Source organism: Kluyvera sp. 142486, from assembly GCF_046569695.1.
Taxonomy (GTDB): Bacteria; Pseudomonadota; Gammaproteobacteria; order Enterobacterales; family Enterobacteriaceae; genus Kluyvera.
In genome coordinates this window covers 112,676-170,346 of sequence record NZ_JBKHUI010000007.1, presented here as the reverse complement: position 1 = coordinate 170,346, position 57,671 = coordinate 112,676, and the positions used below count along the sequence as shown (strand labels likewise).

Here is a 57,671-nt window from a genome sequence, read left to right as displayed (position 1 = left end):
TATCAACTTCTACGCCGGTAGCGAAGCGCAGTTCACGGTGAACGACCAGACGCTGGCGCTCAAAATCGAAGGCAACTACCCGTGGGATGAAGAGGTGAACATTCGCTTCACACATCCGCAAGCGGTCGAACATACCCTGGCGCTGCGTCTACCGGAGTGGTGTGAAGCACCGAAGGTGCTGGTCAACGGTCAGCTCGCGGTGGGCGATACCCTCAACGGTTACCTGCATCTGTACCGGGAGTGGCAGGAAGGTGACGTGATTACGCTGCACCTGCCGATGACTATCCGGCGTGTCTACGCCAACCCGCTGGTGCGCCATGCGGCAGGCAAAGTGGCGATTCAACGCGGGCCGCTGGTCTACTGCCTGGAAGAGGCGGATAACGGCAGCGAACTGCATAACCTGTCGCTGCCAAAAGAGAGCGTATTCCGTGAGATTCAGGGCGTGGGCGTGCTGAAAGGCAAAATTCTGTTGCAGGCGGAAGGGTTACGCGTGCTGACCGCGCAGGAGGACAAGCCGCTATACAGCTTTGATAATCGTCAGACGGCGGTTGAGAAGCAGACGTTAACCTTTATCCCGTGGTTTAGCTGGGCCAACCGTGGCGAAGGCGAAATGCGGATTTGGGTGGACGAGGCGTAACCATAAAAAAAGCCGGATGGCGGTTACGCCTTATCCGGCCTACAACGAGGGTAGACGGTAGGCCGGATAAGACGCGATGCGTCGTCATCCGGCATTCCTGATTTACCCTTCGTTATGCATCTCTAAGTTTTCCACTTCATTCTGCAACTGCACCGCTTTCGCGTCGTCATTACGCAGAGAATCGAGGAAATCGAGATAGGTCTGGTCGACGTCTTTAGTCACGTACACCCCGTTAAACACCGAGCATTCAAACTGCTGAATATCCGGGTTCTCCGCGCGTACCGCGTCAATCAGATCGTCCAGATCCTGGAAGATAAGACCGTCAGCGCCGATGATCTGGCGAATCTCATCCACTTCACGCCCGTGAGCAATCAGCTCGGTAGCGGTTGGCATATCGATACCGTAGACGTTCGGGAAACGAATTTCCGGTGCCGCAGAGGCCAAATAGACCTTCTTCGCCCCGGCTTCACGTGCCATCTCGATAATCTGCTCAGAGGTAGTACCGCGCACGATGGAGTCATCCACCAGCAGCACGTTCTTATCGCGGAATTCAGCGCGGTTCGCGTTGAGCTTGCGGCGAACGGACTTACGACGCAGCTGCTGGCCCGGCATGATAAAGGTGCGGCCCACGTAGCGGTTTTTCACAAAACCCTGACGATACGGTTTGCCGAGAATACGGGCAATTTCCAGCGCGATATCGCAAGAGGTTTCCGGAATCGGAATGACTACGTCGATATCCAGATCTTCCCATTCACGCGCAATCTTCTCGCCGAGCCTGGTCCCCATGTTTACGCGGGCGCTGTAGACGGAAATCTTGTCGATAAAGGAGTCCGGACGCGCGAAGTAGACGTACTCGAACAGGCACGGGTTGCTCACCGGGTTGTCAGCGCACTGACGGGTGAACAGCTGGCCGTTTTCGGTGATGTAGACCGCCTCGCCCGGCGCAACGTCGCGCAGGAATTCAAAGCCGAGGGTGTCCAGCGCCACGCTTTCGGAGGCCACCATATATTCGGTGCGACCGTCGCCAATATCACGCTTGCCCAGCACCAGCGGACGAATACCGTTCGGGTCACGGAAAGCCACCATGCCGTGGCCGATAATCATCGCGACGCAGGCATACGCACCGCGAATCTGGCGGTTGGTGGCGGCAATAGCCGCGAAGATGTTGTCGGCTTCCAGCGGGTAATGACGGAAGTTATCCAGCTCGCTCGCGAAGATATTGAGCAGGATTTCAGAATCGGAGGTGGTGTTGATGTGGCGGCGTTTTTCTTCAAACAGCTTTTGACGTAACTCGTGCGCATTGGTCAGGTTACCGTTATGCGCCAGCGTAATGCCGTACGGGGAGTTGACGTAAAAAGGCTGGGCCTCAGAGGCGCTGGAGCTGCCCGCCGTTGGGTAACGCACGTGGCCAATACCCATGTTGCCCTGCATACGCTGCATGTGGCGGGCTTCAAAGACATCGCTCACCAGACCGTTCGCTTTACGCAAGCGGAAGCAGTTGTTGGCATCAATGGTGATGATGCCAGCGGCATCCTGTCCACGGTGCTGCAGCACCGTTAGCGCATCATAAATCGACTGGTTTACCGGCATGACACCGGCGATACCGACAATACCGCACATACGTCTTTTCCTCGTTAAGCAACGACCCAAAGCTTATACTTTGGGCAAGAAACTTGACGAGCTTTGAAGGTATTCAAAAAACCATCTGATAACCGGTGAGAAATAGGGAATAAACTGCGAATGCTGCCAGTCATCGCTTTTGGCCATCCCGGTAAAGGTGTCAAGGAAGAACAAGATAGCGGCGATAATCAGCACCCCACGTAATGCGCCGAAGCAGATCCCCAATACCCTGTCTGTACCCGACAGACCGGTCTTTTCCACCAGTTGGCCTATCACAAAGTTGACGATAGCGCCGACGATGAGCGTCGCGATGAACAGCGCCGCAATAGCAATCCCATTTCGAACCCGTTCGTCCTCAAAGCCCGTAAACCAGACTGACAGGTCAGTGTAGTAATGGCTGGCAACGTAGAAGGCACAGCCCCATGTCACCAACGATAATGCTTCACGAACAAAGCCGCGGATGAGGCTCACCAAGCAAGATAAGCCCAGCACCGCGATAATGGCGTAATCAATCCAGACCATATATGTCCCACGATTTTACGCCCTGTCATCCAGTTCGGGCGCATTCTAACAGAAAAAGAAAACGTTTGCGTAGGGATTTCCTTCCCCGGCGTAAATAAAAAATGGCGCTGAAAAAATATTCAACGCCATCGTTTTTTGGTCGTTTTAGGCGTTGTTCAACACCCCTCACCCTCCCCCTCTCCCCTGGGAGAGGGGGCCGGGGTGAGGGGAAAACCTACGCCTTAGTTCGGCGTATATCCCATCACCACACCGCTGAGCCCCGACAACCGATTCAGTTCAGCAAGTGAACCTTTCAGCTTATCTTTCGAGGCATCCGGGCCGACCAGAATACGGGTGATTTTACCCTGAACAGGCGTCGAAGGCGACGTGTAGGCGTGATATCCCGCACCACGCAGACTCGCCACAATTTCGTTCACCTTATCCGCATTCTTCAATGCACCAAGTTGCACCACGTACGCTTTACCTACCGGTGCCGGTTTCTCTTCCGGCGCGGCTTTCGGCGGTGGCGTCGTTGCCGCGACCTGTTCAGCAACAGGCTGCGGTTTTGGTTTCGGTTTTTCTACTGGTTTTGGCTTCGGCAGTTCGGCGGCCGGCGGGATCTGTTCGAGATCGCCGTTGCCATTAACGGCCAGACGGCTGGAGTCCAGCGACGGCGCTGCAGCATCGCCTGCCCTCACCTCTTCCGCCGCCCCTTCAGGCGGCTGAGCAGGCAATGCCTGCGTTGCCGTCGGTAGCATGTCAGGTTCATCACGGTCGCCCGGTTTTGGCACCAGCGGAATCGCCGCGAACTCATCCTGATAATGCTTTTTTTGCCCGTCAAGCAGCCCTGGCAGCACAATGACCCCCAGCGCAACTAATACTATCGTCCCGACGAGACGGTTTTGAAACTTACTTGCCACCGGCACTCCCCGCGTCCAACGCTTCCATCACATGCGCTACCGTGTGGAACGATCCACACACCAGCACCGTATCTTCGGGCGCTGCGCCAGCCATGGCGGCATGCCACGCCTGCTCGACGCTGGTAAAGACGGCCCCTGCGCGCAGATGCTCGCGCAGCTGTTCCGCCGTGGCGCCGCGAGGTCCTTCGAGCGGCGCACAGTACCAGCTATCCACAACGTCCTCCAGACACGCCAGCGTACCGGCGATGTCCTTATCATGCAGCATACCAATAACCGCCAGCACTCGCCCAGTTTTCGGCAACGATTTGAGACGCCCGGCAAGATAGGCTGCGGCGTGCGGGTTATGCGCGACATCAAGGATAACGCATGGCTCAAGTTGGATAGTCTGGAAACGGCCCGGCAGAATCGCGCTGGCGATGCCTTCACGGATCACCGCTTCACTCACTTCAAGCCCACTGGCGCGCAGCGCGGCAAGCGCCGTGGCGGCGTTAGGCTGCGGCACGTTTGGCAACGGCAGATTACGCAGCTCGCCCTGAGCGTCGCTAAAGGTCCAGCTTTCGTCTTCAACGGTGTAGCGCCAGTCAACGTTACGCTGCAGCAGCAGTGCGCCTTTTTCATGTGCTACGTCGGCAATGGTGTGCGGCATATCCGGCTCACCAACCACCGCAGGGCGATTAGCACGGAACACGCCCGCTTTCTCACGGCCAATGCTTTCACGGTCCGGCCCCAGCCAGTCGGTATGGTCCAGCGCAATACTGGTTACCACGGCGACGTTAGCATCAACGATGTTCGTGGCATCAAGGCGACCGCCTAAGCCCACTTCCAGAATCACAACGTCGAGCTTTGCTTGCTTAAACAGCCACAGCGCCGACAGCGTGCCGTATTCGAAATAGGTCAGTGAGGTATCACCACGTCCGGTTTCAATCGCCGCGAATGAGGCGGTATGCGCGCTTTCTGCAAGCTCAGCTCCCTGTACGCGTACGCGTTCGGTGTAGCGCACCAGATGTGGAGAGCTATAAACCCCTACCTTATAGCCAGCCGCCATCAGAATAGTTTCCAGCGTGCGACAGGTGGTGCCTTTGCCGTTGGTTCCCGCGACGGTAAAGACGAATGGCGCAGGCTGCAGGATGTCTAATTGACCGGCAACCCGGCTGACGCGTTCGAGGCCAAGGTCGATAGTTTTTGAGTGGAGATTTTCCAGATAAGAAAGCCACGTAGCCAGGGGCGACGTGGCCTGAGGAATAAGATTTTTGTCCATAGTGCCGCAACATCCAACAACGGTGAATAAAAGCAAAAAGGGCAGAGCCACCCGGCCCTGCCCTTACACTATCAGGCCTCAGGTTCCTGATCCGGTACCGGTGGTACCACCACGCTTTCGCGCGGCGCGTCCGGGTTCGGTGCCGGGAGATTCATCAGCTTCGCCAGAATGCTGGCAAGCTTCAGACGCATTTCAGGGCGGCGAACGATCATGTCGATAGCGCCCTTCTCGATGAGGAACTCACTGCGCTGGAAGCCCGGTGGCAGTTTCTCACGAACGGTCTGTTCGATAACACGCGGGCCGGCAAAGCCAATCAGCGCTTTTGGCTCGGCGATGTTCAGGTCGCCCAGCATCGCGAAGCTGGCGGAGACACCACCCATGGTTGGGTCGGTCAGCACGGAAATGTACGGTAAACCGCGTTCCTGCATTTTCGCCAGTGCCGCAGAGGTTTTCGCCATCTGCATCAGAGACATCAGCGCTTCCTGCATACGCGCACCCCCGGAAGCGGAGAAGCAGATCAGCGGACAGTTGTCTTCCAGCGCCTGTTCAACGGCACGGACAAAACGCGCGCCGACAACAGAACCCATTGAGCCGCCCATAAAGGAGAACTCAAAGGCCGCACCGACAACCGGCATACCGTGCAGGGTGCCTTTCATGACGATCAGCGCGTCTTTTTCACCTGTCTCTTTCTGAGCAGATGCCAGACGGTCTTTATACTTTTTAGAGTCACGGAACTTCAGCACGTCTTTCGGCTCAAGTTCACTACCCAGTTCTACCAGGGACCCTTCATCTAACAGGCTATGCAGGCGATTACGCGCTGACATACGCATGTGATGATCGCACTTCGGGCAAACCTCGAGGTTACGCTCCAGCTCGGCGCGATACAGAACCTGACCACAGCTATCGCATTTGGTCCACACCCCTTCCGGGATGCTCGCCTTACGGGTAGGTGTGATATTGCTTTTAATTCGTTCAATCCAGCTCATTGATAACCTTTCTGCCTGAACCTGGTCGATGCCAGTTTTGCCATAAGGGGGCGCGCATAATGCCACTTTTGCCCCTCATAGACCATGAATGTTGCACATTAAAACATAACAGCCCGAAACTTGGCATAAAAAAGTGGTCGAACCGCGAAACATGTCGTAACAGGGCACGGCTGAATCGTGCCCCGCGTGCAGGGTTTATTTTGCCTGTTTTGCCGCCTTGCGACGGTGGCGAATCACTTCAATCACGCCCGGCAATATCGACAGCACAATAATAGCGACAATCAGCAGCTTCAGGTTTTCCTGAACCACCGGCAGATCGCCAAACAGGTAGCCCGCGTAGGTGAACAACAGCACCCACAGCAGCCCGCCGGTCACGTTGTAGATAGCAAAATGACGATAGGACATATGGCCCATTCCCGCCACAAATGGCGCAAATGTTCTGACGATAGGTACAAATCGCGCCAGAATAATGGTTTTTCCGCCGTGCTTATCGTAGAACGCATGGGTTTTATCGAGGTAGCTACGACGGAAGATTTTCGAATTCGGGTTGCTAAAGAGCTTCTCACCAAATAGCCGCCCAATGGTGTAGTTCACCGCATCGCCGACAATCGCCGCAATCACCATCAGCACCACCATCAGGTGGACGTTGAGATCGTTGGTCGGCAGTGCCGACAGCGCACCAGCAACAAACAGCAGCGAGTCGCCCGGCAGGAACGGCGTCACCACCAGCCCCGTTTCGCAGAACAGAATCAGGAACAGAATGGCGTATACCCAGATGCCGTACTGCGCAACCAGCTCCGCCAGGTGCACATCAATGTGCAGGATGAAATCAATCAAAAAACGGATGAGATCCATATTGTCTTAGCCCTAAATGACTTCGTTAGTCCGCCAGGAAAAGCGGGCCCATCGGCGCGTTAGGCAGTGCAAAGTGGGCGGGATAATCTACCGCCACCAGGTACAGCCCTTCCGCTTTTGCCGTTGCGGCGGCAAGCGTCCTGTCTTTTGCCGCCAGCAGTTCTGCCATCCAGCTCTCCGGCTGGTTTCCTGCGCCAACTTCCATCAGGCTGCCAACAATATTCCTTACCATGTGGTGCACAAAGGCATTTGCTTTGATGTCCACCACAATATAGTTGCCATAGCGCGTCACGTTGATATGCATCACGTTGCGCCATGGCGTACGCGACTGGCACTGCACCGCACGAAACGAGGTGAAGTCATTCTCGCCCAGCAGGCTCTGCGCGGCGCGGTGCATCCGCTCCGCGTCCAGCGGCTGGTGATAATGGGTCACACCCTGCCCCAACACCGCCGGACGCAACCGGTGGTTGTAAATGACGTAGCGGTAGCGACGCGCCGTTGCGCTAAAGCGAGCGTGAAAATCGTCGGGAACAGCTTTCACCCAACGCACCGCGATGTCACCAGGTAAATTCGCATTTACACCCAGCGTCCATGCGGCGTCTTTACGCAACGCGCGGGTTTCAAAGTGCACTACCTGACCCGTGCCGTGAACGCCGGCGTCAGTTCGCCCGGCGCAGTACACGTTGATAGGTTCATTTGCCACCTGCGAGAGCGCTTTTTCGAGCTTCTCCTGCACGCTGCGCACTTCGTTTTGCCGCTGCCAGCCGTAATATTTGCTGCCGTCGTACTCAATGCCCAGCGCAATTCGATAGACCGGCAGTTGCTCCATGTCAGACATTAGTACAGATACTCCTGCACCAGTTTCTCAGCGGTTTTAACCGCCATCAACGCGCCGCCGAAGCGAACGTTATCAGCAACGGACCAGAATTGAACCTGTTCCGGCATACCGTAATCGTTACGAACGCAGCCGATGGAGAGGTGCGCGCTGCCAGTAGCATCGCCAACCTGAGTCGGGAATTCACCCTCTTCAGACAGCACGATATCTTCGCCGCGGGAGAAAGCATCACGCGCTTCTTCCGCAGACAGCGGACGCATGGCTTCAAAGCTCACCATCTGCGCGTGGCCGTAGAATACCGGCGACTGCACGCAGCTTGCAGAAATCATCAGACCGTCGTCCTGCAGGATTTTGCGAACCTGGTCGACGATACGACGCTCTTCACGCACGGAGCCTTCACGGTCTGGCAGCAGCGGCAGCATGTTGAACGCCAGCTGGCGGCCAAAGAAGTCATCTTCATCAATCGGAATACCGTTCAGCAGCTTGGCGCTCTGCCCTGCCAGCGCATCAACGGCTTTCTTGCCGTGCGCGGAGGCGGAGATCAGGCTGGTCACGTTGATACGCGACAGGCCGCCGTCATCAATCAGCGGCTTCAGCGCAGCCAGAAGCTGGCTGGTTTGGTTATCGGCGACAGCAATCAGGTTACGGTTGCGGTAATCCGCCATCACGAACGGGTTCACGTCCGGCACCACCAGCGGCACATCCGGCTCCAGCGCGAACAGACCGCTGAGGTCGATAACCAGGCAGCCCGCGTTGGTGGCTTCTTCGGCATAGCTTGCCGACGCTTCCTGACCGGCGGCAAAGAATGCCAGTTGAGCCTGAGTCCAGTCGAACTCTGCGGCATCCTGCACTCTGACCGATTTACCGTTAAAACGCAGATGTTCGCCCGCGCTGTCGGTGCGCGCCAGCGCATAGATATCACCCACCGGGAACTGACGTTCAGCAAGGGTTTCAAGCAGGGCTTCGCCTACGGCGCCGGTCGCGCCCAGGATGGCAATATTCCAGCCTTCAGACATGGTGATTTACTCCAGAAAAAAGCGACTCTGCCGGAGTATCCAGCAGAGTGATTAAGAAGACATTAACAGTGTACGGCGTTAAACCCGAGTTTTTGCAGCAACTCGGCGGCATTGGCATCATCACACTCAACGGTCAATGATGACCATTCGCGACGCTCGAGATAGTTCTTGCGCAGTTTGTCGAATTCGCCGGGGATCCCCGCCACTTTTCGCAGCGGCGCGTCATCGCGGCGCACATCATACACTAAATGGACCAGTCTTTTCAGCGTAGGCTGATCGAGCGGGCCGTGCAGGCTGATACGACCAAACTCAGGTGCCGGCAGCAGCGTCGAGAGCGTCACTTGCTGTGGTTGACCAATAAACTGGCTGTAGGCTTCAAACACCTGGGTAGTACCGCGTGCTTTACCTTCCAGGGTGTAGCCAGCGATATGCGAAGTGCCGAGATCCACTTTATCGAGCAGCGCCAGGTTGAGATCCGGTTCGGGTTCCCAAACGTCCAACACCACGCTCAATTCCTGCCCCGCTTCCAGACATTTCAGCAGCGCAGCGTTATCCACCACCGGGCCACGGCAGGCGTTGATCAGAATCGCCCCCGGCTTCAGGCGGCGAATCAGCGCCTCATCGGCCAGATGCAACGATTTATACTGCCCTTCTTTATAGAGCGGCGTGTGGAAGGTGATGACGTCAGCTTCAGCGACCAGTTCGTCGAGCGAGCGGAAATCCCCTTCGTCGCCGTTGTCCGCACGCGGCGGATCGCAGAGCAGCGTTTTAATCCCCAACGCTTCAAGGCGCTTTTGCAGACGGCCACCCACGTTACCCACGCCGACGATACCGACGGTGCGGTCAGCCAGCGCAAAACCGTCGCGCTCGGCCAGCATCAGCAGCGCCGAGAAGACATATTCCACCACCGCAATGGCGTTACAGCCGGGTGCGGCAGAAAAACCAATACCCGCCTGCGCCAGCCACGGCTGGTCTACGTGGTCGGTGCCCGCGGTGGCGGTCCCGACAAACTTAATCGCCTTGTCGGCAAGCAGCGCTTCATTCACCTTCGTTACCGATCGCACCATCAGCGCATCCGCATCGGTTAACGCATCGGTCGGAATCGGGCGGCCAGGAACAGCCCTCACTTCGCCCAGACGACTAAAAAGTTCACGGGCGTAGGGCATATTTTCATCAACAAGGATTTTCACGGTTCAGTACCTGTCTGAGAACGAGAGTAAACCGGGGAAGTGTGCCATAATCTTGCCGCCAGGAATACTCGCGCCTGGCATCAGTACCGCTTTGCAGAAAGGAAGAATCATGACGCAACCCATCTCAGGTATGCCTGCGCGCCCTCCGGGGGCCGGCCCTACACCGCTTTCCAATGCCGGAGAGCAGCCGCTGAGTCTCCAGCAACGCACCGTGCTGGAACGCTTGATCACGCGCCTTATCACCATGACCTCGCAGCAAAATGCCGAGGTGTGGGCTGGCGTAAAGCACGATCTGGGCGTGAAAAGCGATACGCCGCTGTTGTCGCGTCATTTCCCGGCAGCGGAACAAAATCTGAATCAGCGTATCGGCACCGCCGAGCAGAACCTCAGCATGCGACAAACACTGTCTCAGCTGACCGAACTGCTAAGCCAGGGCAACAACCGCCAGGCCGTCAGTGATTTTATCCGTCAGCAGTATGGGCACACCGCCCTGAACCAGCTTACCCAGCCGCAGCTTAATAATGTGCTGCTGCTGCTTCAGCGTGGGCAGCTATCAATTCCTCAGCCGCAGCAGCGCCCGGCGACCGACCGTCCGCTGCTGCCGGCAGAATACACCACGCTCAACCAGCTGGTCAGCAAGCTGTCCGCGGCGACCGGCGAGTCGAGTAAGCAAATCTGGCAGTCGCTAATTGAGCTCGCCAGCGTGAAGCCCGACGCGCTCTACTCCGATAAAGCATCATCGTCGTCCAGTGACGCCAATAAGCCGCTATGGCAGTCGCTACAGGAATTTTCGCCGGTGAAGACCAGCGAGCTGCTTCCCGCGAAATATTTCACCTCGCTGGTGACCCTCTTGCAGGCACGGCTGACGCTGAGCACGCACCCAGCCCCTACGCTTAACGTGCTTCAGGCCGCGCTTAAGCAGCCGTTGGGCGATCAGGAGCTTCAGGTGCTGCGTGATTACGGGCAGCAGAACTGGAATATGACGCCACAGACGGTGCTTACCACCGTTCAGGTTCAGGAGTTGCTCAACCTCCTGTTCCTCAAACGTATTGAGCGTGAACGCGTGGCGCATGCCGAGGCGCTGGAGGTGCGGAACATTCAGCCGATTTACGCGCCTTTCGCACCGATGATGACCTCAATTAAGTCGCTGTCAGCACGCCCTGGACTGGCCTTTGTGGTGCTGATCGTGGTGGCAATCCTACTTTGGGTGCTGCTGTAAACTCAGCACCTGAGCAATGGTCGTCATGACTGCGTCGTCATCATTGGTGCCGGTAATAAACCGCGCTGCCTGCTTGGTTTCGTCAAATGCATTGCGCATGGCGAAGCTCCAGATGGCGCGGGTCATCAGTTCGATATCGTTCAGCCCATCGCCAAAGACCATCGTTTCGTCTTTGTTGACGCCCAGCCTCTCCTGCAAAATTTCCACCGTATGGCCTTTGTGCACGCCCACGTCGGCGATATCAATCCACGCGTCTTCTGATACCACGATATAGGCTTTATCAACGTAATCTGCAAGGTGCGGCTTAATCTGCGGGCAACGGCCTTTAATGTCGAAAAGGGAAATTTTAACGAAGTCATGGCTGACTTCATCGAACGCCGCAACCTGCACCACGTTGGCGTAGGACATCTTCACTTTCTGCAGCATCTCCGGGGAGACGGTGTTTTTGACGTACGCCCCAAACGGCGTGCAGGCGATGATCACCGGCTCGCTGTTGACCTCCTCAAGCGTGTGGATGATTTCGCGCCCCAGCGCGTTTTTAATCAGTGACTGATAAACATAGTCTCCAGCATGTTTAATCCGTGTGGCGCTGTCGCCCAGGATCCAGAAATCCCCCACCTGTTCACCAAACAGTTCCTCGACGCGCTCGCATTGTTTGCCGGTGCACAGCGCAAAGGCCACGCCCTGCTGCTGCATCAATGCCATAACCTGCGGGAACAACTCGCGGTTGTAATCACCGTGGCGGTTTAAGAAAGTGCCGTCGAGGTCGGTAATAATCAGCTTAATCATCTGTATCTCCCGGAAAATGGTGGGCGTGTGTCCCCTCACTCCCTCCCCAATGGGGCGAGAGGACCGTTTTATGCCGTTACCTTCGTTAAGCGTTCTGTTCCGCTGCGGCCGACGTATTGACTTTGTTAGCGGCAATCACGAACGGCAGGTAGATAAGCGTTGCGACCACCAGGCACAGTATGCCGACGAAGAGCGCCATCCAGTTCCCCCCTGTGCCGAAGAAAGCAATAAGCGGCCCTGGCGTGGTCCACGGCACCGCGTAAGCAATCGGAGGAATAATTTCCAGGGTAATAAAGAAATAGCCAATCAGTGAGTTAACAAACGGCACCAGAATAAATGGAATCACCAGAATCGGGTTCAGTACGATAGGCAGACCGAACATCACCGGTTCGTTGATGTTAAACAAGCCAGGCACAAAGGCCATTTTGGCGAGATCGCGGTAATCTTTGCGGCGGGAGGCAATAAAAATAGCCAGCAGCAGACCCAGCGTCATCCCGGAGCCGCCGCAGTTGGCGAAGGCGTCGTTAATACCGGTCCAGGTAATCGGGTACGGCGCGCCCCAGGTTGAACCATGGGAGGCTGCATAGGAGAGGTTCTCCAGATTCGCTTCTGAGAAGATGGTTTCACGAATCGCCGCTACGGTGTTCGGCCCATGAATGCCGAGGATCCACAGGAAGTTAGCCACCAGCCCCAGAATCAACACAGTCACGATGTTGGTGCCCATATCCTTCAGCGGCGCCTGAATCAGGGTGTAGATCAGGTCGTTCAGGCCGTTTGGCGAGATTTTCAACAACAGGTAGTTCAGCACCGAGAAGAAGATCATTACGAAGAAGATCGGCAACAGTACCTTGAAGGAGCGTGCTACTGCAGGCGGTACTGCGGCTGGCATATTAATGGTCACCTTCGGATTACGCGCCAGGCGACAGAAAATTTCACTCGCCAGCAGCGCGACAATAACCGCTACAAACAACCCCTGTGGCCCCAGATATTTGGTGCTCAGGTAAGCCTGCCCATCGATAATCGTATATGGGGTATAGACCACAAAAAACGCGCCAATAGCGGTCAGGCCGCACAGCAGGTCATCTTGCTGGTAGCTTATCGCCATATTACGCGCCACGAGGAAGGTAATTAGTACTGCCATAATATTGACCGAGCCGTTCATCACCGGAGTAAATATTTGCTGAGCATCGACCAGATTAGGGAATATCGTCCCCAGATGCAGGATACTGGCGATAAAACCGTCAGGCGAGAGGATGGCGAAGTTAATCAGAATAATCAGCGAGCTGGCCATGACGATTGGAAAGGATAGAATAAAGGCGTCGCGAATGGCCGAAACGTGGATCTGCGAGTTTAATTTAATGGCTATCGGAACAAGGATTTTTTCCATCCCACGTTCAAATGAATTCATTAACCCCATAATGGTCCCTTAATTTTACAATGAAATAAAAAATAATTATTTACTCAATAGCTAGCGAGCCAATTAAAACACCGTTTGACTATCCATCCGGCCCTGAATCTTCATCTTTATCGATATTCCAATAGCACGATTTAATAATATATTTCGCATCCCATTTCCTTTCACAAAAATATGTCACTCATTGACGTTCACTTTAATAATTGTTAATTTTCTTAACCTGCATTGCGATCACAGTTAACGGCACCAAAGTTGTTCAATAATTGACTGATAACTGAACGTGTTGGTGCATTTTTACGGAGATGAATTTGTAACCTACTGTTAAAAAAGGATTTAAGGAGGTTCAAAAGTGGTTTATCAGAACGTCATCAATCTGCTTAAAAACAGATTAAACAGCTCAATCTACAATATCGGCGATCTTCTACCTTCGGAAAAAGAGTTGGCAGAGCATTATGATGTTTCGCGTAATACGCTACGCAAGGCGCTAAAGACGCTAGAAGAGGAAGGGATGATTGAACGGCGGCATGGTTCAGGCACCTATCTGCGGAATAAACATTTTCAGGCCTCTGTGACCCATCTCGATAGCTTTACCGAAATCGCCCGCAACGAGGGCAAAACCCCCACCAGCCAGATCCTGAAGTTTGAGCTACAGACCGCCTCTGAAGAGATTGCCAATAACCTGCGGGTGATGCTCGGCGAACCAGTCTACTACGCCAGGCGCCTGCGTTTAATCGACAATATTGCCATGCAGATTGAGGAGACGTGGCTCTCCGCCAGTCGGTTCCCGGACCTGACGCTCGCCCATATGAAGAAGTCGAAGTTTGCGTATATTGAGAATGAGTGCGGTGTGAAAATTCTTGGCTGCTATGAGTCTATTCAGCCTATTTTACCGTCACCAGACGTGGCCAAACTACTGCACATCAGCGCGTTCGATCCGATTATCCGTATGCAGACACAGGCCATTGATGAACAGTCGAACCCTATCGATTACTCGATTCTGTACACCAACATGTTTGAATTCCAGGTGAAATATTTCCTGCCGCGCAAAGCGGTTGCCGGCCCTCAGACGCGCGGAGCCGGGCAATAACGATTACTTACGGAATGACCAGAGGGTGACCACGATCCCCAGCACGGCGGAAATCGCCCCGCCCAGGAAGACGGACGGATAGCCGAATGAGGTCGCCAGCATCCCCGCCAGCGGCCCGGATACGCCCAGGGCGATATCCTGAAACGCCGCATAGCCACCCAGCGCTGTCCCACGAACTTGCTGCGGCACACGTTTTACCACTTCCACGCCCAGCGCCGGGAAAATCAGCGAGCATCCGGCTCCGGTCAGCGCCGCGCCGGAAAGCGCCACCCATGCACTCGGTGCCTGCCACAGCAGCAGGAGGCCCACGGTTTCCACCAGCAACGAGACCACGGCCACCTTCACGCCGCCGAAGCGATCCGGCATCCAGCCAAACAGAATTCGCACCAGCACAAAGGTGCCGCCAAAGGCCGTCAGCGTGAAACCGGCCATCGACCAGCCTTTGCTCATAAAGTAGAGCGATACGAAGGTGCCAATTACCGCGAAGCCCACGCCCTGGAGCGCCAATCCCATGCCCGGTTTCCAGATAAGGCCAATCACGCTAAACAGCGACGGACGCTCCCCGGCCATGGCGGCGACTTTACGCACCGAGCCGTTGAAGGCCCAGGCCAGCAGAGGCAGCGCCATCGTGACTCCAGCCAGCACGGCAAAACCGTAGTGCACATTGATAAACAGCCCCAAAGGAGCCCCCGCGGCCAGCGCACCAAATATCGCCATGCCGTTCCAGGACATCACCTTGCCGGACTGCTTCGGCCCTACCAGCCCCATCCCCCAGGTCAGGGTACCGGTTAACAACTGACTTTCACCAAAGCCCAGAATTAAGCGCCCGACGATAAGCAGGCCAAATTTAACCATCGCGTCCACCGGAAGCAGCGCCGCGCCAAGCCAGGCAGCCCCGGCAAACGCACAGGCGGCCATCCCCTGCAATGCTGAGCGCTTACCGCCATACTGGTCCGCCAGACGCCCGGCGTAGCCACGCGTCAGAACGGTTGCAAAGAACTGAATACCGACGGCAATGCCCACCATCGTGTTGCCGTAGCCCAGTTCCTGGTGCACAAATAGTGGAATGACCGGCAGCGGAATGCCAACGGTGAGATAGGTCAGAAACACCGCAAACGCGATGCGAAATAGCGACCCGTTCGAAGAAGATGTTGGTTCAGTTTGAGTTACTGCTGTCATGCTTTACTCCAGAATGCTGAGTAAGGCGAGGTACTGTGGCCACGCCCCCTCTACCTGATCATCAGGATTAAGGTGCGTTGGTTGACGTTGAACGCTTACGCATTATCGTGATGATAATGTTGAGCCAGGAGTTTGCCTGTTATTTCAGGCGATTGTCAACGCATAAAAAAAGGAGCCTGAAGGCTCCTTTTTCTCACCAACTGTAAAAATTACAGCTTACGCATGACCAGCGTGGCGTTAGTACCACCGAAGCCGAAGCTGTTGGACATAACAGTAGTCAGTTCGCGGTCGGTTGGTTCAGTCACGATGTTCAGACCAGCAGCCTGCTCGTCCATCTCGTCGATGTTGATGCTTGGGGCGATAAAGCCGTGTTCCAGCATCAGCAGAGAGTAGATAGCTTCCTGCACGCCAGCGGCACCCAGAGAGTGACCGGTCATTGCTTTGGTTGCGGAGATTGCTGGGCTGTTGTCGCCAAACACTTCACGAATCGCACCCAGTTCTTTCACGTCGCCTACCGGAGTAGAGGTACCGTGGGAGTTCAGGTAGTCGATTGGGGTATCAACGCCATGCATCGCCATCTTCATGCAGCGCACTGCACCTTCACCAGATGGAGCAACCATGTCTGCGCCATCAGACGTCGCACCGTAGCCAACGATTTCTGCATAAATATGCGCGCCGCGAGCCAGTGCGTGTTCAAGTTCTTCAACCACAACCATACCGCCGCCACCTGCGATGATGAAACCATCACGGTGCGCGTCATAGGTACGGGAAGCTTTCTCTGGAGTTTCATTGTACTTGGTGGACAGTGCGCCCATCGCATCGAACTCACAGGCCATTTCCCAGCCCAGCTCTTCGCCACCGCCGGCAAAAACAATGTCCTGTTTGCCCAGCTGAATCTGCTCTACCGCGTTACCGATACAGTGTGCGGAGGTAGCACATGCGGAGCTGATGGAGTAGTTCACACCGTGAATTTTGAACGGCGTAGCGAGGCAGGCCGAAACCGCAGAGCCCATCGCTTTGGTCACAACATATGGACCCACCGCTTTCAGGCCACGTGGGCTACGCATTGCGTCAGCACCAAATACCTGCGCTTTAGAAGAACCACCGGAGCCAGCAATCAGGCCTACGCGCGGGTTGTTTTGATAATCTTCTGCTTTCAGGCCAGAGTCTTCAACCGCCTGCTGCATGGAGAGATAAGCATAGATAGAGGCATCGTTCATGAAACGGACCACTTTGCGGTCGATAAGACCGGTGGTGTCCAGTTTGACGTTACCCCATACGTGGCTACGCATACCAGAATCTTTGAACTCTTGAGAGAAAGTGATCCCCGAGCGTCCTTCACGCAGAGATGCCAGGACTTCCTGCTGGTTGCTACCGATGCTGGAAACGATACCCAGGCCAGTAATCACTGCACGTTTCATTCAATACCTCTGTAAGTCATCACTATTTTAAAGTTTCGAGTCGCAAGATAGCGTACACTTGTACGCCGAACAAGTCCGATCAGCAATTTTATGCAGAAATTTGCGCCATCGAGCCTGCATCGTTAAGATCCTCAGACTCCTTGCCGTACGAGTAACTTACGTGAAACATAACGCCATACAATCTGCCAACCTCGAATTTAACAGTGAGGGTACACCTGTTTCCCGAGATTTTGATGATGTCTACTTCTCCAATGACAACGGTCTGGAAGAGACGCGCTACGTCTTTCTCGGCGGTAATCAACTCGAGGAACGCTTCCCAATCCATCCCCGCCCGCTGTTTGTAGTGGCAGAAAGTGGTTTTGGTACCGGCCTCAATTTCCTGACGCTGTGGCAAGCGTTCGATGCCTTTTGCCGCCAGCATCCTGACGCTACGCTACAAAGATTACATTTCGTCAGTTTTGAAAAATTCCCGCTCAAAGCCGATGATTTGCGTCTGGCGCATCAGCGCTGGCCGGAGCTGACGCCATGGGCTGAACAGCTCCAGGCGCAGTGGCCGCTGCCGCTGGCAGGCTGTCATCGCCTGCTGCTCGACGGGGGGCGCGTCACGCTGGATTTATGGTTTGGCGACATCAACAAACTCACCGACAAACTCGACGACAGTTTTAATCAGCAGGTCGATGCCTGGTTTCTTGATGGCTTCGCTCCCGCTAAAAACCCGGATATGTGGACCCCAACGCTGTTTGCCGCGATGGCGCGAACCGCCAGACCGGGCGGTACGCTTGCCACCTTCACCTCAGCAGGGTTTGTCCGCCGTGGCTTGCAGGAGGCCGGATTTGCCATGCGCAAGACGAAAGGCTTTGGGCGTAAGCGCGACATGCTCTGCGGGGGGATGGAGCAGGATTTAGTGCCACCATCAAAAAACCCATGGTTTGCACGCAAAGGGACAGAAAAGCGAGAAGTCGCCATCATTGGCGGCGGGATTGCCAGCGCACTACTTGCGCTCGCGCTGCTTCGTCGCGGCTGGCAGGTGACGCTCTACTGCGCGGATGATAAACCCGCTCAGGGAGCCTCGGGCAACCGTCAGGGAGCGCTATACCCGTTGTTGAGTAAACAGGATGGCAGCATCAACCGCTTTTTCCCGGCGGCCTTTACTTTTGCTCGTCGTCTCTATGATGCACTGCCAATCCCTTTCTCGCACAACTGGTGCGGCGTCACGCAGTTGGCATGGGATGAGAAAAGTCAGCAAAAGATAGCGCAAATGTTGTCATTAGACCTTCCATCCGCGCTGGCAACTGCGGTGGAAGCTGAGGAGGTTGAGCAGATAGCCGGTGTGGCAACGGACTGTGGTGGAATAACCTACCCGCAAGGCGGCTGGTTATGCCCTGCCGAATTGACCGCAGGAATTCTGACGCTAGCCGAGCAGCAAGGATTGCATACCGTCTACCAACATACCGTCTCGTCATTAACAGAGCAGGAAGACGGTTGGCAGGTAGCCTTTACGCATAACAAAACAGCGCATCATCAAACGGTGGTTTTAGCAAACGGGCACCGGATCAATACCTTTGCCCAAACTGAGGCGTTACCAGTCTATTCAGTCAGCGGTCAAGTCAGCCATATTGATACCACGCCGTCGCTTAAAGCCCTTAAGCAGGTATTATGCTACGATGGCTATCTCACCCCATACGCTCCGCAAACGCAGCAACACTGTATCGGCGCCAGCTATCGTCGTGGCAGTGATGAGATTGACTATCGCGATAGCGAGCAACAGCAAAATCGACAACGGCTGATTGACTGCTTCCCACATGCTGAGTGGGCGAAGACGATTGATGTCAGCACAAAGAATGCCCGCTGTGGCGTGCGCTGCGCTTCGCGCGATCATATGCCGATGATCGGCAACGCACCGGACTACAACGCAACACTAAGCGCCTATGCACAGCTTGCAAACCATAAAGAAGCGGCAATCCCGGCCCCTTACTATCGCGGTTTATTCCTCATTAGCGCTCTCGGATCGCGCGGACTATGCTCTGCCCCGCTTTGTGCGGAAATTCTGGCCGCACAAATGAGCGAAGAACCGATCCCAATGGATGCGGAAACGTTGTCAGCGCTGAACCCAAACCGTCTTTGGGTACGCAAATTGCTGAAAGGCAAAGAAGTAAAGAAAAAGGCGTAGAGATAAGGGAGGGCTAGTTCACAGCCCTCTCTGTACTATTGTCCTTTATTAAAGATAATCTTCACGCCAATGGCCTGGTCCGCCGGGCCATGGTCTTCATAAACCATGCTGGCGTCTCTATCCCAGATCGCAATATAGCTCTCTCCTGGTTTTAGACGCTGGACCAGCGAAGCGGATAAATGTTCAGGTAGATGCTCAGCATAATCGCGACTCTCTTCATCGATATTGCCTGCCAATATATAGAACAGGGGTGTCCATTCACTCTTAGCGATTTGTTTGCCAACTGTCGTTGTGGCAGGCGGTTTGTCTTTAGTAGCAAGCGGCCGGGAAGACGTTTTCGATAGATTTTCAGTATGTAAAATAACACCGTTTTTTAAATCGACCTTATAGGATATACGGGAAAGGTTTAAACCGGGGTTGGGAAAATCATCGCCAATGATATTTGTGTACTGCAAAAGGGACTTCTCGCCAACGGCAATAACGCCCGTTCCTGGTAGGTTTAATGTTTCGGGTGTATCCCATTTTAAAACACCCCAATGAATAATATTCTTCTCATTAAGTTCCTTGCGTCGGGTATCGACCTGAGTTCTGGAATAGGATAGCCCATCATTGCGGCTCACATTTATCGTGTGAGTATCTTGCGAAATCACACCGGTGGAGTAGGTCGAAGCCAAAGACCCATTATAGTAGCAATAGTCATTGCCATATTTTTTCACCGAGGGGGCTAACGTCGAGATTTCTATACAGCGATCAATCCACAGAAATGGTTGGCTGTTACCAAAATCATTAGATAAATAAAATGCGGGAAGTAAACTATTATCGCCATAGGCTACTAGATCATCGTAGCGAAAGTAAATATTTTCAACTTTTCCTGATTCAGCATAGCCGATCAGTAAGGGGAAAGCATAAGATTGACCACCAAATGAAATCTGATGTTCAGTTTGGTTGACAGCAACTACCTTTTCTAAAGAAGGGTATCCCCAAAACTTTGAGTCGATTATCTTTCGCCAGGCAAACATTTTTAAATCAATCACTTTCTCACTCAGAAAACGTTCTGGCAATGTCGGCATCGTGCCATTTAAATCACGGCCAAGAGCAATGGGATGAGAACCATAGTTTAAAAAACGTAATAATGTTGGAGAAATATCAAGAGTGGTACCAGGTCGTGCATTTTTTGAAGGCTTAATGCCAGCACCAGCGATCATAAATAGGTTATGCCGTTCTTTTTTCTGTAGCGTCTGGTAAGGGCGAACCATAGCAGGAGCAAGATGATCTGAAGACAAAACGATCATCGTATTATCCAATATGCCGGCCTTTTTCAATGACCGGTACAACTTACCGATAAGCATATCAGTACAGTGCACCGCATTTAATAGTTTATCTTTGCCATCTGCATACTTCACATCCTGGCATGAATGAGCAAGATAGCCTTCAGGTTGATGAGTACCAATATTAATTGAGAACATCCCCCAAGGCTTATTCTGGTCATTTAGTTTTTTAACTTGTGACAACAATAACTCATATAACTTATCATCAGATATTCCCCAGCTATTAATAAATTTATCATCGACAATATCTCTAGTAAATTCATTCTTACCCTTCACAATAGGAAAACCATGATTTTTATAGAATAGACCTTTTCCGGCAAAAGCACTGTCCGCACCACCAAAATATTCAAGGTGATACCCTTTAGATTTCAAAACATCACCTAAGCAAACTGCGTTTGGCATAAAATTACTAATACTAAAGTGGTCGTTAGCAAACGTAGTCAATAACGGTAGTCCACATTGGCTAGAGACCATACCAGCGATCGTCCAGCTAGCGCCAACCGTTTGTCCTATATTAGTAAATGATACGCTTTCTTTTTCTATCTTGTGCAGTTCGGGGGTCAAGCCAGGAAAAGTGGATTCGTCCATATAGCCATACTCCAGGCTTTCAAGATATAGATATATAATATTTTTTGGTTTTTCAACTATCTCATCAACCTGAGTAGGCATAAAATACTCGATAAAATCATCAGAATACTGAGTATTAAAAAGATACCACAGTAAGTTAGATGATGCGGGATGAACCACGAAGGCACAAAATATCATTATTGTGCCTTTGGCTATCTGAGAAACAGCATTTTTGTAACATCGATATTTATGCAGAAAAGTTCTAAGGTAGAAAACAATTGCGACCGCGAAAATAAATTGCAGAACAAAAAATAAAAATATTAAGAAGTAGAAATCAGCGTAGCCAGCCCCCTCAACACCATACTTAAAATGGTACAATATCGAATCATCAAATCCAATCCCGGTGAACCAGTTCGCAACAAAGTAACTACCGGTAAACATACTGAATATCACTGTAGATACAGTGACCAGAAAAAAAATGACACACCCTACTCTTCCTCTGCCAGTTCCCTTACAAAAAAAGAATATTGCTGATAAATAAAAAAAGAAAGATAAAAGAGAGAAAAGGTCAAACCCCATGTTCATAACGTAAAACCTTATAAATAGAAATAGGCATACAGGGATATGCACATATCTGAGATTAACAAGAGTGAAATGGTCAAAAACGATATTCTATGCTGCGGGAAGAGAGAGAACGGGGATACAAAATAATACCCCCTGCAGGAAGATACCTACAGGGGAAACTGTCTTAGACAACTAACTGATTCTGAACTTCCTGAACATGATGGCGAGCAAGAGCTAAGTTAGCTTTTGATTTATCGAGAACATAATAAATAAACAGGCCAGGTGATTTGTCAATAGGACAAATAATATGATACTGTTTTCCTAATGTGATTAGGATATCATCGATTTTATCATTGAGTTTCAATGTATCCATCGTTCTCAGTTTGGCACGAACCACCTCGGTGTTACCAGCAGACGCTAACTCTAAATCAATGCCTGCACCCGCCTGACCCAACATCATACCACTGTTAGAATCGACAACTGATGCCACAATCGCACCAGAAACTTCCATCAGAGAGCTCAAACATTCAGTAATATTACTCATTTATTAATCCCTTATAAAAAATAAAGTCCCAACAGATTTACTTAACAAGCATAGTAAGCAACTTCAGTACATCTTCCTTATCCCTGATATCTACAGCAATAACAGAAACAGAAATATTCATAGCCCCCATAAAGTCTAAGACTTCAGCAACACGAGATTCATAACAATCGCTGTATTTACTAATTCCTATGATGCATTTCTCTGTCAGCAACGCATCCTTAAATCTATTGATAAAAAAATCCACCTCTGACATATACGTATTACTAGATATATCAAAAAGAATTATTATTCCATGACTACCTTTATGGATAAGATCCCATAAGAACTCAAACCGAATCTGCCCTGGAACACCGTAAAGACGAACTCTTTTACCATCATCAAAACTAAATTCGCCATAGTCGATGCCAATCGTGACCATATTTTTAGGTATAAGTTGATTATTGTCAGACTCGGTATCCAGTGAAGTACGAAGAGCTTCAGTACTCACAACGGTAATTTCACTGACAGCTGCAATAGCCGTTGTTTTTCCTGCACCGGTAGGCCCAACAAACAAAATTTTAAATTCATCCATAAATAAAAGCACCGAATATCATAAAGGCACCTTCTCGTCTATCCGCTCTCGGTATAACACGAAGGAAATTATAGTCATAAAAAAACCCAATGACCAGTAAAAAAAACAAATGATATAATTAAATTCACTTTCAAAGACACGAAAAATATATCAACGCAATATCATAATAAAAACAATTAACATTTAAAATTGATATGGAATTCAATATAAAAAAGTGGAAGCATAGATTAAAATTATAAAAACAATTCATATCTTTTAAGAATAATAAATGATGATTCATTCACCTCTTAGTTGTTTTATCCCTGTATAATTCTGCGGGGACGAATTTATTTTCTGAATGCGCCCTCCAGATTTAGTATTAGCTACTGGGAGTCTTTGTTTTGGGCTGTCCACACGTTGTGCACCTGGTTTCTTTGTATTTGATATGACAGGTATTGGCATTATGGGCATGGTAACCGTCTGACCAATATCTACATTAGAAATCCGTTGAACATAACTACTTTTCCCTCCGGCGTCAGCAATAAAGCCTCGATGAAAGTTTCCACTATAGTAACAGGAAAATGCTTTCAACCTGGCATCATTATACTCTGAGGTCTTCAACGCCCTTGCAAAACACTCCTGGTAGATAGAGGCAGCGGCGCGAAGATTCGCGCATGGTTCAAAAACCGAATCATAACTCAAACCATATTTATCCAAATTGTATCGGTTGACTTGCGCAAGACCCATCGAGAAGTTCCAGCCATTATTAGCCAGGAACTTAGCCGTCACGACCGCTTCATCTTTCGTTTTCGGCTGCCGTTGAAGACGCCCTCCTACAACGCCAATAGCGTAAGGATTAAAGGAGGATTCTACGCTGACGATACGATGAATGACTTCAGTAGCGACATCGGGCCCGCACTGATTGATAACTGGTGGAAGGTCCATATCCACACCTCTATTTAGTCCTTGTCAGAATAATTTTCTTCTGAAGTATCTTCTGGAGTATTATCATCAGCAATTTCTGCAGGGTTAATGTATTCAATGGTATTTCTGAACATTAAGCGGCTAAGTGTATCAAGTAATTCATCAAGGTTAGTCGCTACAAAAGAATTAGTGGATCCTACACATTCATCAGCCCATTGTTTCACGGTGCCATTGTTAAGCATGGAGACATAAAAAATATCAGACTCCGTTGCTTTTCTATCTGCAGGATATTCCTTTAATCCATCTTTAATCACACCACAAAGGTTGTGTTTCTTCATTAGAGTCCTGCGGAAAGCGTCATGATTATCTTCACCATCACTGATAACAAACATGTATTTCCTGGGGTTTTTTCCCTGAGCTAACACAGGAACTGCTCTTAATAACCCTGACAAACTTTCTGTCCAGCCTTCTGGGAACATAGAATCAAATTCATCAAATATTTTTGCATCCTCAGTAAGAGGAAGTAAATAATAGGATGGTTTTACTACCTCTTTAATTTTCTGATACATGCTATCTTGATGAGCATAAGCCTCCTTATATGCAGAAGCACAACTCCAACGAAAAGGAATATACTCAAATCTATTCTGGAAATTAATCAACCATTTAGTATTATTTTCATTAAATAAATAGTCACCGGAAAGAGTCCCCTCAATATCCATTGTTTTTTCATTCATTATGCCAGATTGATAAAATTCGTGGTAACTCACATTCAGATAATTTTTGAAATTTTTTTCAAGTTCCCCACGATTTTTTTCATTATGAATAGATGATTTTGGGTCAGCATCACATATTAATATGCCTTTCTGATCGGCATAACAATATCCTTTGTCAACCAACCAATCATTAGCAGCCCGACCTGTATACCCGTTAGCTTTAGCAATTATATTAACATAATAATGTCTAAGGTCATTATCATTTATGGTAATAAAATCATCTAACTTTATGTTTAGTCCAGTATTTGCCCCCGAATGTTTATTGTACCAGAATGACCAGTCGAGATTATCATAACCATCTTTCATTTTACCGGCATAGGTACAACCAATTTCTTTACTCGTAGCGCTGGCATAGTTTGTTTTATCAAGACGGGTAGGAACACCAACAGAGAAGGGGACAATACCAATAGTACTGCCATTATCTAATTCAAAAACTTGTTCACCTAAGCGTCTAACCACGTTCTTAAGTAATTTTTCTCTCGTAAATCCAGCCTGCGCCGAGGACCATTGCATTGATGTCGAAAAATCAACAACAAAAATGTAATCTGTGGCCGCCGATTCAGGCACAACTGTTGTACGCCTGGCAGCACCGGAAATACCATTCCCACCGATGGTAACATTTTTATTAAACCCCATCTTCTTATTTTCTGCGCGAGAAAATTCGAATATTGGGTGGCTGATTTTATTTGCAGTTACATGATAATCAATTGCTATAGGAAGATTGTCCTCATCATACACCTTGGTCGCATTGATAGTAATATCATCAGCATTTATTGTTTCTGTCGGGAAATAATATGAAATATATTTATTGGCAAGTTGAATATTTGCAGTTTTATCTTCTGGTGTTTCATTACCATTATTAACTACAGCCAGAGCATAGACACTATTGTTGATGGCATCATTTAACCTCGCACGATCAGAGTTAAAGCGAGAACCATCAATTGCAATAGAAAAAAGCCCAAGCAATGAAGGAAACATTATCGCGGTTGCAACAACAATCGTGCCATTACTCTTTATTAAGAATGCTTTGCATAGTGAAGTGATTTTTTTCATGATAATTACCAGCATATAGCCTTAGATAATATTACAAGCGAGGTAATCCTGCATCTCTAATATAAAGACTTTCTAAGTTAGCGCTTAAAAGACCCATTGCACGGTGAAAATAACTGGTAGCGCCAGGAATACATAGCGTAACTTCATATACCGGGGTCCAGGACAGTTTCGCCGTAGAATATGTTGTTGGAGGTAATCCCCATACTGATAATTCACTTAGGGTGGAGACAGGCAATAAATTATTATTGATTGAACAACCCTTTATATCATTCGTTTTAAAGCTACTTGCGGTAGTTTTTTTAGAAGTTTGCGTAGAATTAGCATTAAAAGTGATCTGTCGAATATTCAGTTGATATGCTTCAATGGAACCATCACTATTCATTAAAAGTCGATCGGCAACACTCTTCAACGTGGTAAGATCGTTTTGAGAAAGATTAGTGGCTCCGCCAAAAAAAGCCTTACGCTCACGCAGAATAGAGAATAATGAGTTATTCAGTCGCATTAAATTATTTTTTTTCACAATGGAAAAACTCATATCCATGATAAATCCACACATAATTGTGAAGATAAAAATATATGTAGCAAACTCAATAGCTGAGGCCCCCTCTCCAGAGGATATAAATTTTTTTTTCATGCTAACCGCTTCTCCATATCATCACTACCGCGATAAATTGTGCTCTTGCACCAAAACGACTCTACGAACCATATCATTTTGTAGAAGCGAATTTGGGAATGCAAAAAATACAGGTTTGTATGGAACCGTTATTTGATAAACGCTTAAAAGCGCATCAGATGAATAGGATGATGAACACTTGCTACTTACCAGTTCTGTAATTGAATTACAATACTGGATACTGGTTTGTACTTTAATATCCTTGCTGTACAGCAAAAAAGGCCAATTTTGGGCCATTTTGTTAATCAAATCATCAAAATACTCATCGGCTTTTGATGTACTGGACAATGTTACTGATGCATTTCCTGCCTCAGAAAGAATAAGGTCAACTGATGACATTACATAAACAACTCTGCATAATTCCATAATGAACAATATAGATATAACGAAAGGAATTACTACAAATGCGAATTCGATGGCTACAGCGCCATCATTTCTTGAAAATAATTTTCCATGTTGACTCATATGACTCCCCCATGCCATATAGTGATGATGTATCCAATCGATATGGCAATACCAAACGGTACAGTTTTATATTTTCTCTTTAAAAACAAATTGAAAAACACGAGTGCAATTATCGAGACAGGTGCACCTATACAACAGATGAAAAAAAATAAATCTGATAGTAATTGCTGTGGGACACTAAATACCAATGCTACAATTAACTTTACATCTCCAGCACCGATCATTCCCGTTATTGTCAGGAGAAACCCAACGATTAAAACTATAAACGGGATCAATATATTAACGTGACCAGTAAGCATAGATAAAATCATAGAAAATATAAAGATGACTGACACACAACGGTTTGTTATTTGCCGATATAAAATATCGGTAATACAAGAATATAACAGAAGAATAAAAATTGTTAACTGCAATAGATGATAGGCTATCTCATACATATTTGTACTCAACTATTTATTTCCGCATAATCGGATATGCGGAAACACATGAATTTATCAATATCTATCTTTTCCCTTTCTTTTTTTTTGCTCTTTTCATTTTTTGATATACCGGAATAACTATTGTTCGACTTATATCAGATGATGGTAAACATTTATCTATACTTACAGGAGATGGTATCTCATCACAGACTATGTCTATAGATAAAGAGTTTCGAATATTATTAACCATCATAGAATAAAACTTTATCGTATCGTAGATTTTTTGGTCACGATCATAGAGTACAGGTTCAACCGCAATAGCACCACATGATATGTCTGAACAAGTTAACTGAATTGCTTTATTAAAAATATACTCAAGTTCATTTTTATTAATATCAGGATAAGTATTAGTCACATCTACGCTGACGTTATGAATCAAATTATACAGAAAACTCAATCTTTGTTCCGTTAATTTATCTCTGCTATCAATAACAGGGTTAATAGATATATAGCCACTTACATGATCGGCAGAACAAATATTCACTACACAGCTTAAAATAAACGATTTTCTCATCATAATAACCCAATAATTATCAATTGATTCTCTTACATACTTCAATGATATTTTCAGATAAGTTTTTCATCCGCCAAAATATCTGCCCAATGGGCTCATCTTTTTCGGTTATAGCCATTAAGCACAATATATGTTGAGCAATTATAATTCGATTAAAAAGAATCATATTATCATCACTTTCCATGAATACAGTATTTTGTTCCCCAGAACCAACCTCTTTTAGCATTGCCGAGCTAATTCCAAGTAATGAACTTGCTAAAGCGGATACTTTTCTCACATGGAGTTCATTACCACCCGTTAGCACCGATGCGACTTCGAAACCATCTTCTGTCGATACTATAATATTCTTAAGGATCGTGTTATTTTTACAAAACTCTTTTAATTCTAGATTTAATGCATCGATCAATGTTTCAGAAACCTCACGAATCTCTGTATCTTTAGTGGCAGTAATTGGTTCATTGGTGCTCACTTTATTAATCGAAGATTCATCTTCGTCTGACTTTGATGCATATATATCAAACGGTAACCCATGTAGGCCCATCATAATTCTCCAAAATAAGTTAATTGGTATCAATAAGACGTTCTTAGAATATATACTCTATATTTATAACATAGGGGCACTAAAGCGAATGGACAAGCATTCATTTAGTTTTAGCCGTGTCAAAGCAATATTTGAACGTTTATCGATGCCGATATAAATAAATCGATTACTGATATAGGAAAAGGAAATTAATAAATGAATACAATCACTATACGTAATCATTATATCTTCAAAATAATTTTTTGATGATGATAACCGAGCATACTTTATATTAGCTCTAACAATGTCGCTCATTGCCTGAACTAATGGTCCACTGTTATCATCAAGATTAAATTCATACTCAACCTCTTTTTTTATAATATTAATCAGTGCAACCTGCTCTACGCCATTGACCTCTTTTAACTCCAGCAATAAATCCTCAATATTTATTTCCATTAACAACCTCAAAATGCAATTTTATTTTAATACGTTTAATCACGATAGATATAGGTAGTATTGAAAATAGCCATGCATCAAATTAAAGTGACTAGCGAGTAATTTTAATCATTCATAAGTAAAATCTATCAATATTTTTTCTTTATTCTTACCAGTAGTCGTCGTTCTTTTAATGGATTCCGATTTGATGCAACGAGCAGTAATGATTCTTAAGATAGTATTCCCATCACCTTTATTAATAAACTCTATTTTTTTGACATCAGGGCGTTTATTCATTATGGCTAACTGAGAATCAAATATCGAATTTAGTGGTTGTACACTAAACAATTCTAATTCGATCTGATTGTCATATAGTTTTGGCAGCAGCATGAAATTAATAGGATATGAAGAATATAGCGCTAATCGGTCGCCATTAGTAATGCTTGCTGAAGTCAATATTGCTATTGATTTTGCGTTTGCAATTTTTCCCTTAAATGGTAAAACCTTATCATTTTGATTCTCAGCCAAATCACATTGCTTAGATGCAACTGCTGGTGCTGGTGCTGGTGCTGGTGCTATATTAGCTGCATGCTGTTCAGATAATGATTTATTTACACTGACTGGCAATGAGCTTTCATTATGTGATCCAGATTTTTCATCTATCTGGCTATCTTTTTTAACCCACTTTGAATTATTCTGAACATTTAGTTGAACTTGCTCTCGAGGTGATAATTTTGCTAATGAACTGATGAGTTCATCGGCATCAGACAAGATCATCTTTTCACTAACAAGTATTTTTCGCGCACTACCATAATCCCCGATCTTAACAAGGGAATATACAAGATTATACACTGTCTGTGAGCGGTATTTTTTTCTAACATACAACGATAGTAAGTTGTCACGAGCGTTTACATAATCTTGCTGTAAGATCTCCATCATCGCGATATTGTTGATGACTATCTCTTCATTATAAAATAGGCCTCTGGCCTTCTCAAAAGATCGCATTGCATCGGAATAACGTCCTTGCTGAGCTAGCATAATACCCTGTAGGTTCCATAGCTCACCATTTGCTTCATCTTTTGATATAAGATTGTCTAAAATATCCCTAGCGTCACTCTCATTTCCAAGTTCAATGAGATTCTTAGCCTGGAGCAAAGAATATTTGGTGTCCCCATTACTTTCTACTAATGGTTTAAGGTATATATTGGATGAATTATAATCTCCAATTTTGTTATAGAGCATGGATAGATGATAGCGATCGTCTACATTATCTTGAAGACTAAGTTTCTTTCTATATATTTCTATCAAACCCTGATAGTCATTTAGCTGTGTTAATATATATTCCTTTTGATCATCTTCTGATGCATTTGATAACCCACCTGAACATCCACTAAGTACCGCAAGCATTACTATAGGTAATAATTTTTTTACCATGTTGAGCTCATCTTAATCAGGCCCGGACCAGCAACTAGTGCTATTAGGGGAAAGAGAATAAAAGCAATCATTGGGAATGTCATTTTCGCTGAAAGCGCAGCGACTTTTTCCTCCATACTCAATAACTGCATTTGTCTGATATCTTTCGACAAATCTATTAGTATATTATATATTGAAGAACCAAACTTGGTGCTTTGCAATAAAGTTGAACATAACATTCGTACCTCTTCATTGTTCACTTCGCTAGAAAGTTGCTCAAGTGCAGTGTTGATACCACTAACTTCAGATCTCAGCACGGTACGAATGAGTAATGCAGATAAATCTTTATTAATACTGTCAATTTTATAAGCAATATAAGTTAAAGCCGCTTCAACCGTCATTCCTGATTGTATACAAACAGCTAAAAGGTCTATAAGGTAAGGTATATCATTAGAAATTCTACTGAATCTTCTTTGCGTCACGGATTTCTGAATACGAGCAGGAACAATGATAATAAAAGAAAGAATAGCGAGGATCACAATCATCAAAGTCTGCGAACCCAACTCTAGCCAACCGGAGTATTCCAGCACCGTAACGGGAAGAGCAATAAATAAAAACAAAGCAGCTTTAATCTTCACGTTTTGATCTAATGCTGATGACGCAGAGATAATCTTACTATTCTTTTTAAATGTTTTATCTAATTGAGATTCTATTAAGCTGCTTCCGTAGGTAAGCACATTTTTCGAACCTTCACTCTTGGATGAGAAATTGATTAATTTCTCAACTTTCTTCATTCTACGCTGTCGATAAATAAGCAATAATATACTTCGCATACCAATTGCAAACAAAATGCAGAAAAATGCATATATCATTTTATCCAACCTTATTCATCATCATCCAGACTAACCATATCCCTGTTAATATGCTACCTATTGCATAATAGAGTATAAGTCGTCCAGAATCGGTCCCTATTAATACCTCAAAATTATCAGGTGAAACAAATTTGATAAAGAAGAAAAAGAACACAGGTATAATCACAAGCACTTTTACTGACATTCTGGCCTCAGCCGTCATGGCAATTTTTTTTCTGTCTAAAGCTTTACTTGCTGAGATCAGCATTGTCAATCTCGTCATTACTTCGCTAACTTGCCCTCCGCCTTTTAAATTTATTAAGACTGTTATTACAAATGAAAAATACTCACTGTAGGGATAGCGATAATAGGAATCCATGAAAACACGTTCGGGTTCATCACCGATATCAAGTCTCATTAATATCCTTTTGAACTCCTGGCCAAAATCACTATTGATCATTTTGGCACATTCATCAAAGCCTTGTAATACCGGTCTACCCACTCTGACGGAGCTATTAATGATATTTAAAGCTTCAGAAAAATCACGCTCAAATTCGGTTCTACTTTTTTTTATCTGCTGTATATAGAGAATATAAGGTATGATAACCATAACAACTATAGCGATAGTGAGATTATCAAACTGTAAGAACTCTATATTAATATATAATGCCCCTGCCATACCAACAATGGTTATAACCATGTTTTTAATAAGCAATTCACTATTTTTTCCGATGAGGTTCCTATGAACCTTTTCTTTAATCGCTTTGATACTGTTAATTAAATTAGTGATGATTAATTTTTTCTGCGTATGCTCATGCCTGGCAATGATGTTTGTTGATAATATTTTACTTTGTATTTTTTTTGTATTTTTAACCGAAAAATAAATTTGCCCAACACCTAATAATAAAAAAATAATTGAAATAATCACTATAATCATGACACTTTACTCCCGAATAGTTGCCGTAAAGGTTCAAGATAGCCATGCACTAATGCCTGCCGATAAACAGCAGAACGCTGGAGAAGACCATTACACGCAAATGTACCAGTAATCATCCCGTTGCTATCTCTTTCAGGGTTAGCAGTAAAATTAAAAATATCCTGCAAAATGATATTTTCACCTTCCATCCCCATGATTTCAGAGATATTCGTGACTTTTCTTGAACCATCGGGTAAACGTGAGGCCTGTACAACAATATTCACTGCCGTTGAAATATTACGACGAATCGCAATTAGTGGTAGTGCGGCATTAGCCATCATCACCATACTTTCTAATCGAGCTAACGCATCCCTGGGGTTGTTCGCATGCAGCGTTGACATTGAACCATCGTGCCCGGTATTCATCGCTTGCAGCATTTCAAACGCTTCAGCACCGCGACACTCACCGATGATGATGCGGTCAGGGCGCATACGTAGGGAGTTAATTACCAGATTCCTCATATTAATCTGCCCCTGGTTTTCTGACCCTGCGAGCCTTGTTTCCAGCCTCAGTACGTGCGTCTGTTGCAGTCTTAGTTCCGCGGCATCTTCGAGGGTTAAAACCCGTTCACTTTCTTCAATATACTGCGACATCGCATTCAATAACGTTGTCTTACCTGAACCCGTCCCTCCCGACACAATAATATTAACCCGGCAGCGACTAGCAATAACCAAAAAATTAGCCATTATTTCATTCATGCTGCCGAATTTAATTAACTCACCCAGAGTTATATTTCCTTTGCCGAATTTACGTATCGACATTGATGTTCCATCAATGGATATCGGTGAAATAACGACGTTCAAACGACTCCCATCAGGCATACGTGCATCAACCAATGGCTGTGAATCATCGATGCGCCGGCCAACCTTACCCACAAGTCTTCGGGCTATATCTGTTAATTGTTCATTATTGATGAATTGCTTCTCAGATAACTCCAGACGCCCTTTCCTTTCAACAAAAATACGGTTGGGACCATTAACGAGAATATCACTGACCGATTCATCTTCCATCAGTTCTCGTAAAGGTCCATATCCCGTGATTTCATCAACGACAAGCTCACATAACTCTTGTCGCTCTGGGGCAGAGAGATAATTTTCCGTACGGTTGTCATTGACTACCGAGCGAATAACAGAATTCACTTCATTAAGAAGTTCTGATCTATTGTCTTTTATACTGTCAATCTGCTCAAGATCAATACTCTTAAGAACTTCCTGTCGAAAGTATACAAATGAACTCGATTTATTCATAGGACATCATCCATGAGTTATAGATACATCATTTCTAAATTTCAATTCAAAAAATTATTTCTTTTTAAATACCGAAAAAAATAGTAAACTTTTCTTTTTATCGTTAGATTCAGCTTTACCTTTTATACCGAGCATTTTCATTGCAAAATCATTAATTGAGGTATTTTTATTTTTTTGCTTCATATCCTTGACATAAGAATGGATAATATCAATTTTTTTACCCAAATAGTTTTCAATATCCTCATTAGATAATTCATCAGGTCTGGCAAGATGATTCTCATTCAATATGAGAATATTCTTTGATAACTCTTTTGCACTCTCCGGTGAGGGAGAGATGCGCTCAAATTCGTCAATGATCAAGCGCGCGTTGCGCACCGAAGCCAGTTCTCTGGTAACAACAATAAACATAAAATCTGATCCAGGAACTATTAATGTCAACTTATCCCTAACCTGTGTTGTAACATTATGATCAAAAATGACAATATTATAATTCCGATACTCAGGAGCATCGAACTGCCATAACTCCTCTTCTGTAGCTATTTTAATACCCTGATGATCATTAAGATGGGTGATGACTCCATCACGTGCTAACGATGTATCAGCAATGAGATCTAGGTCAGGAGTACCTGTATGGCCCTGAATCAAAAGTATGGGAAAATTACTAAGCTCACTGAAAGCGTTAAATAACTTCCAAGCTATTAATGAAGTGCCACTTCCCCCCTTGCAGCCAATGACGCTAATTTTCTGCGTATAGCTTGACGTGTCTGATACCTCATTCACTTTTTTTAGTGCATTTCCGATCATCAGCATTTGCGATTCAAGATGTAAATAGACTGCTCCTATTCTGCTCATTTCATCACAAAAGCGAATTGAATCAGTATCACCAACAAATATTTTTTTAGTTGTTATTGGAAGTATAAACTTCATTTTTTGTTCAATAATTGCGATATCGTTAAAACTTTCAAGATCTATAATAACATAGCTACTTGATGGTATCATTTTTCCATCAGTCATGTCGTAAAAACATGCGTCAATACGTGTTACCTCTATACCAGCATTCATTCTTATCTGTGTTGCTAGACCTGATGCTATATTTTCTCTTGCGGTAATAATAGCGATAGAACCTGATGAAGATGTATCGACTTTACTTTCGAAATTTTTTTTATTAATTTTAGTTAAATCTAACATAGTTGTTCCCTATCTAGCGGATAAAACCACCACGTGAGATAAACCCACGCGCGTCGTTATCTTCAAGTCTATTAATATGATCGTCTGCGACGCCTACATTGAAGAATAATTTATCTACAGAGGTTCTATGGAATTTGGGTACAGGCAATTTATAACTTTCGGTGGCAGACACAGGTTTGACTAATTTAACAGTAGCAAATACAACTAATTCGTTTTTTTCCCGTTCCGTTTGGCTGCTACGGGCAAATGCACCAAGTATAGGTATATCACCAGCATACGGTACCTTGGATAAGGACTCCCGGTCTGACTCGCTTAGCAACCCACCAATTACAAAACTATCACCATCGGCAAGTTCTATCGTTGACTGCGTCCTTCGCGTATTCATCGTTGGAATTGCGTACGAATTATAGGTATAACTCCCCGTCACGTTACTAAGTTCATTAGCGATGAATAAACGGATCTTATCGCTACGATTAACTTTCGCACCAATATTAAGTCTGATCCCATATTCTTTATATTGTACCGAGGTTGAACTATCTCCACCGCTATCGATTACAATTGGGATTTCGCCGCCGACAAGGAAACTTGCAAATTCCCCAGAGAGTACCGTTAGATTTGGCTGTGCTAACACTCTGGCGATACTATCATTTTTGACAGCGTTGATTATTGTACTAATATTTCCCGCATCAAAGCCGCCTTTGAAGCCAATCAAGCTAAACACACCCGCATTATTCTTACTGCTGCCGCCATTAATAATACTATCTAGCGTTAAGCTACTCCACTCAATACCCAGCGCATCGGTGAACGTCTTTGTGACTTCAACGACCGTCAGTTTTACGTTAACCTGCTGTGGCGTTGAAAGCACAGTCATACGGTCAATAACGTTCCCCCACTGTTGTTTCGTCAGATGATCAATATTATTACCGCCTCCGTCCTGTGAACTCCAATTGATCTCTCTTTCTTTTTTATCATCACCAACCAAGCTACCGACCGTGTAATATATTTCATCTCTGATTTCTTCAGTCTCAACATCGCCTTTTATTATATATGTTAGTTTGGTACCGCTCATATACCTTTCAATTTTTATATTTGTTCCTGGATACTGTTTATTTATCCTTGCAGTCAGCGTTCCCCCAACAGAGTCCACAGAGATGGCAATTGTTCTTAAAACTTTACCTTTAGCTCCATAAATTGTGAGGTCGGTAGTGCCTGTTTTTTTTGCATACAGCACAACTTTCTTGCTATCGATAACTTTATAGTCAGCAACATTCGGGTTGGATATGAAAACAGTATCTATTTTTTGCCCCGATGATATATCTTTTGACTGGCCTTCTTTCAATACCATATCTTCGGCAAATGATGCCTGAATCGTGAAGGGTAATAACAGCAAAAGTATAAATACTTTAAGTATTTTAAACATACTACATCCTCTCGTTATTGTATGGGTTTCAAGTCCATTTCGATATGGTATAAATCCGTTCCCCAATAAGGGACTGATAGTCACCTATGGATTAAATTGCCTCATTTTTGTTGGTTTTCGATTGTAGTGTTAGTGCTACTGCTACCTCGATATTCCTTTATTATATCAAGATTTTCGGGTACAACCTGCTCCACGACTATAGGTGCTGGGGATGATGTATTGGTAAACAGGATATTGCGATTATCTATCGGCCACTGCCCTTCACTACCAACCAGTACTGAATGTTCAAGACTCATATCGTCATCGTTCCTGTTCGTCGGGAACAGATAGATAGACTTATTCTCCAAGCCTTTTAGCGTCATCACTTCAGCAGGTGACAACTCAACCAATATATAGCCCTCATTATCCATAGGACTGCTTTGATCTACGATCTTCTTCATCTTTAAGCTTTGCGACCTGATCGATAAAATCTTCTTGTTCTTCATTATTAATTTGAAATGTCTATTATTTATACTGTCGGTCATATCAGCAGTTGGTATCAATTCCTTCAGTTCATCATTTTCTCTATTTTCTCTTAGCATATAAGCCAGATAGATATCTATTCCTTCTCCAGCACGAAGATTGGTAAAAAGATAGCTGTCTGATTTCTGTATGGAAAACCCATAAACGATACTTCCTGATTTTGCCGACATCTGAATATATTCATCGCTTCCTGGTTCGACTAATACCGTAGCAGGTATTTTTCCGCCCATAGCGACATCGCTCTTAACCATCCAGTTATCAATATCACCAACCGAGAACTGTTTTGCTTCTCCGCTATCCTTCTCTACCTGGATGGTTTCTAACTTGAAATCTTCCGAAGTTAAACGAATCCCTTTTTTTAGTTCTTTTCTGGCGATGGCAACCGTTATGCTTTCCTTCGGTGTCTCAACCGCCTTAACCTGCAATGTTTCACCCTGGGGTTGCACTGCCTGGTTGTTGTTTGCAGTATAATAAATCACCATCCCAATAATGCCGATGATTACCATGGCAATATTAATTATTAGTTTATATTTTTTGCTCATTGATATCCTCAGAATTAATATTTGTAATAATTCATTTAGCACGCAATACATTCAGCACCATGCATCATTGCCGCATATGGATTCCAGTGCGTGATAAACAATACAGATAAATTGATAACCCGGATTTTAATATTCAGGCAATAAATCATTATGCTATATATGCATAGCTACCGCATGAACTGAACAACAATGCAGTCCTATTAAAAGTTTTTAATTTTTATAAAAAAAACATCACCATCGTGAATGGTGACTTCACTGTAAAAATACAGACGACATATAATGCCGCCTGTATTTTTACTTGCACGATTTAGATTTTTTACTTGATAAGTTTGCTGTTCACTACTGCTGAAGCTTTGTTGAACAGGCCAGTGATCATCTTATCAACCTGGCCATCGTTACCAAATACAACAGCTACCACTGCAGCTACGCCCGCCAGCACGATAGCATATTCAACCGCAGTAACACCATTTTGGTCTTTGCAAAAATCACGCATTTTCTGCAGGCCAACGCTTCCCAGAACGTATGTTTTAATCATTAAATCATTCATTTCATTTATTCCTTCATTGAACATCCAAATTAATATTTATTATTCCTATAGTTCCTGACAAACATATAAGGCTCGTCTTGAACGGTTAATATTATATTCTGATTCCAGGTGAAAGATTTAATTATCGTTTTTTTTTAGGATATTATTTATATTAAATCAATGAATTAATTATTTAATTATCTAACTATTTAATTATTTTTCAGACTTACAAATACGATACATAACTAAGCTATTGATAATAAACGTGTATTTTTTATTCTTCCAAAAAATGATAAGAAGGTCGGTTATTTTTTATACCGCTATTTTTTGGACTGATGGTGCTAATCACCTTATATTAATATCAAAAATATAACATCAGCTTTTTTATTGTCTCAAATATAGAGGCATACCTCTGAGCAAAAAAAAGCCCCGCAAGTATTCGTTACTTGCAGGGCTTTACAGTATGTCATCTAGAACCTGGACGGTTATCCCAAAGACGTTACCGCGTACCTTTCTGGAACAGTGAGTCCCACATCGACTTAACTAGCGCCTGGTCACGCGGCGTGAGTTCGCCCGCCCCAATAGCCTTTTCCAGACTCTCTGCTACGGTACGATAGACGGCCTCCGCGGAATGGTCGTCGCCCTCTTCTAACTCCGCTACCGCGAGCGTTAAATGGCCGCGCAGATAACCGCTGGCGAACAGCTCATCATCACTGGCGTGTTCCACCATGTCATCAATTAACGCCAGAATGCGTGCTTCAAACTCCGCGATCATCTTCTTTCCTCTTTCGGTAACATGGCTTTAGAGATCTTCCGGCCATGGGAATTGTTCCGCCGTTAGGGCCGGCGTATGGTAATAATCCTGTAGTGCTTTGATGAACGTCGCCGGGCGCGGCGGAATGCCTTGCGCTAGATAGGTCATCACCTGCGCGTGTACGCGCCGCTGGAAGACGATACGGTCCGGTTCAAAGTCACCGTCCAGGTTGTCGCAGCTAACGTTGAACGGGAAACCCGCCGCCACGCAGAACAACCAGTCAAACGCCTGCGGCTTCACCTCAACGTCTTCAAACTGCCCCTGGGTTTTGGCATCGCGCCCGTCCGGACAGTACCAGTAGCCAAAATCAACCTGTTCACGTCTTGCTTTACCGGCAATACACCAGTGTGAAATCTCGTGTAGTGCGCTGGCGAAAAAACCGTGCGCAAAGACGATACGGTTATAGGGCACCTCGGCGTCCGCCGGAAGATAAATAGGTTCGTCGTCGCCTTTAATCAGACGAGTATTAAATTCATCGGCAAAGCAGCCATCGAAAATCGTCACTAGCTGCTGGTAATCGTGTGTGTTCGTCATTAATTCATCCCTAACCAATGCATAATCTGCTGTCCATGGCTGTCATACAGCAGCTTCGCGCTCATCACTGCGGAAACCACCACGATCATCGGGCGAATCAGCGTCTGCCCTTTACTTAGCACCAGGCGGGACCCCATACGGGCGCCAAAAAATTGCCCGACCATCATCACAAAGCCGGTAGCCCAGATCACCTTGCCGCCAATAATGAATAGCAGCAGCCCGCCCACGTTAGAGGTAGCGTTAAGAACTTTGGCGTGCGCGGTAGATTTAGCGAGGTTGAAACCCATCAGCGTCACGAATGCCAGCGCGTAAAAAGAGCCTGCGCCGGGGCCAAAAAAACCGTCGTAGAAACCGACGCAGCCGCCGGCCACTAGCGCGAACGGTAGCCCATAGAGGCGCTGTTGGCGGTCAGCTTCGCCGAGCTTCGGCATCAGCAGGAAATAAAGACCGATACCGATCACCAGCAGCGGCAGTATTTGGCGCAAGATTTCCGACTGCACGTATTGCACCAGCAGCGCACCGGTCATCGAGCCAATAAAGGTCATCAGGATATTGAGCTTTTGATCCGCAAGATTCACCACTTTGCGGCGAACAAAATAGAGTGAGGCAGATAGCGAGCCGCCACAGGCCTGCAGCTTGTTAGTTGCCAACGCCTGCGCTGGCGGCATGCCTGCGGCCATCAGTGCCGGTACGGTCAGTAAGCCGCCGCCGCCCGCCAGTGAATCAATAAAACCCGCCAGAATCGCAGTAAAGAAAAGGGCCACCAGCATGAGTGGCTCAACCATAAAGAGTGCGGAGAAGCTGTCCATTAGAGTACGTGTTCGTCCAGTAGCGCCTGGCAGGAAGGCGGCAACGGAGGAGGCGTCTTCTTCACAGGCTTAGTGGCGCCAGGTTTTGGCGGTTCAAACCAGCTTTGCAGTTCAGCGCCGCAGCCGTCTCCAGCTGGAGGTGGTGCCTGCTCTTCACACTCAAGGCTGTTCGCCGGGCACTTCAGGCGGACGTGCATATGCGCACGATGCTGGAACCACGGGCGAACTTTACGCAGCCAGTCACGGTCGTTACCCGCATCGAGGCAAAGCTGCTGTTTAATAGCTGGGTTAACAAAAATGCGCGTCACTTCACGGTCTTCGGCAGCAAGCTTAATCAGTTGGCCGATTTCCGGTTTCCACAGCGTCGGGACCACGTGCTTACCACCCGCGCTGACTAAATCCAGCGCCTGGGGTTTCAGCAACTGAGCTGAACTCCAGCGCGCCTTCGGTAGCTGCAGGAAAATATCGACATCCAGCCCGCTTTGGTGGCTTGCGTGTCCGCCGTTAAAGCGCCCGCCTGCAGGCATCCCCATATCACCAATCAGCATTGTGCCCATACCATGCTGCTGTACCTGGTTGCCCAGACGCTGGATAAACTGCACCAGATCCGGGTGACCAAAATAGCGGCGTTGGTCGGTACGCATCACCTGATAGGTGTCTGATTGCAGCGGTAACGGCTGCGCGCCAACGATGCAGCCGTTGGCAAATGCGCCAATAGACTGCGCGCTGCCGCTGACAGGTTGGGTGATTTTCTGCCACGGCGTTGCCGCCAACGCCGTACAGCTGGCCACCAGAGCCAGCAGCGCAATAACGGTTTTTTTCATGTTTACCAGCGTGGTATAGACGTCGTCACATCGGCGTTCTGCGCGCGTTGGCGCATAAAGTGATCCATCAGCACAATCGCCAACATCGCTTCAGCAATTGGCACCGCGCGGATACCCACGCAAGGGTCGTGACGACCTTTGGTGATCATCTCCACTTCTTCGCCAAAGCGGTTCAGCGTTTTGCCAGGTACAGTAATGCTGGAAGTCGGCTTCAGCGCAATATTCGCCACGATCTGCTGACCGCTGCTGATACCACCCAGAATGCCGCCCGCATGGTTGCTCTGGAAACCGGCTTTAGTGATTTCGTCGCGGTTTTCGCTACCGCGCAGTTTCACCACCTCAAAACCATCGCCAATCTCCACGCCTTTCACCGCGTTAATGCTCATCAGCGCGTGGGCGATGTCGGCATCCAGACGATCGAATACCGGCTCACCTAAGCCAGCCGGTACACCATCAGCAACCACGGTCACCTTCGCACCAATGGAGTCGCCCTCTTTTTTAAGGCCGCGCATCAGTTCGTCCAGCGCTTCAATCTTGTCCGGATCCGGGCAGAAGAATGGGTTCTGTTCTACCTGATCCCAATCTTTAATCGCCAGCGGAATGTCGCCCATCTGGGTCAGACAACCGCGAATAACGATACCGAATTTCGCCGCGAGGAATTTCTTGGCAATCGCCCCTGCCGCTACGCGCATCGCCGTTTCACGAGCAGAAGAACGACCGCCGCCGCGATAATCACGCAGGCCATATTTCTGTTCGTAGGTATAGTCTGCGTGCCCCGGACGGAAGACGTCTTTAATGGCGCCGTAGTCCTGCGAGCGCTGATCGGTGTTTTCAATCAGCAGACCGATGCTCGTACCGGTGGTCACGCCTTCGAACACGCCGGAGAGGATTTTCACCTGATCCGGTTCGCGGCGCTGGGTGGTGTAACGCGACGTGCCCGGGCGACGACGGTCAAGATCGTGCTGCAGATCGGCTTCGGTTAACGGGATCCCCGGAGGCACACCGTCAACAATGCAGCCCAGCGCGATGCCGTGCGACTCGCCAAAGGTCGTTACGCGAAAGAGTTGTCCAATTGTATTTCCTGCCATCACGACTCCATTATCGTTGTTCTGTTGTTGCGTGCTGGATTAATCAGTCTTTGTACTGTGCGAAGTGATCCTGAGCGGCGATCAGCTGTGCTTTGGTCAGCATAAAGACGCCGTCACCGCCGTTATCAAACTCAAGCCAGGTGAACGGAACATCCGGGTATTGGTCCATCAGATGTACCATGCTGTTACCCACTTCACAAATCAGAATACCGTCGTCGGTGAGGTAATCCGGCGCGCAGCCGAGAATACGACGGGTCAGGTGCAGACCATCAGCACCGGAAGCCAGGCCCAGTTCCGGTTCGTGGCGATATTCTGACGGCAGGTCAGACATATCTTCTTCATCCACGTACGGTGGGTTGGTGACGATCAGATCATATTGCAGCTGCGGCGCATCGCGGAATAGGTCCGAGCGGATCGGCGTGACGTTGTGAATCATGCCGTGTTCTTCAATGTTAAATTCGGTGACGGCCAGCGCATCCGGGGAGACATCAATCGCGTCTACTTCCGCTTCCGGGAAGGCGTAGGCGCAGGCAATCGCGATACAGCCGCTACCGGTGCACATATCAAGAATATGCTCAGGGCGATGGTTAATGAGGCCAGCAAAGCGGTTGTTAATCAGCTCACCAATTGGGGAGCGCGGCACCAGCACGCGATCGTCAACGTAGAATTCATGACCGCAGAACCAAGCTTTGTTGGTCAGATAGGCCACCGGGATTCGCTCGTTCACGCGACGGATCACGCGTTCAACGATCAGCTGTTTTTCCGTGGTAGTCAGACGCGCGCTGCGCATATCTTCTGGAATATCCAGCGGCAGGTAGAGCGTAGGCAGCACCAGCTGCACTGCTTCATCCCATGGGTTATCGGTGCCGTGACCGTACCAGATCTCGGCCGCGCTAAAGCGGCTTACCGCCCAGCGGAGCATGTCCTGAATGGTATGCAGCTCATTGACTGCTTCATCAACAAAAATCTTATCCACATTGTCCTCCAGGGGCATGCGTCGGGGTAAATTCGGCGGCTAGTTTGCCATGAAGGCGGCGATAAATCAGCATTCTTGCGTAGGGTGTGGGGAAAAAAGCGTTTTCGCTGCAGGGAGCAGCGTGAAAAGGTAAACTATGGGAAAAGACGAATTGAGAAGAATCAATAATGAAGAACAAAAATTCACTGAGCGAGGAGGATCAGGCGCTCTTCCAGCAGCTAATGACGGGCACCCGCAAAATTAAGCAGGACACCATCGTTCATCGCCCAATACGCAAAAAGATAAGTGAGGTGCCGCCAAAGCGCCTTTTACAGGAGCAGGCCGATAACAGCCACTACTTTTCCGACGAATTCCAGCCGCTGCTCAATACTAACGGGCCGGTCAAATACGTGCGCGAAGATGTCAGCCACTTTGAGTTGAAAAAGCTGCGCCGCGGTGACTATTCACCGGAGTTGTTTCTCGACCTGCACGGGTTAACACAAATGCAGGCCAAGCAGGAACTGGGCGCACTGATTGCCGCCTGTCGCCGGGAACATGTGTTCTGTGCCTGCGTGATGCACGGCCACGGCAAACATATTCTGAAACAGCAAACGCCGCTGTGGCTGGCTCAGCATCCGCACGTGATGGCGTTTCATCAGGCGTCGAAAGAGTACGGCGGAGACGCCGCGCTGTTGGTGCTGATTGAAGTTGAAGAGTGGCTGCCGCCAGAACTCCCCTGACAGAATCCCGGAGTCGGCGTAAACGCCTCGTCCGGGCTACAGGGAAAATCGACATTACTCGGCCATCAAGCTGGGTTAAAAACGATTAAATCGCTTTCGCCATTTTCAGATTGCACGGGCTCATTTGCCAGTTCAGGACACCTTGTCCGTTAGCGTCAAGGGTAACGCTGGCAATGGCGGAGGTGGTAAACATCGGCGGAACTTCGCCTGGGCAGAGTTCAGCAACCAGATAGCCAACCAGCGGCAGGTGAGAAATCACCAGCACCGATGAAGTCCCTTCATTGGCTAACGCCTGCAGGTAGGCGCTGACCAGGCCGATATCGCCGCATGGCGTGAGTTCAGGCAGAACATCCACCTCTTTTGGCAGATTAACGCACTCCCCAACCACTTTGAGCGTCTGCTCCGCACGCAGGAACGGGCTCACCAGAACACGATCGATATTCACATTTTGGTCTTTCAACCAGGTTGCCATCTGACGAGATTCATCACAACCACAACCAGTGAGAGGACGAACCGAATCACTGGCTGCATCGAGGGCAGCGTCGCCGTGACGCATAATAAAAACTTGCATATTGCACCGCTTTTGTTGACCAGAAGCACCAGCGTCACCATAACGGTGACGCGGTAGCCGGGCATTGTGCCTTATCCATTCACTGAATGAAACGCTGATTTTTACCTTACTGGTGTAAGTATAGTCAACATCAGTTTACAAAATAGCCAAAAACCATGCATTTCATCTGGGTTCAATACCTTTGAACTCAGCTCAGCGAATCTGTTTCATCACCAGGCCAAAAGGTATCGCCGCGCTCCGCCCGCTGCAAAAGTGCCTCGCATGGGGTAAATCGCGAACCATACTGTGTAGCCAATCGTTGCAACCGGGCAACTACTTCACCCGCGCCTAATGAATCCATATAACGCAGCGGGCCACCGAGAAACGGTGGAAAACCTATGCCAAAGACCGCGCCGATATCGCCGTCACGGGCACTACGGATAACGCCTTCATCCTTACAACGCGCCGCTTCATTCAGCATCAGCATCACACAGCGTTCAGCCACTTGCTCTGCCGAATACTGACTACGCCGAGCCGACATCCCCGGAAGGGAATAGACCGCGCTATCGACCTGTTTCTTGCTTTTACGCCCTTTCGCACCATAAAGATAGAAACCGCGACCATTTTTTCTACCTTTGCGATCGTCATTCAAAATTGCCTGAATCAACGTTGAAGGCGCGCTAAAACGCTCGCCGTAGGCGGCTTCAAGAATAGGTAGAATTTTTGTGCCAGTGTCGATACCCACTTCGTCAAGCAGTTGAATGGGACCAACCGGGAAACCAAATTTAACCAGCGCATTATCAATATGTTCAACGCTTTCACCGTCCACTAGCATGCGCATGGCCTCGGCGATATAGGGCGCAAGAATGCGGTTAACGTAGAATCCCGCTTTATCTGCTACCACAATCGGTGTTTTTCCCTGTTTCTTAGCAAGTTTCACCGTAGTGGCAATCGTCTGCTCTGAGGTTCCTGCATGGGGAATCACCTCGACCAACGGCATTTTTTCAACCGGGCTGAAAAAATGCAGGCCGATAACCTGTTCAGGCCTTTGGGCCAAGGCAGCAATATCGCCAATCGGTAAAGATGAGGTGTTTGAGGCAAAAATGGTGTGAGGTGCGCAATACTGTTCAATCTCGCCCACCATCTTCTGCTTGAGAGCTAAATCTTCAAATACCGCCTCAATCACCAGATCACGATGGGCAAAACCGCGGTAATCGGTGCTGCCGGAGATCAGCGCCAACTGCGCGTCACGCTCCGCCGCTTTCATATGGCGACGGCGTACTTTTTGTTCAAGCTGATCCCAACTGTACTTCAGCGCGTGGTTAATCCCATTGGCGTTGATATCTTTAATACGTACTGGCAATTTGCCTTTTACCGCCGTGACGTAGGCAATGCCACCTCCCATTAATCCTCCACCCAGTACACCCACCGAGCGCAGCGGGCCAGGAGCGACAACGGCGCCAGGATCTTTTTTGATATCGGTACTGGCAAAGAAGATGCTACGCAGCGCTTTAGACTGCGGCGTCATTGCCAGCTCGCCAAACGCGCGTGCCTCCGCCTCGTAGCCACTATTCACGCCGTGCGCCAGACCGGTTTCAATAACCTGCAGAATTTTATCGGTCGCCGGGTAGTTGCCTTGAGTTTTTTGCGCCGTCTTTTTGGCGGCCATGCTAAACAGCAGATTGCGCCCCAGCGGTCCCGCCAGAATACGCTCACGTACCGGCAAACGACGATGTTCGTGATGTGGCTTGCGAGCGTACTCAGCGGCAGCTTCCAGCAGAATTGAATGCGGCACAACCTCATCTACCAGCCCCGCCTTCAACGCCTGACGAGCGCGAAGCTGCTTGCCGGTGAGAATCATATCCAGCGCCGTGCTGACGCCAATCAAACGCGGTAAACGCTGGGTGCCGCCAGATCCCGGTAGCAGGCCGAGCTGCACTTCCGGCAATCCCAGCACGGTTCGCCCATCGTCTGAGCAAATACGCGCATGACAGGCTAGCGCCAGTTCTAACCCACCGCCAAGACAGGCACCGTGGATCGCCGCGACCACAGGGATCGATAGGCTGTGAATTTCGGCCATCACCTGCTGTCCCTGGCGAGCGAGGGATTCTGCTTCCTGGGCGCTTTTGCAGCGGCCAATCATATTGATATCCGCCCCGGCGATAAAGTTATCGGCCTTCGCTGAGATCAGCACCACGCCCTGGAGCGCTTTGTTTTCTCTGATTTGCTTGAGGATCGTGCGCACCTGTCCGCCAAACTCGGCCTTCAGGGTATTCATCTTTTCGTCTGGCACGTCGATCGTCACTACCGCCACGTTGTCCGGGCGCACAGTGAGCGTAAATGCGGATTTCATTTCCATTATTCAGCCTCCAGAACCATAGCCGCACCTAACCCGCCCGCCGCACAGGCGGTCACCAGCCCGAAACCACCGCCTCGACGGCGCAGTTCGTTCAGAGTTTGGGTGATCATGCGTGCGCCGGTCGCCGCAAACGGGTGGCCGTAGGCAATTGAACCGCCCAGAACGTTGAATTTACTTTCATCAACCTCACCGGTGGCGTGGCTGCGCCCGAGCACCTGGCGGGCAAACTTCTCGCTCGCCAGACACTGAATATTCGCCAGAGTCTGTGCAGCAAAAGCTTCATGCATATCGATAAGCGTGAGGTCGGCAAAAGTTAGCCCTGCGCGATCCAGCGCTAGCGGCGTGGACCACGCCGGCCCCAGCAGCATATCCTGCCAGACATCAATCGCGGTAAAAGCGTAGCTGCGCAGATAGCCCAACGGCACCAGACCCAACTCTTTGGCGCGGGATTCGGTCATCAGGATAACCGCAGCTGCACCGTCGGTTAACGGCGTACTGTTGGCTGCCGTCACCGTGCCATGCTGGCGGTCGAACGCTGGACGCAGCTTGGCGTAATCGGCAGGCGTAGAGTTTGCACGAATGTTGTTGTCCTGCTCCAGCGGGTTGCGGTACGGCGGCGAGTAGGCCGTCATGACCTCATCGTTCAATTTTCCTGCCGCCCAGGCCTGCGCCGCAAGTTGATGCGAACGGTTAGCCAGCGCATCCTGCTGCTCACGGGTAATGCCGTAGGTTTTCGCCATTTGCTCTGCCGTGTCGCCCATCCGCAGGCCGGTCGAGTATTCCGCCACCGCCGGAGGTACCGGCATCAGGTCCCGCAGTCGCAGTCGAGAGAAGAGTTTGAGTTTCTGGCCCAGGGTACGGGCCTTATTGGCATCCACTAGCGTACGCGCCAGTTTTTTACTCACGCCAATAGGCAGTACCGAGGAAGAGTCGGCCCCGCCCGCAATCCCGGCGCGGATGGTACCTGCCATCAAGCTTTCCGCAACGTTTGCCACCGCCTGGAAGCTGGTGGCGCACGCACGGCTGACGCTATAGGCATCGGTATGCACGTTCATGCCGGTACCCAGCACGATTTCACGGGCGATATTCGGCGCGGCGGGCATCTGCACCACCTGACCAAAGACCAGTTGTTCGATAACGTCAGGGGAGATTTCGCTACGGGCCAGCATTTCACCCACGACCATTTTACCGAGGTCGACGGCGGGAACACCGTGAAAAGCGGTCGCCTGTCGGGCAAACGGGGTACGTAACCCACTGACTATAGCAATGCGATCGCCCTGACGGGTGATAAGCGGTAATGCCTGACTCATAACTCTCCCCTGTTAACGGAATAAAACCAAGTGGTCTGACCTGATAACAGTTTTAACTAATTTATTACACTTAGCCAATCGGGGAGAGAAAAAATTGGGAGCTAAAACACACTGAGAACAAAAGAAAACGCCCCTGTTACGCGAGTAACAGGGGCGTTATTTAACGTCGTTATGCAGGGGCGCGATTAACGCAGGCCCAGCTGGAAGATCAGCGTTTCAGCTTCGCAGGCGAAGACAAAATCGATATCCAGCTGTACGCCGCCTTCAACTTCTTTGAAGTCAGCGGTAATTTTGCAGGGTTCGGATTCTACGCTACGGGCTTTTTCTGACAGCGCGGCCAGCGTTGCTTCTGCGTCGGCGCGGTTAGCGAATACACGGCTATAGGAAGCGGTGCAGTCGGAGTTGTCCATAATGGTACCCACGTCCATGCAGCAGCAAACCGGGGTTTCATCAGCACTACATTTGCTCATTGTAGATTTCCTCTGTTTTGTGCACTCAAGGTGCCAGATAAACGATGAGCATATTTTACGTCCACCCGCTTTACGCCTCCAGTCGAGAATGTGATCTCTGACGTTAAGTGACCGAAATCACAATTAAAAATGATCTAAAACAAATTTAGTGTTTCTCCCCCTATGACAAGACCCGCAATTTTGCCAAGCAGATCCCGTTTCAAACAACATCTCAGAAAAAATTAATAAACAATATTGCAACATACCAGCTGGTCAGACCTATACTCTCGTCACTGGTCTGATTTCTCTGTCGTAGTCCAGCCCCTACACTTCGCGCTTCTGTTACTACATGTAACATTGTTTGTATAAAAATAACTCAATGAGGTTATGGTCATGAGCCAGAAAACCCGTTATACGAAGTCTGCTCTTGCTGTCGCAGTGGCACTTGTTTCAACTCAAGCCTGGTCCGCAGGCTTCCAGCTAAATGAATTCTCAGCCTCTGGTCTGGGCCGTGCCTATTCCGGCGAAGGTGCTATCGCAGATGATGCGGGTAATGCTAGCCGTAACCCGGCGCTGATTATGATGTTCGACCGCCCGGAGTTTTCTATCGGTGCGGTGTTTATCGATCCTGATGTGAATATCACTGGTACCTCGCCAAAAACGAAGAAAAGCACCGATGCCGATAATATTGCGCCGACCGCATGGGTCCCTAACATGCACTTCGTTATGCCTATTAACGAACAGTTTGGCTGGGGCGCTTCGGTAACCTCCAACTATGGTCTGGCTACAGAGTTTAATGATAACTATGCAGCCGGTCCGTTTGGTGGCACTACCGACCTGCAAACCGTTAACCTAAATCTGAGCGGTGCTTACCGTCTGAATAGCTCCTGGAGCTTCGGTCTCGGTTTTGATGCGGTGTATGCTAAAGCGAAAATTGAGCGTACAGCGGGTGATATCAGCACCGCAGTTACCGCTGTGGGTGGTGCACCAACGGCAAATGCACTGGGTGTACCGTCAACCAGTTCCCAGATTGCCCATCTGAAGGGCGATGAGTGGGGTTACGGCTGGAACGCCGGTATTTTGTATGAGCTGGATAAAAACAACCGCTGGGGTCTGACCTATCGCTCCGAAGTCAAAATTGATTTCGACGGCGACTACAGAAGCTCAATTACCCCTAGAGGAAACGTAGCGCTACCTGGTTTGGGCGTTGCCGCACCATATGGTACCAGCGGTGCTACCGTCCCAGGTTCTCTGACGCTGAACCTGCCTGAAATGTGGGAAGTCTCCGGTTATAACCGTGTCGATCCGCAATGGGCTATCCACTACAGCATAGCCTACACCAGCTGGAGCCAGTTCCAGGAGCTGAAAGCTACCGGTTCAAACGGCCAGCAGCTCTTCTATAAAGAAGAAGGCTTCAAAGATGCTTATCGCATCGCACTGGGTACCACCTACTACTACGATAAAAACTGGACCTTCCGTACTGGTATTGCATTTGACGATAGCCCGGTTCCAGCAGATAACCGTTCCATCTCTATTCCGGATCAGGATCGGTTCTGGCTCAGTGCAGGTACGACCTACGCCTTCAACGATGATGCTTCTATCGACTTCGGTGCATCCTATATGCATGGTCAGGACGTCACCATTAAAGAAAGTGGTTACACCTTCAAATCCGAAGGTAAAGCCTGGCTGTTCGGTACCAACTTCAACTATCGCTTCTGATAGTTAACCAACATAAAAAAAGGGTGAACATCATGTTCACCCTTTTTTATTGTCGCCGACTCGCTATTCGGAATCGATATCCTTCAGGTCATCCTGAATCGCCTGCGCATTCGGATTCTCTTCCGGTTTCAGCTTACCGCCGCTGGCGATAAAGTCATGCTGCTGGAAGTAGGCTTCACGCACCATAATGTACGGATCGGAAGACTGGCGCAGCAGGCCGTCGGAGTCGAGCAGCTGTGCGCGCGTTTCTACCCCTTCAACCATCCACTTACCGATAGACATCGGCCAGGTCAGCCAGGAGAGAACCGGATAAGTGGTATCCGCAAAATCACCGCCATCTTCACGCAGCGTGAAGCTGCCGTAGAACGGCAGTTGCAGATACGGACCATAGCCTACGCCATAATGGCCCAGCGTGCTGCCAAAGCGGTGCGGCTGGACGCGCTGCAGTTTCGGGTTAGCCATACCCGCGACATCGATAAAGCCGCCCATCCCCAGAATGGTGTTGAGGAAGAAGCGGGTAAAGTGAACCATCCCCTGGTACGGGTCGCCCTGTAAGAAGTAGTTCACCATCGTCGCTGGCTCTTCCAGGTTGCTGGTGAAGTTACTGAGGCCATTGCGCGCAGGTTGCGGAACATAGTCACGCCAGGCGACGGCGACAGGACGAACCACATACGGGTCCAGCACGTTGAAGTTGAAGCTGTACATCGTGCGGTTAAAACCTTCGAAGGGGTCTGAACGCCCCTGCTGTTCTGTACCGGAACTCGCACAGCCCACCAGCAGTGTCGTCCCGAGCGCAAGCGCCGACAAGCGAAGCTTCATAAATGTCTCCCTGTTAATTATGGCTATCGCTGATTGCCATCCATGCGGCACGTTAACGTATCCGCTTGTTTAGATGTGAGCGATTGTAACAGCCCATCGGACGATGTCTATATAGCCAAGTTTTGTTGATTTTATCATAGCCTGGTAAAGCCAGGGCTGCGGCACGCCATGCCTGCCTGGCGCAATTAAATCTATGCAATAACGTCAGTATTTCAGAATACCGCCAAATCTGCATTGCCTGTAACCCGCTACGCTTAGTCTATATGTGCTTATTTCAGGGCCACCGCAATGGATGAACTCAAAAAAGAGACCATAGACCACCACCATGACGAAATAGCAGTAGAAAGCGAAGAAAAACGGCAAGGGAAAAGCATTGAAGTAAATGAAGACCGGCTCCCCTCCCGCGCCATGGCGATTCATGAGCATATTCGCCAGGAGGGAGAAAAGGAGATGGAGCGCGATGCAATGGCGCTGCTGTGGTCCGCCATCGCCGCCGGGCTATCGATGGGCGCATCGTTGCTTGCAAAAGGTATTTTTCACGTTCAACTTGAAGGCGTGCCCGGCGGTTTTCTTCTTGAGAACCTTGGCTATACCTTCGGTTTTATCATCGTCATTATGGCCCGCCAGCAGCTCTTTACCGAAAATACCGTCACCGCCGTACTGCCCGTGATGCAAAAACCGACTTTGGGCAATGTCGGTTTGTTGATGAGACTGTGGGGAGTGGTACTTCTTGGGAATATTATCGGCACGGGAATTGCTGCATGGGCGTTTGAATATATGCCTATTTTCGATGAGCCAACGCGCGATGCCTTCACCAAAATCGGCCTGGACGTGATGAAGAACAGCCCAACGGAAATGTTCTCAAACGCCATTATATCTGGGTGGCTGATTGCAACAATGGTCTGGATGTTCCCTTCAGCAGGGGCGGCAAAAATCGTGGTCATCATCCTGATGACCTGGCTTATCGCGCTGGGAGATACCACCCATATTGTTGTCGGCTCGGTCGAAATACTCTATCTGGTATTCAGCGGCACGCTCCACTGGGGGGATTTTTTCTGGCCTTTCGCCCTGCCAACGCTAGCTGGCAATATCTGTGGAGGCACCTTTATTTTCGCCCTGATGAGCCATGCGCAGATCCGTAATGATATGAGCAATGCGCGCAAGGAAAAAGCGCGCTTAGAGATCGAACAGGAAGGAAAGCGTCAAAAAAATGAGAAGAATCAACTCTGAATGGCGACTGTTTGAGCAGTCGAGCGGCCGAGCACTTACCCAAGCGCACAAAAAACGCTATACTCGGCCCGCTCTGTCCCCTTAGTTAAATGGATATAACGAGCCCCTCCTAAGGGCTAGTTGCAGGTTCGATTCCTGCAGGGGACACCATACACACCTCTCCTGACATCTACCAAATTCAATAAAACCCTCTTATAATCAGCGAGAAACCCTCTATTCTGGCTATACGACGTCAACTGATGTCTACCCATTTCAACGTGAATCAATAAACACTTGGGGGCCTTAGTGGGGGCTTATCCTGTTCAATGAAAAACGAGGCCCCCAAAAATGACCTTAAATGCGCGTCAGGTCGAGACTGCAAAGCCAAGAGACAAAGCCTATAAGCTCGCTGATGGCGGAGGACTCTATCTCATGGTCAATACTAACGGTTCAAAGTACTGGCGCATGAAATATCGATTTGCCGGGAAAGAGAAAAAGCTCTCATTCGGAACCTACCCGGACATCTCACTTGCGGAAGCTCGCACTAAACGAGATGAGGCAAGAAAGGTATTGGCGAATGATAAGGATCCCGGAGAGGTCAAAAAAGCCACGCAATTAGCTGAAAAGCTCTCGGTTACCAACACATTTGAAGCAATAGCTCTCGAATGGTACAGTGCAAAAGTATCTGGTTGGTCAAAGAGTTATGCTGATTACGTCAAGCGGGCTTTTAAAAATAATATCTTCCCCTATCTAGGCTCTCAGCCAGTTAATGAAATAAAACCACTGGAGCTTTTGTCCGTATTACAACGAATAGAAAAGCGGGGAGCGCCTGAGCTTGCAAGCAAAGTACGCCAGCGTTGTAGTGAGGTTTTTCGATACGCGATTGTTACAGGCCGTGCCGAATACAACCCTGCTGCTGATCTTGGTAGCGCTTTGCAAGGCCATGAGAAAAAGCACTATCCCTTCCTTACCGCAGGTGAGCTGCCGGAGTTTTTGCAAAAGCTATCAAGCTACTCTGGAAGTCTTATTACTCTTCTTGCAACCCGTTTGCTCATGCTGACAGGCTTGAGAACAGTAGAGTTACGTCTGGCTGAATGGAGTGAAATTGACTTCGATAATCGTATCTGGGAAATTCCCAAAAATAGAATGAAAATGAAACGTCCTCATGTAATCCCGTTATCGGCTCAATCTCTGAGCGCTCTTCGTCAACTGGAAGAACTAACAGGAACCTACCAGCTTATTTTTGCAGGACGCAACGATGTTAACAAAGCGATGAGTGAAGCTAGCGTCAATATGGTAATTAAAAGGATTGGCTATGATAAGAGAGCGACTGGGCATGGTTTTCGCCATACCATGAGTACCATTTTGCATGAACAGGGCTTTAATACAGCCTGGATCGAGATGCAGCTCGCTCATGTGGTTAAAAACAGCATTCGCGGCACATATAACCATGCACAATATCTGGATGGAAGACGAGAAATGATGCAATGGTACGCGGATTATATTGACAGTCTTTCTGATTAAGACCTGGGATCATACTAACAGCACAAAAACGCCGGATGGCCCACCCTGGTGTTTTTGTGTTGTTGCATTTTTTTATTTTAATATGTATGACTATAGCTGGTGACAGGAAAATAGCCCATATTAATCTTGATGAACTAGCTTAAAATTGTAATAACTACTGTACATCGGGGATTAAAGCAAAAGGCACTGTATATAAATCAATATGGTCATGTGCTAAGAAATCAATAAAAGATAATCTTTCCATTTTCTCAACGAGTTTCCGACCAACAATCATTGGCACATATTTGTGGTCTGGAAGTATATTATCTGGCTTTCCAAAAACCATACCCCCGCAAGCTTCACCAAATCTTTCAGGTAGTACCTGTGCTAAAGTGCTCATAAAGGAAACATCCACAATAATCCCATTTTCCGTCGTCAACCATGCATGAAAATTAAAACCAGAGTGACTACCAAAATCTTTAGGCTGAATACCTTTTTTAGACCAGCGCTGAATATCTTCAACTGACGGATTATAGACGAACTTCCCCTCCTTCCAGAGCTGCCCAACAGTAACCCACACCCGACATTCCAAAGCTTTCTCAAAATAAGGTTGTAAGTAATGACTCCACTTTAGGCACTGCCCTGCTGAAGCAGAAAAACCCGTCACACCGGATAATGAACAAACATGATTAAATACATTCTGGTAATCATATTCTTTCTCTTTCACAACCCCACTCCACTCTTCCTTAAAGCCCAGCGTCTTTGTGAAAGAAACAGCTTTGTCGAAATTATCATAATAATTCGACATAATATCAAAGACCGGGGAATCTTTTTTATAACCGATAAAGTACCGAAAAATATCACTTAACATTAACTCTGTCTCTGGATTGTTCTAAGGTTTAGGGCCGTTTGCAGTTGCAAGATTATACTGTGTGGAAAACCTCAGTTCTTCTCAAGATAATGCCCCCGCTACGTAAAGTAGGTTCGACCCTAAATAATTTCCCATATTGAGTATTTCAGGAAACTGGGACTTCCCATAATTCAGGATCGATTAATGCAGTCCTGTCTGCTGTATAAGCATTAAATTTAGCCATGAAAGTCTCATGTGTCCCGGTAAACAACACGTCCTCGGCATCATTCAGGATACGTCTGTAAACACTTACCAGCCGCTCGTATTCCTCAGAAGCGGTATCCTGAAGCGCCTCAATCACATTTGATACCTTACCAGAGGTAAGCGTTTCCCCAAAAAACTCACCTTCAAAGTGAGGAACCTGAGTGAAAATACGCCCTTTTTGTGATTTGGCTACCTCTTCCCGAATAAGACTATTTACTGTCCACATTCCGCTGTTCACACATTTCCCTTTACGACGGATTTTGGGGGAGTCAGAATCATGAATAACAATATAGGGGATATCGAACTGGTTGAGAATTTTGGCAAACATGGGAATATTGCCTTTGCCAAGGCAGTCAATAACGTGCATCTCAATCCCCAGAGTTTCCTGGAGATGATTCAGTACAATTTTCTCGGTCGGACCTTCCACGAGAACGATTTGGTTATAGAAGAAGAATTCATTCACCATCGGATTACATGCCCGGACAGTTTTTAAATTGATCTTCTCATCTTTATCAAACCCAATATCACTCGTCGATATATATTTATTCTGGCTGTCATTATCCACCCGGATAATTGTTGTGTGATCTTTAGATAAATCTATAAACACCGGTGAATGCGTGGTCGCCATTACCTGCCAGTCAGGATTGTTGGCTGCAAACGCATACAACGCTTCTCGCGCACCACGAATTGTCGGCGGGTGCAGGAAAGCTTCTGGCTCATCGATAAGCAGGATATTACCGTCTCTGGCAACATCACCTTTTTTACTTTTTCCTTCCTGTGAGAGGACTGACAGTGCCGACCATAACAGGGAACGTTTAAGTCCGGTCCCCTGGAGATCAAGCATTGTTGAACGGCCGGTGGGATTTCTGACCTTTAAATATGATGCAGAAGCAATGATCTTCTCATCGATTGGATCTTTGGACTGAGGTATCAACTCCATACTGATACCCGGGAAAATGGCCTCCACGTTATCGGTCATACGGCCAAGCAGCCGGTCAAATTCGGCTTTAGATGAATCAACCAGGGTAGTCGTCAACGCTTCAATTTGCGCGATAACATCGGCTTTAGAATCGGGACCACTGCTGAGGAATTCCTTAACGTTGCTTTTAAGGATTTCGATAATGAGTTCTTGCGTTTTGAGAACTGAATCATCAGGTTTAATTCGAAGTGGCTTGGGAATACGGCTGTTAACAATGCTATCAAATCCACCCAGGCCACCGGTTATGAACTCCCCTTGCCCTTTGGTTGGATCAAATGCCTCTTTTTTCGCCTGTTCGCCAGGTACTTTCCATATCCATCTGAACTTAACGCACTCACCGTAAATCGGATCGTTGTGCTTCCATTTTTTCCCAATTGACGCCTCATCATCTGCAGATATATCTGTGAAGATCCCTGTCATGATGACTGGTTTGGAAGCATCCTCATTATGGAAATGGCTGATGTCCAGGATTTTTTCTTTCCCAAGAGCCGAAAATTTCTCGTAAGCATCAAGGATCGTCGATTTTCCAACATTGTTCTGCCCAATCAAAATAATAATATTGTCTATCTTAATATGTATTTCATCACCGATACATTTAAAGTTCTCAACAAAAAAAGCCGAAAGTTTCATACCATCTCCTTATTAAAAATAAACCTTCTTCACTAACCTTTTCAATACTTCGCTTTCCCAACGTAATAGACAGCACCCTGGTTTGACCGCACAATAAAAAAAATTTGACGCAGTCATATAAAACTTAAATATCTGAATCAGGCTCAGATCTTATTTAAACTCTTTTTTCACTTGAGCTTTCTTTACCAACCGACCGCGAGCTTTTTCAACCGCTTTTTTGGTCCTGTCAGGAAACAACATGACCTGTTGCTCAGCCACACTCAGATGCATATTCTTTTCCAGAAGAGTCCATTCTTCATCGCTCCAGGGACGAAAACCGGCTTCGCTGCTAGGGGATTTCTTCAGCCCCAGTCTCCTGGCCATTATTCTGACGGATACTGCGTTTCTTCCCGGAAGACGCTCAGTTACCGCCGTACCCACCCTCGGGTAGTCTGCTTTAAGAATTTCGAGCTCGGCACCCCCCCAGAAACGACCACTTTGCACCCTCAAGGTCTCCGCCATCGAAAAGATAGCATTGACACTTCTGCCTGGAAGTAATCGTATAAGGGACATAGCTTCGGTCCCCCGGGCATAGTGATCACGAACAATATCCATTTCAGCCTCACTCCACGGTACATTTTTCTTTCTACGGCACCCGAGCTTATCAGCCATCAATCCCACTGCACCTGGCGTCCGTCCCAGCCGGTCTGCAATCTCAGCAACTGACATGGAAGAATAGTTATTCTCCAGAAAGGTTAAATCCCCGGCGGTCCATCTGGCACGGTTATTACGGTAACGAACTGAATCACCTACAATTTTCATCACCGTTTCTATTTTGACGCATTCTGTTTGATTTCAGCATAGCGGGCTGTCAGTTGCTTCAGATGCATTTCCAGTTGAGCCCTGGCAGCAGCAGGTAAGGGGACTCCCGCAGGAGCTTGTGACAATACCCGCAGTTGCTCCTCAACCGGTATGGACTGATTAAATGACTGTATGGTAGAAAAGACCACTGATTTCAGTTCACTGACCGTCATGTATTTACCCTTCTGCTCATCCAGCCCGTTCAACCTGTCACTCAGTTGCTTCAGCTTCATCATCCCCTGATGCCAACCATTCAGCTGTTCTGTTGGTAATGCAGCAGCATTAAGTTGTTGTTGCCACTTTTGTGCCAGAGATTTAGCCTGTTCCGGCCACAGCTCTTGAGCCTGTTCTGTGAGTTTTCGGCTGTAAGCAAGATTCCAGTCAGGAGGCAACTTATCCAGTCGGGCAAGCTGATGCTGTGTCTGTGCGATAAGGTCCTAAGGTAACGGAGTCTGCTGACGCAACATCTCCAGTTGTTCAGACGTGAGAGGTGCAGGGAACGGATCCAGTGAAGCAGCAAGCTGATTCTGTAGAGGGTCTGGCCGGTGAAGAAAATGCCAGCTCCACACTGAGACGATGCTTATCACCAGCATGGTACACATCCCGGCGGCGAAGGATTCCCATTTTTTTACCGGAGCGGGCATTGCCGCCAGCACTTCCACGTTCGGCTGCTGTTCCGGTTGCGCAACGTAAACCCACTTCACTGCACTCTCTGGCTTATCTTCATCTGGTCCACCAGCAAAGTCTCCCGTGGATGCTGTCGCATCATTCATAACGGTCGCAGGCGACACGATACCAGGCTGAATGCTCGAGCCGGTACTGGTTATGCCATCGCTGTTTTCCAGCCTAACAGCACTGTTGTGCATCAGGGTACGCAACGTATCGAGCTGACTCAGATGCTTAAGCTCCAGACGCTGCAGTACCTCTCCCAGACCTGTAAGCAGTTGCTCCGCCCGGTACAACTGGCTGAGGTCGCTGTAATTCAGCGGGAGCGAGCGCATTCGTTGCTGCAGACGCTGACTCAGACTGCTGAGAATTTCCATGCGCGCATGGACTGGCTGAGGCCACAGTGCCCCCCACTGATGGCTTATCAGGGCCTCGAGTATCGTCAGCCCTTCATTGAGCCCGAATAACCCGGCCAGCTGTGCACGCGCAAGCGTATACCAGGCTGCTGTTTGCAATTCCACACCGTTCTGCTCGAACAGTGAGAGACATAGTTTTTCCGCATAACGCCAGTTTACATCCGGGCGAGCCG

The 57,671-nt window shown here is 48.0% G+C and carries 54 protein-coding genes, 1 tRNA gene and 1 pseudogene (2 of these 56 running past the window's edge); 9 read left to right on the top strand and 47 right to left on the bottom strand.

The annotated features are described in order from the left end of the window. On the top strand, positions 1-637 hold the 3' end of the coding sequence (locus tag ACLGE8_RS10290) for a glycoside hydrolase family 127 protein (protein ID WP_410998343.1). Its footprint begins 1,331 nt before the window's first position; 637 of the gene's 1,968 nt are visible here — the last part of the coding sequence; the start codon falls outside the window, past its left edge; the stop codon is at positions 635-637. Positions 638-739: 102 nt separating this feature from the next. On the opposite strand, the gene purF is transcribed toward ACLGE8_RS10290, so the two are convergent. The 9 genes from purF to pdxB all read right to left on the bottom strand — a co-directional run bounded on the left by purF (position 740) and on the right by pdxB (position 9,818). Further along, entirely contained in the window at positions 740-2,257 is a 1,518-nt protein-coding gene (purF, locus tag ACLGE8_RS10285; RefSeq protein ID WP_410998341.1) for an amidophosphoribosyltransferase, read from the bottom strand. Positions 2,258-2,290: 33 nt separating this feature from the next. Continuing rightward, a complete protein-coding gene (gene cvpA, locus ACLGE8_RS10280; protein WP_185666782.1) occupies positions 2,291-2,779 on the bottom strand; it encodes a colicin V production protein in 489 nt (162 codons plus the stop codon). A gap of 221 nt (positions 2,780-3,000) precedes the next feature. Continuing rightward, on the bottom strand, positions 3,001-3,678 hold the full coding sequence (gene dedD, locus ACLGE8_RS10275) for a cell division protein DedD (RefSeq protein WP_410998339.1): 678 nt from the start codon (positions 3,676-3,678) through the stop codon (positions 3,001-3,003). Further along, a complete protein-coding gene (gene folC / locus ACLGE8_RS10270; protein ID WP_410998337.1) occupies positions 3,668-4,936 on the bottom strand; it encodes a bifunctional tetrahydrofolate synthase/dihydrofolate synthase in 1,269 nt (422 codons plus the stop codon). Before folC ends, dedD begins: the two co-directional genes overlap by 11 nt. 71 nt (positions 4,937-5,007) lie before the next feature. Further along, a complete protein-coding gene (gene accD / locus ACLGE8_RS10265) occupies positions 5,008-5,922 on the bottom strand; it encodes an acetyl-CoA carboxylase, carboxyltransferase subunit beta (protein WP_035892521.1) in 915 nt (304 codons plus the stop codon). A 195-nt stretch (positions 5,923-6,117) separates the two neighbouring features. Then, positions 6,118-6,777, bottom strand: a complete 660-nt coding sequence (locus ACLGE8_RS10260) for a DedA family protein (RefSeq protein WP_035892522.1) — start codon at positions 6,775-6,777, stop codon at positions 6,118-6,120. Between the two features lie 25 nt (positions 6,778-6,802). Then, positions 6,803-7,615, bottom strand: coding sequence for a tRNA pseudouridine(38-40) synthase TruA (truA, locus tag ACLGE8_RS10255; protein ID WP_410998335.1), 813 nt, complete (start codon positions 7,613-7,615; stop codon positions 6,803-6,805). Beyond that, a complete protein-coding gene (locus ACLGE8_RS10250) occupies positions 7,615-8,628 on the bottom strand; it encodes an aspartate-semialdehyde dehydrogenase (protein WP_410998333.1) in 1,014 nt (337 codons plus the stop codon). The genes truA and ACLGE8_RS10250 overlap by 1 nt, the downstream gene beginning before the upstream one ends. A 62-nt stretch (positions 8,629-8,690) precedes the next feature. Further along, positions 8,691-9,818 (bottom strand): 4-phosphoerythronate dehydrogenase PdxB, encoded by a 1,128-nt coding sequence (gene pdxB / locus ACLGE8_RS10245; protein WP_410998331.1) that lies wholly within the window; start codon positions 9,816-9,818, stop codon positions 8,691-8,693. A gap of 109 nt (positions 9,819-9,927) precedes the next feature. On the opposite strand from pdxB, the gene ACLGE8_RS10240 reads away from it, so the two are divergent. Continuing rightward, positions 9,928-11,037, top strand: coding sequence for a flagella biosynthesis regulator (locus tag ACLGE8_RS10240; RefSeq protein WP_410998329.1), 1,110 nt, complete (start codon positions 9,928-9,930; stop codon positions 11,035-11,037). On the opposite strand, the gene ACLGE8_RS10235 is transcribed toward ACLGE8_RS10240, so the two are convergent. Continuing rightward, positions 11,017-11,826: an HAD-IIB family hydrolase gene (locus ACLGE8_RS10235; RefSeq protein ID WP_410998327.1), complete on the bottom strand. Its 810-nt coding sequence runs from the start codon at positions 11,824-11,826 to the stop codon at positions 11,017-11,019. The two genes, ACLGE8_RS10240 and ACLGE8_RS10235, sit on opposite strands and share 21 nt — an antisense overlap. Positions 11,827-11,911: 85 nt before the next feature. Further along, positions 11,912-13,243 (bottom strand): PTS sugar transporter subunit IIC, encoded by a 1,332-nt coding sequence (locus tag ACLGE8_RS10230; RefSeq protein WP_410998325.1) that lies wholly within the window; start codon positions 13,241-13,243, stop codon positions 11,912-11,914. A gap of 346 nt (positions 13,244-13,589) precedes the next feature. On the opposite strand from ACLGE8_RS10230, the gene ACLGE8_RS10225 reads away from it, so the two are divergent. Next, positions 13,590-14,327: a GntR family transcriptional regulator gene (locus tag ACLGE8_RS10225; protein WP_410998323.1), complete on the top strand. Its 738-nt coding sequence runs from the start codon at positions 13,590-13,592 to the stop codon at positions 14,325-14,327. A gap of 3 nt (positions 14,328-14,330) precedes the next feature. Here ACLGE8_RS10225 and ACLGE8_RS10220 read toward each other — a convergent pair whose 3' ends face one another. Beyond that, complete coding sequence (locus tag ACLGE8_RS10220; protein ID WP_410998321.1) at positions 14,331-15,506, bottom strand: MFS transporter; 1,176 nt, start codon at positions 15,504-15,506, stop codon at positions 14,331-14,333. A 209-nt stretch (positions 15,507-15,715) separates the two neighbouring features. After that, positions 15,716-16,927 (bottom strand): beta-ketoacyl-ACP synthase I, encoded by a 1,212-nt coding sequence (gene fabB / locus ACLGE8_RS10215; RefSeq protein ID WP_410998319.1) that lies wholly within the window; start codon positions 16,925-16,927, stop codon positions 15,716-15,718. A 160-nt stretch (positions 16,928-17,087) separates the two neighbouring features. Here fabB and mnmC point away from each other — a divergent pair, with 160 nt between their 5' ends. Then, complete coding sequence (mnmC, locus tag ACLGE8_RS10210) at positions 17,088-19,097, top strand: bifunctional tRNA (5-methylaminomethyl-2-thiouridine)(34)-methyltransferase MnmD/FAD-dependent 5-carboxymethylaminomethyl-2-thiouridine(34) oxidoreductase MnmC (RefSeq protein WP_410998317.1); 2,010 nt, start codon at positions 17,088-17,090, stop codon at positions 19,095-19,097. Positions 19,098-19,132: 35 nt separating this feature from the next. Here mnmC and ACLGE8_RS10205 read toward each other — a convergent pair whose 3' ends face one another. The 25 genes from ACLGE8_RS10205 to prmB all read right to left on the bottom strand — a co-directional run bounded on the left by ACLGE8_RS10205 (position 19,133) and on the right by prmB (position 42,216). Then, positions 19,133-21,577, bottom strand: coding sequence for a sulfatase-like hydrolase/transferase (locus ACLGE8_RS10205; RefSeq protein ID WP_410998315.1), 2,445 nt, complete (start codon positions 21,575-21,577; stop codon positions 19,133-19,135). Between the two features lie 163 nt (positions 21,578-21,740). Then, positions 21,741-22,100, bottom strand: coding sequence for a hypothetical protein (locus ACLGE8_RS10200; RefSeq protein WP_410998313.1), 360 nt, complete (start codon positions 22,098-22,100; stop codon positions 21,741-21,743). A gap of 37 nt (positions 22,101-22,137) precedes the next feature. After that, the gene (locus ACLGE8_RS10195; RefSeq protein ID WP_410998311.1) at positions 22,138-22,671 is read right to left on the bottom strand and encodes a GTP-binding protein; all 534 of its coding nucleotides are present in this window, start codon (positions 22,669-22,671) and stop codon (positions 22,138-22,140) included. 276 nt (positions 22,672-22,947) lie between these two features. Continuing rightward, complete coding sequence (locus tag ACLGE8_RS10190; protein WP_410998309.1) at positions 22,948-23,595, bottom strand: lytic transglycosylase domain-containing protein; 648 nt, start codon at positions 23,593-23,595, stop codon at positions 22,948-22,950. Between the two features lie 14 nt (positions 23,596-23,609). Then, on the bottom strand, positions 23,610-25,400 hold the full coding sequence (locus ACLGE8_RS10185) for a hypothetical protein (RefSeq protein ID WP_410998307.1): 1,791 nt from the start codon (positions 25,398-25,400) through the stop codon (positions 23,610-23,612). A 31-nt stretch (positions 25,401-25,431) separates the two neighbouring features. After that, the gene (tadF, locus tag ACLGE8_RS10180; protein ID WP_410998305.1) at positions 25,432-26,034 is read right to left on the bottom strand and encodes a tight adherence pilus pseudopilin TadF; all 603 of its coding nucleotides are present in this window, start codon (positions 26,032-26,034) and stop codon (positions 25,432-25,434) included. A gap of 24 nt (positions 26,035-26,058) precedes the next feature. Then, positions 26,059-26,538 carry a TadE/TadG family type IV pilus assembly protein gene (locus ACLGE8_RS10175; protein ID WP_410998303.1) on the bottom strand — a complete coding sequence of 160 codons (480 nt, stop codon included), beginning with the start codon at positions 26,536-26,538 and terminating at the stop codon, positions 26,059-26,061. Continuing rightward, positions 26,535-26,975, bottom strand: a complete 441-nt coding sequence (locus tag ACLGE8_RS10170; RefSeq protein WP_410998386.1) for a prepilin peptidase — start codon at positions 26,973-26,975, stop codon at positions 26,535-26,537. The genes ACLGE8_RS10175 and ACLGE8_RS10170 overlap by 4 nt, the downstream gene beginning before the upstream one ends. 64 nt (positions 26,976-27,039) lie before the next feature. Further along, positions 27,040-27,534, bottom strand: coding sequence for a hypothetical protein (locus ACLGE8_RS10165; RefSeq protein ID WP_410998301.1), 495 nt, complete (start codon positions 27,532-27,534; stop codon positions 27,040-27,042). A gap of 16 nt (positions 27,535-27,550) precedes the next feature. Beyond that, positions 27,551-28,075: a roadblock/LC7 domain-containing protein gene (locus tag ACLGE8_RS10160; RefSeq protein ID WP_410998299.1), complete on the bottom strand. Its 525-nt coding sequence runs from the start codon at positions 28,073-28,075 to the stop codon at positions 27,551-27,553. 60 nt (positions 28,076-28,135) lie between these two features. Continuing rightward, on the bottom strand, positions 28,136-28,507 hold the full coding sequence (locus ACLGE8_RS10155; protein ID WP_410998297.1) for a hypothetical protein: 372 nt from the start codon (positions 28,505-28,507) through the stop codon (positions 28,136-28,138). 108 nt (positions 28,508-28,615) lie between these two features. Next, on the bottom strand, positions 28,616-29,920 hold the full coding sequence (locus tag ACLGE8_RS10150) for a tetratricopeptide repeat protein (RefSeq protein ID WP_410998295.1): 1,305 nt from the start codon (positions 29,918-29,920) through the stop codon (positions 28,616-28,618). Further along, entirely contained in the window at positions 29,914-30,693 is a 780-nt protein-coding gene (locus ACLGE8_RS10145; protein ID WP_410998294.1) for a type II secretion system F family protein, read from the bottom strand. The genes ACLGE8_RS10150 and ACLGE8_RS10145 overlap by 7 nt, the downstream gene beginning before the upstream one ends. A 79-nt stretch (positions 30,694-30,772) precedes the next feature. Continuing rightward, positions 30,773-31,687 carry a type II secretion system F family protein gene (locus ACLGE8_RS10140; RefSeq protein WP_410998293.1) on the bottom strand — a complete coding sequence of 305 codons (915 nt, stop codon included), beginning with the start codon at positions 31,685-31,687 and terminating at the stop codon, positions 30,773-30,775. Continuing rightward, complete coding sequence (locus ACLGE8_RS10135) at positions 31,684-32,973, bottom strand: CpaF family protein (protein WP_410998292.1); 1,290 nt, start codon at positions 32,971-32,973, stop codon at positions 31,684-31,686. Before ACLGE8_RS10135 ends, ACLGE8_RS10140 begins: the two co-directional genes overlap by 4 nt. A 54-nt stretch (positions 32,974-33,027) precedes the next feature. Next, a complete protein-coding gene (locus tag ACLGE8_RS10130) occupies positions 33,028-34,161 on the bottom strand; it encodes a hypothetical protein (protein ID WP_410998291.1) in 1,134 nt (377 codons plus the stop codon). Between the two features lie 13 nt (positions 34,162-34,174). Next, on the bottom strand, positions 34,175-35,581 hold the full coding sequence (locus ACLGE8_RS10125; RefSeq protein ID WP_410998290.1) for a type II and III secretion system protein family protein: 1,407 nt from the start codon (positions 35,579-35,581) through the stop codon (positions 34,175-34,177). Positions 35,582-35,682: 101 nt separating this feature from the next. Next, positions 35,683-36,645 carry a hypothetical protein gene (locus ACLGE8_RS10120; protein WP_410998289.1) on the bottom strand — a complete coding sequence of 321 codons (963 nt, stop codon included), beginning with the start codon at positions 36,643-36,645 and terminating at the stop codon, positions 35,683-35,685. Positions 36,646-36,961: 316 nt separating this feature from the next. Beyond that, complete coding sequence (locus ACLGE8_RS10115; RefSeq protein WP_410998288.1) at positions 36,962-37,192, bottom strand: Flp family type IVb pilin; 231 nt, start codon at positions 37,190-37,192, stop codon at positions 36,962-36,964. Positions 37,193-37,670: 478 nt separating this feature from the next. Next, positions 37,671-37,946 (bottom strand): YfcL family protein, encoded by a 276-nt coding sequence (locus tag ACLGE8_RS10110; RefSeq protein WP_410998287.1) that lies wholly within the window; start codon positions 37,944-37,946, stop codon positions 37,671-37,673. Positions 37,947-37,973: 27 nt separating this feature from the next. Continuing rightward, positions 37,974-38,519, bottom strand: coding sequence for an elongation factor P hydroxylase (locus ACLGE8_RS10105; protein ID WP_410998284.1), 546 nt, complete (start codon positions 38,517-38,519; stop codon positions 37,974-37,976). Continuing rightward, complete coding sequence (locus ACLGE8_RS10100) at positions 38,519-39,328, bottom strand: sulfite exporter TauE/SafE family protein (RefSeq protein WP_410998282.1); 810 nt, start codon at positions 39,326-39,328, stop codon at positions 38,519-38,521. Before ACLGE8_RS10100 ends, ACLGE8_RS10105 begins: the two co-directional genes overlap by 1 nt. Continuing rightward, complete coding sequence (gene mepA, locus ACLGE8_RS10095; protein ID WP_410998280.1) at positions 39,328-40,152, bottom strand: penicillin-insensitive murein endopeptidase; 825 nt, start codon at positions 40,150-40,152, stop codon at positions 39,328-39,330. Before mepA ends, ACLGE8_RS10100 begins: the two co-directional genes overlap by 1 nt. Positions 40,153-40,154: 2 nt before the next feature. Continuing rightward, entirely contained in the window at positions 40,155-41,240 is a 1,086-nt protein-coding gene (gene aroC / locus ACLGE8_RS10090) for a chorismate synthase (RefSeq protein WP_315407211.1), read from the bottom strand. 43 nt (positions 41,241-41,283) lie between these two features. Next, positions 41,284-42,216: a 50S ribosomal protein L3 N(5)-glutamine methyltransferase gene (gene prmB / locus ACLGE8_RS10085; protein ID WP_333497859.1), complete on the bottom strand. Its 933-nt coding sequence runs from the start codon at positions 42,214-42,216 to the stop codon at positions 41,284-41,286. 167 nt (positions 42,217-42,383) lie between these two features. On the opposite strand from prmB, the gene smrB reads away from it, so the two are divergent. Next, the gene (smrB, locus tag ACLGE8_RS10080; RefSeq protein ID WP_185669531.1) at positions 42,384-42,935 is read left to right on the top strand and encodes an endonuclease SmrB; all 552 of its coding nucleotides are present in this window, start codon (positions 42,384-42,386) and stop codon (positions 42,933-42,935) included. A gap of 85 nt (positions 42,936-43,020) precedes the next feature. On the opposite strand, the gene sixA is transcribed toward smrB, so the two are convergent. The 4 genes from sixA to ACLGE8_RS10060 form a co-directional block, all read right to left on the bottom strand. Then, positions 43,021-43,506: a phosphohistidine phosphatase SixA gene (sixA, locus tag ACLGE8_RS10075; RefSeq protein ID WP_410998277.1), complete on the bottom strand. Its 486-nt coding sequence runs from the start codon at positions 43,504-43,506 to the stop codon at positions 43,021-43,023. Positions 43,507-43,693: 187 nt separating this feature from the next. After that, positions 43,694-45,844, bottom strand: a complete 2,151-nt coding sequence (gene fadJ / locus ACLGE8_RS10070; RefSeq protein WP_410998275.1) for a fatty acid oxidation complex subunit alpha FadJ — start codon at positions 45,842-45,844, stop codon at positions 43,694-43,696. Beyond that, the gene (gene fadI / locus ACLGE8_RS10065) at positions 45,844-47,154 is read right to left on the bottom strand and encodes an acetyl-CoA C-acyltransferase FadI (protein WP_410998273.1); all 1,311 of its coding nucleotides are present in this window, start codon (positions 47,152-47,154) and stop codon (positions 45,844-45,846) included. Before fadI ends, fadJ begins: the two co-directional genes overlap by 1 nt. A gap of 185 nt (positions 47,155-47,339) precedes the next feature. Beyond that, positions 47,340-47,624: a YfcZ/YiiS family protein gene (locus tag ACLGE8_RS10060; protein WP_185669527.1), complete on the bottom strand. Its 285-nt coding sequence runs from the start codon at positions 47,622-47,624 to the stop codon at positions 47,340-47,342. A gap of 372 nt (positions 47,625-47,996) precedes the next feature. Between ACLGE8_RS10060 and fadL the strand changes: the two genes are divergently transcribed. Beyond that, complete coding sequence (fadL, locus tag ACLGE8_RS10055) at positions 47,997-49,322, top strand: long-chain fatty acid transporter FadL (protein WP_410998271.1); 1,326 nt, start codon at positions 47,997-47,999, stop codon at positions 49,320-49,322. Between the two features lie 63 nt (positions 49,323-49,385). On the opposite strand, the gene mlaA is transcribed toward fadL, so the two are convergent. Beyond that, positions 49,386-50,141, bottom strand: a complete 756-nt coding sequence (gene mlaA / locus ACLGE8_RS10050; RefSeq protein ID WP_410998269.1) for a phospholipid-binding lipoprotein MlaA — start codon at positions 50,139-50,141, stop codon at positions 49,386-49,388. Between the two features lie 288 nt (positions 50,142-50,429). Between mlaA and ACLGE8_RS10045 the strand changes: the two genes are divergently transcribed. The 3 genes from ACLGE8_RS10045 (at position 50,430) to ACLGE8_RS10035 (ending at position 52,874) form a co-directional block, all read left to right on the top strand. Continuing rightward, a complete protein-coding gene (locus ACLGE8_RS10045) occupies positions 50,430-51,371 on the top strand; it encodes a formate/nitrite transporter family protein (protein ID WP_410998267.1) in 942 nt (313 codons plus the stop codon). Positions 51,372-51,446: 75 nt separating this feature from the next. Further along, a tRNA-Arg gene (locus tag ACLGE8_RS10040) sits at positions 51,447-51,521 on the top strand. Positions 51,522-51,698: 177 nt separating this feature from the next. Continuing rightward, positions 51,699-52,874, top strand: coding sequence for a tyrosine-type recombinase/integrase (locus ACLGE8_RS10035; RefSeq protein ID WP_410998265.1), 1,176 nt, complete (start codon positions 51,699-51,701; stop codon positions 52,872-52,874). Between the two features lie 154 nt (positions 52,875-53,028). Here ACLGE8_RS10035 and ACLGE8_RS10030 read toward each other — a convergent pair whose 3' ends face one another. The 4 genes and pseudogenes from ACLGE8_RS10030 to ACLGE8_RS10015 all read right to left on the bottom strand — a co-directional run. Then, positions 53,029-53,724: a hypothetical protein gene (locus ACLGE8_RS10030; RefSeq protein WP_410998263.1), complete on the bottom strand. Its 696-nt coding sequence runs from the start codon at positions 53,722-53,724 to the stop codon at positions 53,029-53,031. A 145-nt stretch (positions 53,725-53,869) separates the two neighbouring features. Then, positions 53,870-55,576 (bottom strand): ATP-dependent nuclease, encoded by a 1,707-nt coding sequence (locus ACLGE8_RS10025; protein WP_410998261.1) that lies wholly within the window; start codon positions 55,574-55,576, stop codon positions 53,870-53,872. A 150-nt stretch (positions 55,577-55,726) separates the two neighbouring features. Then, a complete protein-coding gene (locus tag ACLGE8_RS10020; RefSeq protein WP_410998259.1) occupies positions 55,727-56,377 on the bottom strand; it encodes a hypothetical protein in 651 nt (216 codons plus the stop codon). A gap of 8 nt (positions 56,378-56,385) precedes the next feature. Beyond that, positions 56,386-57,671 (bottom strand): annotated as a pseudogene (locus ACLGE8_RS10015) (VasL domain-containing protein); it runs 100 nt beyond the window's last position.

Coding starts and splice junctions, on each gene's coding strand:
- ACLGE8_RS10160 (WP_410998299.1), bottom strand. CDS start 28,075: ATGATGGGCCTACATGGGTTACCGTTTGATATATATGCATCAAAGTCA.
- sixA (WP_410998277.1), bottom strand. CDS start 43,506: ATGCAAGTTTTTATTATGCGTCACGGCGACGCTGCCCTCGATGCAGCC.
- ACLGE8_RS10120 (WP_410998289.1), bottom strand. CDS start 36,645: ATGAGCAAAAAATATAAACTAATAATTAATATTGCCATGGTAATCATC.
- fabB (WP_410998319.1), bottom strand. CDS start 16,927: ATGAAACGTGCAGTGATTACTGGCCTGGGTATCGTTTCCAGCATCGGT.
- ACLGE8_RS10235 (WP_410998327.1), bottom strand. CDS start 11,826: ATGATTAAGCTGATTATTACCGACCTCGACGGCACTTTCTTAAACCGC.
- ACLGE8_RS10250 (WP_410998333.1), bottom strand. CDS start 8,628: ATGTCTGAAGGCTGGAATATTGCCATCCTGGGCGCGACCGGCGCCGTA.
- ACLGE8_RS10230 (WP_410998325.1), bottom strand. CDS start 13,243: ATGGGGTTAATGAATTCATTTGAACGTGGGATGGAAAAAATCCTTGTT.
- aroC (WP_315407211.1), bottom strand. CDS start 41,240: ATGGCAGGAAATACAATTGGACAACTCTTTCGCGTAACGACCTTTGGC.
- ACLGE8_RS10145 (WP_410998294.1), bottom strand. CDS start 30,693: ATGAAGAAAGTTGAGAAATTAATCAATTTCTCATCCAAGAGTGAAGGT.
- ACLGE8_RS10130 (WP_410998291.1), bottom strand. CDS start 34,161: ATGTTAGATTTAACTAAAATTAATAAAAAAAATTTCGAAAGTAAAGTC.
- ACLGE8_RS10100 (WP_410998282.1), bottom strand. CDS start 39,328: ATGGACAGCTTCTCCGCACTCTTTATGGTTGAGCCACTCATGCTGGTG.
- ACLGE8_RS10165 (WP_410998301.1), bottom strand. CDS start 27,534: ATGATGAGAAAATCGTTTATTTTAAGCTGTGTAGTGAATATTTGTTCT.
- fadI (WP_410998273.1), bottom strand. CDS start 47,154: ATGAGTCAGGCATTACCGCTTATCACCCGTCAGGGCGATCGCATTGCT.
- truA (WP_410998335.1), bottom strand. CDS start 7,615: ATGTCTGACATGGAGCAACTGCCGGTCTATCGAATTGCGCTGGGCATT.
- ACLGE8_RS10200 (WP_410998313.1), bottom strand. CDS start 22,100: ATGAGTAATATTACTGAATGTTTGAGCTCTCTGATGGAAGTTTCTGGT.
- ACLGE8_RS10150 (WP_410998295.1), bottom strand. CDS start 29,920: ATGGTAAAAAAATTATTACCTATAGTAATGCTTGCGGTACTTAGTGGA.
- ACLGE8_RS10195 (WP_410998311.1), bottom strand. CDS start 22,671: ATGGATGAATTTAAAATTTTGTTTGTTGGGCCTACCGGTGCAGGAAAA.
- ACLGE8_RS10220 (WP_410998321.1), bottom strand. CDS start 15,506: ATGACAGCAGTAACTCAAACTGAACCAACATCTTCTTCGAACGGGTCG.
- ACLGE8_RS10260 (WP_035892522.1), bottom strand. CDS start 6,777: ATGGATCTCATCCGTTTTTTGATTGATTTCATCCTGCACATTGATGTG.
- tadF (WP_410998305.1), bottom strand. CDS start 26,034: ATGAAAAAAAAATTTATATCCTCTGGAGAGGGGGCCTCAGCTATTGAG.
- ACLGE8_RS10110 (WP_410998287.1), bottom strand. CDS start 37,946: ATGATCGCGGAGTTTGAAGCACGCATTCTGGCGTTAATTGATGACATG.
- purF (WP_410998341.1), bottom strand. CDS start 2,257: ATGTGCGGTATTGTCGGTATCGCCGGTGTCATGCCGGTAAACCAGTCG.
- smrB (WP_185669531.1), top strand. CDS start 42,384: ATGAAGAACAAAAATTCACTGAGCGAGGAGGATCAGGCGCTCTTCCAG.
- cvpA (WP_185666782.1), bottom strand. CDS start 2,779: ATGGTCTGGATTGATTACGCCATTATCGCGGTGCTGGGCTTATCTTGC.
- ACLGE8_RS10105 (WP_410998284.1), bottom strand. CDS start 38,519: ATGACGAACACACACGATTACCAGCAGCTAGTGACGATTTTCGATGGC.
- mlaA (WP_410998269.1), bottom strand. CDS start 50,141: ATGAAGCTTCGCTTGTCGGCGCTTGCGCTCGGGACGACACTGCTGGTG.
- ACLGE8_RS10025 (WP_410998261.1), bottom strand. CDS start 55,576: ATGAAACTTTCGGCTTTTTTTGTTGAGAACTTTAAATGTATCGGTGAT.
- ACLGE8_RS10125 (WP_410998290.1), bottom strand. CDS start 35,581: ATGTTTAAAATACTTAAAGTATTTATACTTTTGCTGTTATTACCCTTC.
- folC (WP_410998337.1), bottom strand. CDS start 4,936: ATGGACAAAAATCTTATTCCTCAGGCCACGTCGCCCCTGGCTACGTGG.
- ACLGE8_RS10170 (WP_410998386.1), bottom strand. CDS start 26,975: ATGTATGAGATAGCCTATCATCTATTGCAGTTAACAATTTTTATTCTT.
- mepA (WP_410998280.1), bottom strand. CDS start 40,152: ATGAAAAAAACCGTTATTGCGCTGCTGGCTCTGGTGGCCAGCTGTACG.
- ACLGE8_RS10205 (WP_410998315.1), bottom strand. CDS start 21,577: ATGAACATGGGGTTTGACCTTTTCTCTCTTTTATCTTTCTTTTTTTAT.
- ACLGE8_RS10035 (WP_410998265.1), top strand. CDS start 51,699: ATGACCTTAAATGCGCGTCAGGTCGAGACTGCAAAGCCAAGAGACAAA.
- ACLGE8_RS10155 (WP_410998297.1), bottom strand. CDS start 28,507: ATGGAAATAAATATTGAGGATTTATTGCTGGAGTTAAAAGAGGTCAAT.
- ACLGE8_RS10060 (WP_185669527.1), bottom strand. CDS start 47,624: ATGAGCAAATGTAGTGCTGATGAAACCCCGGTTTGCTGCTGCATGGAC.
- ACLGE8_RS10135 (WP_410998292.1), bottom strand. CDS start 32,973: ATGAATAAATCGAGTTCATTTGTATACTTTCGACAGGAAGTTCTTAAG.
- ACLGE8_RS10030 (WP_410998263.1), bottom strand. CDS start 53,724: ATGTTAAGTGATATTTTTCGGTACTTTATCGGTTATAAAAAAGATTCC.
- ACLGE8_RS10240 (WP_410998329.1), top strand. CDS start 9,928: ATGACGCAACCCATCTCAGGTATGCCTGCGCGCCCTCCGGGGGCCGGC.
- ACLGE8_RS10115 (WP_410998288.1), bottom strand. CDS start 37,192: ATGAATGATTTAATGATTAAAACATACGTTCTGGGAAGCGTTGGCCTG.
- ACLGE8_RS10175 (WP_410998303.1), bottom strand. CDS start 26,538: ATGAGTCAACATGGAAAATTATTTTCAAGAAATGATGGCGCTGTAGCC.
- ACLGE8_RS10045 (WP_410998267.1), top strand. CDS start 50,430: ATGGATGAACTCAAAAAAGAGACCATAGACCACCACCATGACGAAATA.
- fadJ (WP_410998275.1), bottom strand. CDS start 45,844: ATGGAAATGAAATCCGCATTTACGCTCACTGTGCGCCCGGACAACGTG.
- accD (WP_035892521.1), bottom strand. CDS start 5,922: ATGAGCTGGATTGAACGAATTAAAAGCAATATCACACCTACCCGTAAG.
- ACLGE8_RS10140 (WP_410998293.1), bottom strand. CDS start 31,687: ATGATTATAGTGATTATTTCAATTATTTTTTTATTATTAGGTGTTGGG.
- ACLGE8_RS10185 (WP_410998307.1), bottom strand. CDS start 25,400: ATGAAAAAAATCACTTCACTATGCAAAGCATTCTTAATAAAGAGTAAT.
- ACLGE8_RS10190 (WP_410998309.1), bottom strand. CDS start 23,595: ATGGACCTTCCACCAGTTATCAATCAGTGCGGGCCCGATGTCGCTACT.
- fadL (WP_410998271.1), top strand. CDS start 47,997: ATGAGCCAGAAAACCCGTTATACGAAGTCTGCTCTTGCTGTCGCAGTG.
- ACLGE8_RS10020 (WP_410998259.1), bottom strand. CDS start 56,377: ATGAAAATTGTAGGTGATTCAGTTCGTTACCGTAATAACCGTGCCAGA.